The organism is Kaistia granuli DSM 23481 (assembly GCF_000380505.1).
In the GTDB taxonomy this organism is placed as follows: domain Bacteria; phylum Pseudomonadota; class Alphaproteobacteria; order Rhizobiales; family Kaistiaceae; genus Kaistia; species Kaistia granuli.
This window is the reverse complement of sequence record NZ_AQYH01000016.1, coordinates 1-56,251: the sequence shown is the minus strand read 5'-3', so window position 1 is coordinate 56,251 and position 56,251 is coordinate 1. Positions and strand designations below refer to the sequence as shown.

Genomic DNA, 56,251 nt, shown 5'->3' with positions numbered 1-56,251 from the left:
CGCAGCGTGTTGTCGGTGCAGAACTTGACCTCGACATTGCCGTTGACGGTGGTGACGCCGACCAGCTCGATTTCCGGATGCAGCGCCGCCAGCATGATGGCGACGGCGTCGTCGGTTCCGGTGTCGACGTCGAGAATGAGCTTCTTGGCCACGCGCGGGCACTCCATGCGATCGGGAAGGATCGGATCCAGTAAGGCGGGCGGACGTTAGGGGCGAGCGCGGGGAAGCGTCAAGGCACAGCGGCGAGGTCATGGCGGGGCCGCGTCCATGGCTCCCGGGGGAACCACGCAATCGGCTGTGGGTTTACCCGCCCGACAGGGTCCCGCCGCCTCCGCCCGACATACTGGCGACGCAGTCGCGATCCTATCGTCGGCGCTGCATCCGCACGTTGTCCCTCGGGTTGCGCGGTTGTGGTGTTGATTTGGCAACGATTTCCGCGCCAATCTCCAATCCACCTTTTCGAACGGGAGTTCCCATGTTTCCGACACCGGTGCCCAAGCTCGTCGCCAACACCTACGATTTCGAATCGAAGCCGATGGTGAAGCCGACCGGCTTCCGGGAATATGACGCGCGCTGGCTGTTCGGCGACGAGATCAACCTGATGGGCGTTCAGGCGCTGGGCATGGGCCTCGGCACGCTGCTCGGCGAGATGGGCGTCAAGCGCGAGCTCGTTACAGGCCATGACTTCCGCTCCTACTCGGCCTCGATCAAGCTGGCGCTCGTGACCGGCCTGATGGCGGCGGGCGTCAAGGTGCACGACATCGGCCTCGCGGTGACGCCGATGGCCTATTTTGCCCAGTTCGATCTTGACGTGCCGGCCGTCGCCATGGTCACCGCCTCGCACAACGAGAATGGCTGGACCGGCGTCAAGATGGGCGCGGCGCGGCCGCTGACCTTCGGCCCCGACGAGATGAGCCGGTTGAAGGAAATCGTCCTCAAGGCGAGCTTCGACCTCGCTGGTGGCGGTTCGTATGTGTTCCACGACAATTACCCGGCCCGCTACATGGCCGACATCACCAACCGGCCGAAGCTGAAGCACCCGATCAAGGTGATCGCCGCCTGCGGCAACGGCACAGCCGGCGCCTTCGCGCCGAAGGCGCTGGAGATGATCGGCGCCGAGGTGATCCCGATGGACGCCGAGCTCGACTTCACCTTCCCGCGCTACAATCCGAACCCCGAAGACATGAAGATGCTGCACGCGATCCGCGATGCGGTGCTCGAGCATGGCGCGGCGGTCGGCCTCGGCTTCGACGGCGACGGCGATCGCTGCGGCGTCGTTGACAATACCGGCGAGGAGATCTTCGCCGACAAGGTCGGCGTCATGCTGGCGCGCGACCTCTCGGCGCTGCATCCGAACTCGACCTTCGTCGTCGACGTCAAGTCGACGGGCCTGTTCGCCACCGATCCGGTGCTGATCGCCAACGGCGTCAAGGCCGACTACTGGAAGACCGGCCACTCCTACATCAAGCGGCGGGTGAACGCGCTGAACGCGCTCGCCGGCTTCGAGAAGTCCGGCCACTATTTCTTCAACAAGCCGATCGGCCGCGGCTATGACGACGGCTTGGTCTCGGCCTTCGCCATCCTCGACATGCTCGACCGTAACCCCGGCAAAACCATGGCCGAACTGCGCGACGCGCTGCCGAAGACCTGGGGCTCGCCGACCATGTCGCCGCATTGCGACGACGAGAAGAAATATGGCGTCATCGACAAGGTGGTCGCCCGCTTCCAGGAGAAGCAGGCGAAGGGCGAACTGGTCGCCGGCCAGAAGATCATCGACCTCGTCACCGTCAACGGCGTGCGCGTCGTCAACGAGGACGGCACCTGGGGCCTGGTGCGCGCCTCGTCGAACAAGCCCGAGCTCGTCGTCGTGGTCGAGAGCCCCGTCTCGGAAGCCCGCATGCGCGAGATGTTCAAGGCCGTCGACGAGACGCTGCGCGAAAACCCGGAAGTCGGCGCCTACAACCAGACCATCTGAGCCCATTCGCGACCCTCTCCCGCCGGGGGAGGGTCGATCGACCCATTGCCCCTAACCAACCCTGCTGCGGAGACGTCCCCATGCCTTCCCGCTCCTTCGGCGCCCTGCCGGACGGCACTGCCGTCGATGCCGTCACCATCTCGAACGGCGATCTCACGGCGACGATCCTCACCTATGGCGCGGTCATCCAGGACATCCGGCTCGCCGGCGTTCCCCATCCGCTCGTGCTCGGCTACGACACGATCGAGGGCTATCTGCGCAACCCCAACTATTTCGGCGCCGTCGCCGGCCGCTTCGCCAACCGCATCGCCGGCGGGCGCTTCACCATCGACGGAACGCCGTTCCAGGTCTCGCCCAACGAGGCGCCGAACCATCTGCATGGCGGCTTCAAGGGATTTGGCACGCGCGTCTGGAAGCTGCTTCGCGCCGATGCGTCGAGCGTGACGCTCGGCATCACCGGCGAAGATGGCGACGAAGGCTATCCGGGCAAACTCGATGTCGAGCTGACCTATTCGGTCGACGCGCCCGGCACGCTCAAGACCTCGATCACCGCCACAACCGACAAGCCGACGCCGGTCAATCTGGCCCAGCATAGCTATTTCAACCTCGACGGCGCCGGCACGATCCGCGATCACGTGCTGACGATCCCGGCCGAGACCTACCTGCCGGTCGACGCCGGCAAGATCCCGACCGGCGAATTCCGCCCCGTCGCGGGCACGCCGTTCGATTTCCGCGCCGGCCGCCACGTCGGCGAGGGCAGCGACGGCGTGGTCGACAGCTATGACCACAATTTCGTCGTCACCCGCGCCAAGACGGCGACACCGCATCCGCTGGCACGCCTCGCCTCGAAGAACAGCGGCGTCGCGCTCGACATCCTGTCGACCGAGCCGGGCGTGCAGTTCTATGGCGGCCACATGATCAAGGCGCGGGATGCGGGCCTGAACGGCGAGGTCTATGGCGCCAATGCCGGCCTCTGCCTGGAGCCGCAGCTCTTCCCCGACGCACCGAACCAGAAGGACTTCCCGGACGCGATCCTGCGCCCCGGCGAGACCTATCGCCAGGAGACGCTGTTCTCCTTCAGCCGCACGGGCTGAGAACGGGGCCAATCCTGCCTTCGCATGGCGGTGAGCCGGGAGGACTCTCCTTCGGCTTTGTCGGACTTGGGCGGCTCGCTCCACCCTCCCCCACCCTCGCCGTCATCCCGAGCTTGACCCGGGATCCAGCAGCCGGGTTTCCCGGGGGTGCGGGCCTCCCAGTGCTTCGGCTGCATGGATCCCCGCCTGCGCGGGGATGACGCCGAGGCGACCACGCGAATTTTCTTCCCTTCCGCTGCGTCACGGATCATGCTGGCGTGCTCTTGCAAGCCGTTGGAGCATCATGACGATCAACCGTTCGACGCATATCCGCCTGACCTCGCATCCGGGCGCCCAGGCGCCGGTCCGCTTTCCGATCCATTGGGGCGACCCTGACCCCCGCCGACGCGGCCCGGTCATCGGCACGGTCTCGAACCCTTCCGACCGCAACACCATCGGCACGCATGGCGGCTCCTATTCGCTCTACCGGGCGCTCGCCGTCTCGTCCGGCGCGCTGAACCCGATCCAGCGGCCGGATTTCCGCAATACCTCGCCGGCGGTGACGATCGGCCCGCATCCGCAATGGTCGGAGCCGGGAAGGATCGTTTCGCTCGATCCGTTCGGCCATCTCGCCGCCGACCTGTTCAGCGATCTCATCGCCGAGGGCGTCGACATCCGGCCGACCATCGCCGTCACCAAGGCGCGGCTCACCATGATCGAGCTGCATGAGGCAATCCGGCTGAAGCGCATCCCGATCGACGGCGCCATCGTGCACGAGAATGGCGACGTCTCGGTCACCAAGGCGGCGCTCGATCCGGTCTGGCACCTGCCGGGCATCGCCGCGCGCTTCGGCGTCGCCGAGGAACAATTGCGCCGCTCGCTGTTCGAGCAGACCGGCGGAATGTATCCCGAGCTGGTGACGAGGCCCGACCTCGACCTGTTCCTGCCGCCGATCGGCGGCATCACGCTCTACATCTTCGGCGACGCCGACGCGATCGCCGACCCGAAACGGCGCCTCGCCTGCCGCGTGCATGACGAATGCAACGGCTCCGACGTGTTCGGCTCCGACATCTGCACCTGCCGGCCCTACCTCATCCACGGCATCGAGGAGGCGGTGAAGGAAGCGCAGGCGGGCGGCGTCGGCCTCATCGTCTACAATCGCAAGGAAGGTCGCGCGCTCGGCGAAGTGACGAAGTTCCTCGTCTACAATGCCCGCAAGCGGCAGCAGGGCGGCGACCAGGCGGCGACCTATTTCGAGCGCACCGAATGCGTCGCCGGCGTGCAGGACGCCCGCTTCCAGCAATTGATGCCGGACGTGCTGCATTGGCTCGGCATCACCCGGATTGATCGCTTCGTCTCGATGTCGGACATGAAATACGAGGCGATCACCAGCTCCGGCATCGAGATCCGCGAGCGCGTGCCGCTGCCCGACGCGCTGATCCCGATCGACGCCCGCGTCGAGATGGAGGCGAAGAAGGCGGCCGGCTATTTCAGCGCCGACGCGCCTCCCTCGGCCGACGACCTCGCCCATACCGTCGGACGCTCGCTGGAGAAATACTGAGAGCTCATTCTTCCCCCTCCCCTTGCGGGGAGGGCCGGGGTGGGGGTACCGGCTGTACGCCGGGCGTTTGCCGCCCCAATAAATTCATCGGAGACGACGGCGCAGGTACGCCCTCCCTAGCCCGCCCCAAAAGGGGGAGGGAATTGGAGCGAGGCAATCGCGTCCCCCTGACCATGGAGCTTCCCTTGGCCTCGATCCCTTCCCTCCTCACCGCCAGCGCCGTGCGCGAGCGCGCCAACCGGCTGCTCGATCTCGCCATCACTGGAGAGCTCGACCATTTCACCGTCGATCTCGCAAAGCTTCCGGCGGTTGCCGACTACGTCATCGAGACGATCCGCGAGAACTATCCGGAGCTCGAAATCCCGTTCCATGCGCGCTGGCGCCATTTCGAGGCCGGGCAGATCGACCGCTTCGGCGGGCTGGTCGACGCCGCCGGCATCACCGATCCACTCGTCTTCGGCCGCGCGGCCTACGACCTCGCCATCGTCAGCGTGCTGCTCGACGCCGGCGCCGGCCCCGACTGGCGCTACCACGAGACAGCGACCGGCGAGACGTTCTCCCGCTCGGAAGGCCTCGGCGTCGCGAGCTTCGCCATGTTCGCCTCGGGCCTGTTCTCGCAGGATCCTGCCGATCCGCTCCGCGCTGACGCGGCGGCCCTCGCCGTGCTGGAGGCAAGCGACCTCGCCGAGGGATTCCAGGTCACGCCCGAGAACCCGATGGTCGGGCTCGAAGGCCGGGCCAAGCTCCTGAACGCGCTCGGCCGGGTCGTCGCCGACCGCGCCGACCTGTTCGGCACGGAGGAAGCGCGTCCGGGCGGGCTGTTCGACACGGTGCTCGCCAGCGCCGATGAGGAAGGCAAAGTCTCCGCGCCAAAGATCCTGGAGCTGGTGCTGGAGGCGTTCGGGCCGATCTGGCCAAGCCGACTGCTGCGCGAGGGCGTCGCGCTCGGCGACACCTGGGAGCACAGGAGGCTCACGACCGACGACGCGACCTCGGGCCTGATGCCGTTCCACAAGCTGTCGCAATGGCTGACCTATTCTCTGATCGAGCCGCTGATCTGGACCGGCGTCGAGGTCGTCGATCTCGACGGGCTGACCGGCCTGCCGGAATACCGCAATGGCGGCTTGTTCCTCGATCTCGGCGTGCTGGTGCCGAAGGATTCGTCCGCGACAGGCAAGCGCTGGAAGGCGGGCGACGAGTTCATCGTCGAATGGCGGGCGCTGACGGTGGCGCTGCTCGACCGCACGGCGGCGCTGATCCGCGAAAAGCTCGGGCTCGACGCGGAGGCGTTGCCCTTGGCAAAAGTTCTGGAAGGCGGCACCTGGGCGGCCGGCCGCCGGATCGCCAGGGAAAAGCGCGCCAAGGGCGGCCCGCCGCTCGCGATCGAGAGCGACGGCACGGTGTTTTGAGGGGCTGTTGGCGCAGGCCGCCAGCCGCCCCCTCCCGAAAACGCGAAGGGCGTTTTCGACCTCCCCTCAAGGGGGAGGTTCAGGCAAGAAGCGGCAACTCGCGCCGCGCTCCCTCTTCCGCCTGCGGGAGAGGTTGGGTGAGGGTGGCAGGCCGGGCTCAGCCCGCCTTCTTGCCGCCGTGGAACAGATAGACCCAGGCGAGCAGCACCGGGCCGATCGTCAGGGCGACGTCGGCCAGGTTGAAGACGAAGAAGCCGCGCGCGCCCCAGTGCAGGAACAGGAAGTCGATGACATGGCCGTGCCAGACGCGGTCGATCAGATTGCCGAGCGCGCCGCCGGTGATCAGCGCGAAGGCGGCGGTGCCGAGGCGGCCGCCCTCGGTCGAGCCGCGCCAGACATAAAGCACGACCCCCGTCACGATCGAGGTCAGCACGACCAGCATGACGCTGTCGGCGCTGTCGCCGAGCGAGAAGGCGATGCCGGTATTGTTGACGCGGTAAAGCGCCAGCAAATTCGGCACCAGCTCGATGCCCTGCTGGTAGACCAGATTGGCGTCGGCAATCCATTTCGAAACCTGGTCGATCACCACCGTCAGCGCGATGATCGCGAGGCCGAGCGCCGAGAGCGGCCCCGGAATTCGGGCGGCGGCGGTCTCGGCCTTGATGTCCGTCTCAGGCGTCATCACGGGTTCCGGATTGTTTTCGAGCCAAATGGGCACCGGTTCGCGGCAAGGGCGCGCGCACCGGCAGGATGTCAGAGCTTCAGCTTGTCGCGGCGGATCTCGTAGAGCATCACGCCGGTGGCGATCGCCAGATTGAGCGAATCCGCCCTTCCCGCCTGCGGGATCTTGACCAGGTGATCACAGGTGGCGGCGAGATCCTCCGGCAGGCCGGATTGCTCATTGCCCATGAACAGCATCACCGGCCGGTCATAATCGATCGTGCGATAGTCCGACTTGCCGGAGAGATGCGTGCCGACGACGATGCCGGGCCAGCCCTTCCGCCATGCCTTGAACTCGTCGACGCCCATGCGGGCGAGCTTCATGTGGAAGATCGATCCCATGGTGGCGCGGACCGCCTCGACGCCGAACGGATCGACCGTGTCGCCGACCAGGATGACGCCCTCGGCGCCGACCGCGTCGGCCGTGCGGATGATGGTGCCGAGATTGCCGGGATCCTTGATGCCCTCAAGCGCCACCCAGACGCCAGCGGGACCGGGCCGGATCTCGCTCTTCGGCGTCAGCTTCTGCTCGAAGACGCCGACCACCATCTGCGGATTGTCGCGGCGCGTGATTTTTGAAAGCACCGCTTCCGAGACTTCCAGAACATCACCGCCCCTCGCGTGGGCCGTCGTGGCGACGCGCTTGACGACCGGATGATCCGCGACCTTGGCGCCATAGACGAGAATCTTGATCGGCCAGTCTTCCTCGACCGCGTCGGCGACCAGCTTCATGCCCTCGGTGACGAAGAGGCCGCTCTCCTTGCGGTTCTTCGGCAAGGCGAGGGCGCGGATATCCTTGATCGTCGGATTGGTCAGGCTGGTGATGGTCCTGACCGCGCCGGGCGCGGCAATCGAGGAATGATCAGCCATCGCGGGACCACCTGGAGAAAAGGGACGTGGAGAGGGTGCGGCCGCCGCCTTCCTCGCGGATCAGCAATTCGCCCGATTCGAGCGTGCCCGGCAGGCCGGAAAGCGCCTCGGCCGAGGTCTCGTGGATCGCCATGAACGAGGCGCGGATCGAATAGGCGGAGAGGCAGAGGAACAGCGCATCGTCGGCGAGCAGCTGGCGGCAGAGCGCCATCATCTCGGGCAGGCGCTCGAAGATGTCCCAAACCTCGCCATTCGGGCCGCGGCCGAATTTCGGCGGATCGAGGATGATGCCGTCATATTTCGAGCCGCGGCGCACCTCGCGCTGCACGAACTTCATCGCGTCGTCGACAATCCAGCGCACCGGCAGATCAGCGATCCCCGACATGGTCTGGTTGTCGCGAGCCCAGCCGATCGCCTTCTTCGAGGCGTCGACATGCGTCACCTGGGCGCCGGCCATGGCGGCGACGAAGGAGGCGATGCCGGTATAGCCGAACAGGTTCAGCACCTTCGGCTGGCGCTTGGCGTCGGCGTAGTTCGCCTCGCGGATCTTCTTGCCGAACCAGGCCCAGTGCATCTCCTGCTCCGGGAAGAAGCCGACATGGCGGAAGGCGGTGAAGCGGCCGAGGAAGCGCACCTCGCCCTCGCCGACGGCGCGCGGCAGCGGCCAGGCCATCGGCCAGGTCTCGCCGATCGGCTTCCTGTATTTCCAGCGGCCGTCGGAATCCTCGTCCTTGGCGCCGGTGAAGATCGCGTCGGCGCGATCCCATTCCTCGGCCGAAAGACGCGGCGTCCACAGCGCCTGCGCCTCGGGGCGAACGATCCGATAGGGGCCGTAGCGCTCCAGCTTCCGGCCATGGCCGGAATCGATCAGCGCGTAATCGGGCCAACCCTCGGTCTCGAGCATGACGGGCCAGCGCGAGGCCGGCGTGCTGGTGCCCCGTGCGGGCGGAATGTCGGAAGCGGTCTTCATCGTCGGTTCATAGCGTTCGGCGCGACGAAAGCCAATCGATCCCGACGAGGAACACGCGGCCCGGCTTGCCGTTGCCAGAAGGCCCATGCAAGATGAACCTGCAAGGATCGCTGGCGCGACGACGCGCCGATCAAGGCAGCAGGCAGGTTTGCCAGCCGCCCGACTAGGGACCATGACTGATGGAAATGACGGGCGAATACCGGATCCCCGCCAGGCGCGACGCGGTCTGGCGCGCGCTGAACGATCCGGATGTCCTGAGGGCCTGCATTCCCGGCTGCGAGGAACTGACGCGGACGGCGGAAGACGCCATGAGCGCCAAGGTCGTCGCCAAGGTCGGGCCGGTCAAGGCGACCTTCGTCGGCAATGTCACGCTGACCAACGTCAACCCGCCCGAGAGCTACACGATCTCCGGCGAAGGCAAGGGCGGCGTCGCCGGCTTCGCCAAGGGCGGCGCCGATGTGCGGCTCGCCGAGGATGGCGACGCGACGCTTTTGACCTATGTCGTGAAAGGCCAGGTCGGCGGCAAGCTGGCGCAACTCGGCTCAAGACTGATAGACAGCACAGCCAAGAAGATGGCCGATGATTTCTTCGGCGCATTTGCCACCCGCCTTTCTGGAGACGAGCCGACAATGGCCTCCTCGCTGACCACCCCGACCAGCCCCGATGCCGCCGACGCAGCCGCCACGGAAGAACTGACGGACCGCATCGAGCACAAGATCGACGACGAGGCGCTCGACCTCGGCGAAGTCGCGGAAGAAATCGAGGAAGAAGTCGAAGTCGCCGCGAGCCGCGGCTTCCTCGGCGGCCCCTATGTCTGGGGCCTGCTCGCCCTGCTGGTCGTCATCGTCTTCCTGGCGGTGGCCAGCCGATAAGAACACGACGCGCATGAGGTTTTTCCGGCCGTGCCCACCACAGGCCGCCGGAGAGGGAGGAGTTTCATGACGAGCGTTTCCATCACCGTGAACGGCACGGCGCGAACGGCGGAGGTCGAGGGCCGGACGCTGCTGGTCAACTTGCTGCGCGAGGGCTTCGGCCTGACCGGCACGCATATCGGCTGCGACACGTCGCAATGCGGCGCCTGCGTCGTGCATGTCGACGGCAAGGCAGTGAAATCTTGCACCATGCTGGCGGCGCAGGCCGACGGCGCCACCGTGCTGACGATCGAGGGGCTCGCGCATGGCGACGAGCTGCACCCGGTCCAGGCGGCGTTCCACGAGCATCACGGCCTGCAGTGCGGCTTCTGCACGCCCGGCATGATCATGGCGGCGGTCGACATGATCGAGCGGCACGACGCGCAGCTCGACGAGGCGACCATCCGGCACGAGCTCGAAGGCAATATCTGCCGCTGCACCGGCTATCATAACATCGTCAAGGCGATCCAGGCGGCGTCCGACCGCATGGCCGGCCTGCGCCAGGCGGCGGAGTGATCCGATGTACGAGACCAACTACCACCGCCCGAAGGATCTTGCCGAAGCGCAGAGCCTGTTCGCCTCGGCGGCCGAGGGCCGCTATCTCGCCGGCGGCATGACCCTGCTGCCGACGATGAAGCAGCGCCTTGCCGCGCCGTCCGACCTGGTCGATCTCGGCCGGCTCGAGGCGCTGAAGGGGATCGCCGTCACCACCGACACCGTCACGATCGGCGCCGCCGTCACCCATGCCGAGGTGGCCGGTTCCAGCGAGATCCAGGCCGCCCTGCCGGCGCTCTCGGCCCTTGCCGGCCAGATCGGCGATCCGCATGTGCGCCATCGCGGCACGATCGGCGGCTCCCTCGCCAATAATGATCCCGCCGCCGACTACCCCGCCGCCGTGCTGGCGCTCGGCGCCACGCTGCGCACCACGCAGCGCGAACTGGCGGCGGAAGATTTCTTCCAGGGCCTGTTCACCACGGCGCTCGAGGAAGGCGAGATCCTCGTCTCCGTGAGCTTCCCGATTCCATCCCGGGCGGCCTACGCCAAATTTCCCAACCCGGCCTCGCGCTATGCCATGGCCGGCGTCTTCGTGGCGCGGATGCAGGATGGCGACGTGCGGGTTGGCGTGACCGGCGCCGGCCAGGACGGCGTCTATCGCGAGGCGAGCTTCGAGGCGGCGCTGGCCGGAAATCTCACGCCGGCGGCGCTCGATCCGCTTACGGTCGATCCGGACGGCATGCTCGCCGACCTGCACGGCTCGGCCGCCTACCGGGCCAATCTGGTCAAGGTGATGGCGAAGCGCGCCGTCGCCGCGGCTTCGGGCTGAAGGCCGGGCCGCCATCGAATCGCCGTCCTTGCGGCGAATGAGGTGACGGCGCGGCCGCGTTTCCGGCTGCGACACATCGGAAGGAGGGCCGGCTGCCGGCTGGCGGTCGACCCCGCGGAGTCCTATCTCTGGCGAAACGGAAGCCCACGGAGGCAACCTCAGTCCCCTGCCATGATCGTCTGTTCCTGCAATACCCTCACCAAGGCCCTGATCCTCGAAACCGCCGAGCGCCTGGCGCGCGAGACGCCGGGGCGACCGCTGACGCCCGCCCGCGTCTATCGCGCGCTCGGCATGAAGGCGCAATGCACCGTCTGCTTCGTGCTGGTTCGCCGGCTGCTGGCTGAATCCGGCGCGATCATCACCTGCCCCGAACCGCTCGGCAGCGGCGCCGAGGAAAACGAAGACGTCGCCCTGTTCGGCTGAACGGACGCCCCCGGCCGAAACGGCATCCGCCATTTGACGATCCGGAACTCTGGTTCTATCCTCCAATTTAGAACCATTCCAGAAAGGATGCCGTCATGAAGGGCGATGCCAAGGTCATCGAATATCTCAACCGGGCGCTTCGCCTCGAGCTGACGGCGGTCAACCAGTACTGGCTGCATTATCGGCTGACCGAGGACTGGGGCTACACCAAGCTCGCCAAGAAGGAGCGGGCCGAGTCGATCGAGGAGATGCACCACGCCGACAAGCTGATCGCGCGCATCATCTTCCTCGAGGGCTTCCCCAATCTGCAGGTCCTCGACCCGCTGGAGATCGGCCAGAACATCAAGGAAGTCCTGGAGGCGGATCTGCGCGGCGAATACACGGCGCGCAACTACTACAAGGAAGGCCGCGACGTCTGCCACGCCGCCGGCGACTATGTCTCGATGGCGCTGTTCGAAGAGCTGATGCAGGACGAGGAAGGCCATATCGACTTCCTCGAGACCCAGCTCGACCTGCTGAAGGACCTCGGCAAGGAGCTCTACGCCCAGCTCCAGGCAGCCCCCAGCAACGACGCCGAATAAGCGCACGACGTTCCCCCTGCGGGTTCGCCCGCAGGGGTTCCAGCCGCCCCCGTCTGGCCGGCGGCGCGGCGCTCCGCCGCGCGAAGGGGGCCGTGGTTGCCGCCCCCCGGCGCGCATACTATAAGCGCTGCCATCCTTCACTTCGCGGAAACGGCCTCACAATGTCCGACGTCAAGAAGGTCGTCCTCGCCTATTCCGGCGGGCTCGACACCTCCATCATCCTGAAATGGCTGCAGCTCGAATACGGCGCTGAAGTCGTGACCTTCACGGCCGATCTCGGTCAGGGCGAAGAGCTCGACCCGGCCCGCAAGAAGGCCGAGATGATGGGCATCAAGCAGATCTACATCGAGGATCTGCGCGAGGAATTCGTCCGCGACTTCGTGTTCCCGATGTTCCGCGCCAATGCTCTCTACGAGGGCACCTATCTGCTCGGCACCTCGATCGCCCGGCCGCTGATCGCCAAGCGCCTGGTCGAGATCGCGCATGAGACCGGCGCCGACGCCGTCGCCCATGGCGCCACCGGCAAGGGCAACGACCAGGTCCGCTTCGAACTGTCCGCCTATGCGCTCGATCCCAACATCAAGGTGATCGCGCCCTGGCGCGAGTGGGACTTCAAGTCGCGCACCGACCTGCTCGACTTCGCCGAGAAGAACCAGATCCCGGTGCCGAAGGACAAGCGCGGCGAGGCCCCGTTCTCCGTCGACGCCAACCTGCTGCACTCGTCTTCCGAGGGCAAGGTTCTGGAAGACCCGGCCCAGGAAGCCCCGCCCTACGTCTTCATGCGCACCGTCGCGCCGGAAGACGCGCCGGATGAGGCCACCTATGTCGAGATCGGCTTCGAGAAGGGCGACGCCGTTTCCATCAACGGCGTGCACATGTCGCCGGCGACGATCCTGACCAAGCTCAACGAGCTCGGCCGCGACAATGGCATCGGCCGGCTCGACCTGGTCGAGAACCGCTTCGTCGGCATGAAGTCGCGCGGCATCTACGAGACGCCGGGCGGCACCATCCTGCTTGCCGCCCACCGCGCCATGGAAAGCCTGACGCTCGACCGCGAGGCCGCCCATCTCAAGGATTCGATCATGCCCCGCTATGCGGAGCTGATCTATTACGGCTTCTGGTTCGCCCCGGAGCGCGAGATGCTGCAGGCGCTGATCGACAAGAGCCAGGAGCATGTCGAGGGAACGGTGCGGCTGAAGCTCTACAAGGGCAACACCATCGTCGTCGGCCGCTCGTCGCCGAAGTCGCTCTATTCCGACGCGCTCGTCACCTTCGAGGACGATCGCGGCGCCTATGACCAGAAGGACGCCGCCGGCTTCATCCGGTTGAACGCGCTTCGCCTGCGCACGCTCGCCGCGCGCAAGAAGCTCGTCTGAGGCGTTGGAAGCGAGGCAATTGGCCGCTTCCAACGGTCAGTTGCTAAAGCTTCATTTTAGAGTTAGGTTATTTGGACTGGCCCCGCCGCTGCAAGGTGACGGGGCCGATCCGACGACCTGAACGCTAAGATTTGGACGAACCGCCCATGCGCATGGACATTGTCAAAAAAGCAGCCCGCACGACCGACAAGAAGGCGTCGGAAGTTCGCGTCATGCTGCGGACGGCAGGCCTTCGTCCGACCCGCCAGCGCCTGGCGCTGGCCGAGATCCTGTTCGAGCGCGGCAACCGCCATATCTCGGCCGAGGGCCTGCATGAGGAAGCGATGAACCATCGCGTGCCCGTCTCGCTCGCCACCGTCTACAACACGCTGCACCAGTTCACCGAGGCGGGTCTCCTGCGCGAAGTCGCGGTCGACGGCTCGAAGACCTATTTCGACACCAATGTCGACGACCACCACCACTTCTTCATCGAAGGGGAGAACCGGGTGCTCGACATTCCGCTGTCGACGCTGCGGGTCGAGGACGTTCCGGTTCCGCCCGAGGGCATGGAGATCACGCGCGTCGACATCGTCGTCCGCCTGCGCCGGATCGACAACTGATCCAAGGCCAAGCCGAAATTTCAGAACGCCGCGCCGGCCCAGCCGCGCGGCGTTTTTCTATGGGCCGCTCCGCATAGATACCTGCAGGAAGTGAAAGCCTCAGCCTCAGGGCCGTCACTCAAATGGCCCTGTCATCTCATCCCCGGGGCGCTCGCCGTGAGCGGCTCTTGGACCTCGCTCGACAGGAACCAGCCGATGGCCGGCCTCGTAACACTCGATATCGCCTCCCCCTCTGACCTGCCGCGCTTTCGAGAGGACCTGCAGGCAGCCTTCGTCATCGCGGTCATCGATGCGTTTGGCTCGCTGGAGCATGGGCCGATACCGTCGGACGACGATATCAACGCCTCATTCAACGCCCCCAATGCCGTGGTGCATCGAATTCTTGAGGATGGCCGCTGGGTCGGCGGGGCTGTCGTGCAAATCAATGCCGAAACCCAATGCAATTCTCTGGATTTTCTATTCGTTCGCGCAAGCGAACTTGGTCGAGGGATCGGGCGCAAGGCTTGGCGAGCCATCGAGGCAGCCTATCCGGACACGAAGATCTGGACGACACATACGCCGTACTTCGAGACGCGGAATATCCACTTCTACGTGAACGTATGCGGCTTCCACATTACAGCGTATTTTCACAAGCGTCACCCGGACCCGGGCTTCCCCGGCGAAGCCGAGGAGGATGGCATGTTCCTGCTTGAAAAGCGTTACGCGCCGATACAAGCCCCGGAATTTCAAGCGCCTGCTTCAAAGCCCTGAGCGGGTCATCGATTTCCCTCTCCCGCCTGCGGTCGAGGGATCTGGTTCCTGCTCGAGCCAGGACGGCCTCAGTCGATCGTCTCGTCCGGGTAGACGCCCCAGAGATTGGTCTGCTTGATCCAGCCGCGGAAACGCTTGTCGGTAAGCCGGCACCAGCCCTTGTCGCACTCGGAAATCTGCGACACGACCTTGGGCTGCAGATAGGCGGCGATCTCGGCCGTGTCGTTCGGCGAGACACGGATCGGCAGCGGGTCGCCGTCCTGCCAGGGCGCGACGACGGCGGTGCGCTTGCCGACGAGGAGGCTGTGGAAAACCCAGCCCTCGGTGCCATCGGAATCGCGGATGCGGCGCCAATTGTCGAACTCCTGCACGATCTCGACCGGCAGGCCGGAGCGGGTGAACACCCAGGACACCTTGTAGCCCTGGCCGGGGCCGACACGGACATTGACCCGTCCGGCCTTCAGCGAGACGAAACGCGGCAGCGGCAAGCCGCTCGGGCCGAGCTTCGGCGCGGCGCCGGCGGCGCCCTGGGCGGATGCCGTCTCGTTCGGCTGCAACACGAGCAAGCTGGCCGCGACCATGGCGAGGCTCAGGGACGAGCGGACGGGGCGCGCCTTGCGCAGCCGACGGAACAGTCCCTTGATCGCAGCCGAAATCATTGCCTCGTCACCCCTCTTCTATCGCCCCGCGCTGCGACCGGAAGTTCTTTCCCGTGAGGCCGGCCACCGATACGTTTGTGATCGCCAGGCCGTCTGGTAGAGGATCGAGGGACGCAGCGACGGGGTTACACCAGCCGTCGCGCATAGTGTGACGCTCCATGGTTAAGGAGCTCTCAACGAAGAGGCCGCAACGATGAAGAAGAAGCCGCTGGTCATCGTCACGCGCCGGCTGCCGGACGCCGTCGAGACGCGGATGCGCGAATTGTTCGACACGCGGCTCAACATCGACGACCGGCCGATGACGCCGGCCGAACTGATCGAGGCGGTGAAGGTCGCGGACGTGCTGGTACCGACCGTCACCGACCGAATCGACGGCTCAATTCTCAGTCAGGCGGGGGAGCAGCTGAAGCTGATCGCCAGCTTCTCGAACGGCTTCGACCATATCGACGTCGAGAAGGCGCTGGCGCGCGGCATCACCGTCACCAACACGCCGGGCGTGCTCACCGAGGATACCGCCGACATGACGATGGCGCTGATCCTCGCCGTGCCGCGCCGGCTGGTCGAGGGCGCCCGCGTGCTGACGCCGGACCATGACTGGGCCGGCTGGTCGCCGACCTGGATGCTGGGCCGGCGGATGTCGGGGAAACGGCTCGGCATCGTCGGCATGGGCCGGATCGGCCAGGCGGTGGCGCGCCGCGCCAAGGCGTTCGGCCTGTCGATCCACTATCACAACCGCCACCGGTTGCCGGCCGCGATCGAGGAAGGGCTGGAGGCGACCTATTGGGACAGCCTCGACCAGATGCTCGCCCGCATGGACATCATCTCGGTCAATTGCCCACGCACGCCCGGCACGTTCCACCTGCTGTCCGAGCGCAGGTTGAAGCTGCTGCGGCCGGAAGCCTATGTGGTCAACACCTCGCGCGGCGACGTCATCGACGAGACCGCGCTGGCCCGCCTGCTCGAGACGGGCGCCATCGCCGGCGCCGGCCTCGACGTGTTCGAGCATGAGCCGACCGTCAACCCGAAGCTGGTCCGCCTCGCCGCCAAGGGCAAGGCGGTGCTCCTGCCGCATATGGGGTCGGCGACGATCGAAGGCCGCATCGCCATGGGCGAGAAGGTGCTGATCAACATCCGCGCCTATTTCGACGGCCACAAGCCGCCGGACCGCGTCCTCGCCTCGATGCTCTGAGTCGGCTAAGCGATCGAGGTAAGCCGGATTCGGATTTTTTGGGGCGACGGGCCGGCGGGGAGTTCTCTGCTTTCCCGCTTCCCGACAGGCGAGGCAGGAAGCCTTCCCCCTCCCCCCTGTGGGGAGGGACGGGGTGGGGGGTACCACCTCGGCATGGGAAAACGCGCGTTGACGGGTGTTGCGCCTGCGGAGACGGAGCCGATCCCCCCTCCCTAACCCTCCCCACAAGGGGGAGGGAATTTCCGGGCTTCACCTTGCCTGGCCGGAGACTAAATCCCCGTCATTCTGGCGGAAGCGGAAATCCAAGCTGCCGCCGCTGGAGACGGGCCCTATCTTACCCTCGGCGGCGCCGTCGACTGGCGCACGACCAGCTCGACCTCGACGCGCTCGCGGCGCGGGCCGTCGATGCCCTCGAAGATCATTTCGGCCGCCATCCGGCCCATCTGGGCGATCGGCTGCGCCACGGTGCTGAGCGGCGGATCCGACACCGCGCCCTCGGGCACGCCGTCGAAGCCGATCACCGAGACATCGCCCGGCACTGACAGGCCGCGCCCGCGCAGCCAGTCGAGCGCGATCAGCGCGGCGCGGTCCGACATGCAGAGCAGCGCCGTCGGCGCGCGCCCATCGGCATAGAAATGTTCGAGCGCCGCGATCACCGTCGGCGCGTTGTTCATCGTCTCGAAGACCGACACGCGCTCCGGTGCAACGCCGAATTCCGCCAGCCCGGCGAGATAGCCGCGGATGCGGTCGCGCGAGCCGGAATAGAAGGCGGCGTCGACCTGCTCCGGCGACACGGGACCGACGCGATCGTCGACCAGCTCCAGCGCGACGATGGCGACGTCGCGATGGCCAAGCGCGCCGATATGGCGGGCGGCGGCGCGGGCGCTGTCGAACTCGTCGATGCCGATGGTGGAGATCGTCTCGTCCGGCGCGGCGAGCTGCAGCGCCACGAAGGGCAGCCGGCGCTCGCGCGACAGTTCGACCAGCCGTTCGCCGCCCTCGATGCAGAGCAGAATCAGTCCGTCGACGATGGCGCTCTGGATGTTCCAGGCCAGCTTCTCTTCATTGGCGGCGGAGATCAGCGAGATGCCGGCGCCGCGCAGGTCGCAGGCGGCGGAGATCGACGCCATCATGGCGCGGGCATAGGGATCGGCGAAGAAATAGTCGAGCGTCTCGGTCGTCGCCACGCCGATCGCATTGACCTTGCCGGCTCTGAGCAGCCGGCCCTTCGGATCTGGCCCGGCATAGCCGAGCTCGCGCGCCGCGGCCTCGACCCGTTCGCGCACTTCCGGTCGCACAATCTCCGGGCGGTTGAAGGCGTTGGAAGCCGTGCCCTGCGAAACGCCGGCGGCCTTGGCCACGTCGGACAGCTTGACCACGCGATTCATGTCACTCCGCTCATCTGTCGCCGGAACCTTCCCTGTATAGACGCCCGAGCCCTAACGCCACCACCGGCTGCTCGCCCGGTCTCGGGCCACGCCCGGCGCGACGATATCACAATCTCTTGTATCGGTTCAAATTACGCTTGACGACAGCCTGTGAGCCTCATAGCTTGAAACGGTTCAATCAGCGTGACTCCGCTCATAGATTGAATCGATTCACTCACCATCGTTGACCAGGAGGAATCGCCATGATTCCCGCCAGCTATCTGTTCAAGAGCCTGTATCAGTCCCGCTTCGAGCGGACGCCGCCGGCCGCCGAAGTACCAGATGTCGAGACGCCGCAGGGCGGATCGAGGGACCAGCGCGGCGCGCGCCACCCGGCCGTGCCGTTCCTCGCCATCCTGGCCGGCTTCGGCCTCGGTCGCTGACAAAGGGGCTCGCCCCGCGGTGGACCGGCCTCGCCCCGCCACCTACTTCCGTCGCTTGTAGCGGATCGTCTCGAAGCGCATCGAGAGCGCGTCGACCAGCAGCAGCCGGCCGATCAGCGGCTCGCCGATCCCCAAGATGATCTTCAGCACCTCCGCCGCCTGCAAGCTGCCGAGAATTCCCGTCAGCGCGCCAAGAATCCCCGCCTCGGCGCAGCTCGGCAACAGGCCGGGCGGCGGCGGCTCCGGGAAGAGATCGCGAAAGCGCGGATTCAAGGCGCCCTCGGCATTCGACTCCCAGGGCATCAGCGTCGTCAGCGAGCCGTCGAAGCGGCCGACGGCGGCCGTGACCAGCGGCCGCTCAAGCTCGGCGCAGCGGTCGGCGGCGAGAAAGCGCGTCTCGAAATTGTCGGTGCCGTCGGCGACCACGTCATAGCCGGAAATCAGCGCATCGGCGTTTTCAGCGTCGAGGCGCAGTCTATGCGTCTCGACCACGACATGCGGATTGAGCCGCGCGATCGACGCGCGGGCGCTCTCGACCTTCGGCGCGCCGACCGAGTCGGTGTCGTGGATCACCTGTCGCTGCAGGTTGGAAAGGGCGACGACATCGTCGTCGACGATGCCGATCGTACCGACACCCGCCGCGGCCAGATACTGGATCAGCGGCGCACCGAGCCCCCCGGCGCCCAGAACCAATACGCGCGCCGCCTTCAGCTTCTGCTGGCCGGGACCGCCGACTTCGGCAAGCAGCAAGTGGCGCGCATAGCGTTCGATTTCGTCAGACGAGAACATCATGCCCCGATCTTAGGCATGGACGGCGGCGATGGCGAGATCGCCGTCGCGACGCCGCGCGACGCGACGGAACGTTTCGCTGCATTGCGGCATTGGGAAATGAAACCATTTTTCGAGGAAGCGCCCGCCATGCAGATCCGCATCGGATACGACATCGCCTTCGAATGCCCGCAGCCGACCCCGATGCTGATGATGCTGCGGGTGCATCCGAGCCTCGGCGACCGGGTGATCGAGCATGACTATGTCGCCTCCGAACCGGCGCTGGCGATCGACACCTATCTCGACGGCTTCGGCAATCTGGCCAGCCGCACGGTGCTGCCGGCCGGCCAGACCCGCCTGTGGGCGAGGGGTATCGTCGAATCGGACGGCGAACCTGATCCGATCGCGCCGGATGCCCGCATCCTGCCGGTGCAGGACCTGCCGGAGGAATGCCTCGTCTATCTGCTCGGCAGCCGCTATTGCGAGACGGATCATCTCGGCTTCATCGCCTGGCCGCTCTTCGGCCACCTGCCGGAAAACTGGCAGCGCGTGCAGGCGATCGTCGACTACGTCCACAACCATTTGACGTTCAACTATGCGCTGGCGCGACCAACCCGCACCGCGCTGGAAGCGCATGGCGAGCAGCTCGGCGTCTGCCGCGATTTCGCGCATCTCGCGATCGCGCTCTGCCGGGCGATGAACATCCCGGCCCGCTATTGCACCGGCTATCTCGGCGATATCGGCGTGCCGCGCGATCCAGCGCCGATGGATTTCTCGGCCTGGTTCGAGGCCTATCTGGGCGACCGCTGGTACACATTCGACGCCCGCCACAACAAGCCGCGCATCGGCCGCGTCGTCATGGCGCGCGGCCGCGACGCCACCGACGTGGCGCTGACGAATTCCTTCGGCAACGCCACGCTGGTGAATTTCTCCGTCGTCACCGAGGAGATCGAGCCGTCGTCCGCCGGCAATGCGCCGGGACGGCCGTCCGAGCTACTTGGTGCCGTACATCCGGTCGCCGGCGTCGCCTAGGCCGGGAACGATATAGCCGTGGTCGTCGATCTTCTTGTCGATCGAGGCGGTGAAGATCGGGATGGTCGGGTGCACGGCCTGGAAATTGGCGATGCCTTCCGGCGTCGCCAGCAGGCAGAGGAAGCGGATGTCCTTGGCGCCGCGCTCCATCAGCCGATCGACGGCGGCGATCGCCGAATTGCCGGTCGCCAGCATCGGATCGACGACGATGGTCAGACGCTCGTCGAGCGAATCCGGCGCCTTGAAGTAGTACTCGACCGCCTGCAGCGTCTTCGGATCGCGATAGAGGCCGACATGGGCGACGCGGGCCGCCGGCACGAGATCGAGCATGCCCTCTAGCAGGCCGTTGCCGGCGCGCAGCACCGAGGCGAAGACCAGCTTCTTGCCGGCCAGCGTCGGCGCTTCCATCTCGGTCAGCGGCGTCTCGATCGTCGTCGTCGTCATTTCGAGATCGCGCGTCACCTCGTAGCAGAGCAGCGTCGAGATCTCGCGCAGCAGCCGGCGGAAGCCGGCCGTCGACGTGTGCTTGTCGCGCATGATGGTGAGCTTGTGCTGCACCAGGGGGTGGTTGATCACCGTCACGCCGTTCATCATTGGCCTCTCTTGAACTGGATGGCGCCACCGTAGCGCGCCGTTCCCGCGCTGGAAACCGGTGGCAGCGTCGCGCCGCCCGCGCGCCGCCGCTGTCCCCATCGAACGGCGACTTGTGGCGGGTGGCCTCGCCTCCTATCCTGCCGGTTCCATTCGCACAGGTTGTCCCATCCATGTCCCGCGCCATCCTGATTGTTCTCGATTCCGTCGGCATCGGCGGCGCGCCCGACGCGGCCGCCTATGGCGACGAGGGCGCGAACACGATCGGCCATATCGCCGCCGCCTGCGCCGAGGGGCGCGGCGACCGGGCGGGTCTGCGCGCGGGAGCGCTGGCGCTGCCCAATCTCGCCCGCCTCGGCCTCGGCGCCGCGGCGGAGGGCGCGAGCGGCAGCTGGCCGGCCGGCCTCGGCGAGCCGGACGACAGGAGCGCCCTCTACGGACACGCGGCCGAGATCTCCAACGGCAAGGACACGCCGTCCGGCCATTGGGAGATCGCCGCCGTGCCGGTGCCGTTCGACTGGGGCTATTTTCCGGAGGAAGAGCCCTGCTTCCCGGCGGCGCTCACCGACGCCATCGTGCGCGAGGCGAAGCTCCCCGGCCTCCTCGGCAACAAGCATGCCTCCGGCACGACAATCCTGGCGGAACTCGGCGAGGAACATATCCGGACCCTGAAGCCGATTGCCTATACCTCGGCCGATTCCGTCTTCCAGATCGCCGCGCACGAAACCCATTTCGGCCTCGAGCGGCTCTATGCGCTCTGCGAGATCGTGCGCCGCCTGGTCGATCCGCTGAACATCGGCCGCGTCATCGCCCGTCCGTTCCTCGGCGAGACGGCCGAGACCTTCGAGCGCACCGGCAACCGGCGCGACTATGCCGTGAAGCCGCCGGAGCCGACGCTCCTGGACCGCGTCGTGGCGGCCGGCGGCCGCACGCATGCCATCGGCAAGATCGGCGACATCTTCGCCCATCAGGGCATCACCGAGGTTACCAAGGCGACCGGCAACGCGGCGCTTACCGACGCCACCCTCGCCGCGCTCGGGAAGGCAGGGCCGGGCGATCTGGTCTTCGCCAATCTGATCGATTTCGACATGCTCTACGGCCATCGCCGCGACGTCGCCGGCTATGCCGCCGCGCTCGAGGCCTTCGACGCCCGCCTGCCGGAGATCGAGGCGGCGCTGGAGCCCGGCGACCTCGTCGTCATCACCGCCGATCACGGCTGCGATCCGACCTGGCGCGGCAGCGATCACACCCGCGAGCAGGTGCCGGTTCTCGCCTTCGGGCCCGGAATACCCGGCAGGAACATCGGCGCGCGCGACACCTATGCCGATATCGGCGAGACGATCGCCGCGCATCTCGGGCTGGCGCCCGGACCCCATGGACGGAGTTTTCTCTAATGGTTGCGACGATCCCGAAGGCCGAGATTCACTGCCATATCGAGGGCGCGGCCTCGCCGGAGCTGGTCCGCCATGTCGGCGCGCGGCACGGCATCGACCTCTCGGGCCTGTTCGACGATACCGGCGCCTTCGCCTGGCACGACTTCACCTCGTTCCTCGGCGCCTATGACCGCGCGAGCGCCGTCTTCCGCACGCCGGAGGATTATCGCGACCTCACCTTCACCTATTTCTCCAGCCTCGCCGCCGAGGGTGCGATCTATGGCGAGGTCTTCATCTCGTCCGATCACGCGCTCGCCTCGGGCCTCTCCTATCGCGACTATGTCGAGGGATTGGCGCAGGGCATCCGCGACGCGGAAGCCGCGACCGGCATCGTCGGCCGGATGATCGCCACCGGTGTGCGCCATTACGGCCCCGCCCGCATCCTCGTCGCCGCCGAGACGGTGGTGAACGAACCGCACCCGCTGGTCACCGGCTTCGGCGTCGCCGGCGACGAGCGCATGCACCATCCCCGCGATTTCGCCGACGCCTTCCGCATCGCCGGCGAGGCCGGACTCGGCCTTACCGTGCATGCCGGCGAATTCGGCGGGCCGGAGAGCGTGCGCGACGCGCTCGACCATCTCGGCGTCAGCCGCATCGGCCATGGCGTGCGCGCCATCGAGGATCCGGACCTCGTGCGCCGAATCGTCGACGAAGACATCGTTCTGGAACTCTGCCCCGGCTCGAATGTGGCGCTCGGCCTCTATCCCGACATCGCCAGCCATCCCTTCGCCCGCCTGCGCGACGCCGGTGTGCGCGTCACCGTCAGCTCCGACGACCCGCCCTATTTCGGCTCGTCGATCGGCGCCGAATATGGCTGGCTCGCCAGCGACCTGGGCCTTTCCCATGCCGATCTCGCCGAGGCGACCCGCACCTCGATCGAGGCCGCTTTCGTCGATGCGCCGACGCGCGCCCGCCTCCTGGCCAGGCTGGAAGGCTGAGTCATGCGCCGCAACCGTCTCGCCGCCCTCGCCCTCGCCCTCGCCGTCACCTGGCAGGGCGTTGCCCCGGCATCAGCCGGCTGGCGCGACGATCTCGGCACCCTGAAGATCGGCTTCGTCGCCGGCGACAATCCGACCTATGAGGTCGCCCGGCTGGAGAAGTTCCGCTGGCATCTGCAGTATAGTCTCGCCGTGCCGGTCGAACTGTTTCCGGCCCGCAACTACGAGGCGCTGATCGAGGCGCAGTCGACCGGCCGGATCCAGTATGGCGTGCTGTCGTCGCTGGCATATCTTGCGCTCAACCAGCGCTGCGACTGCGCCGAGGCGATCGCCCAGCCGACGACCGTCGACCATGAACTCGGCTTCCGGGCACTGCTGGTGGCGAAGAAGGACGGCCCGATCACCACGCTGGCCGATGCCCGCAATCTGCGGCTCGCCGTCGGCGCGGCGGATTCGCTGTCCGGTCGACGGGCGCCGCTGGCGGGACTGGCGGCGGAGGGCATCGACCCGGCGAGCTATTTCCTGCGCATCGTCGAGACCGGCGACAGCGAGGCCGCGCTGACGGCGCTGGCGAAGGACGAGGCCGATCTCGCCACGGCGTGGTCGTCCGCCTCCGATCCGCTCAGCCCAGAGACCGGCTCCGGCCCGTTCGCAAGGCTCGCCGGCGACGGCACGCTGCCGCCCTCGACCTTGCGGGTGATCTGGCAATCGCAGCTGATTCCGTTCGGGCCGCATGCCGTTCGCAAGGACATGCCGGTCGAGGCCAAGGCGGCGCTGCTGCGGGCGCTGACGGAAATGCAGACGGCGGCGCCGGAGGCCTATGACGCCATCGAGCGCGGCTTCCCGGGCGGCTTCGTCGCCGCAGAGCCGTCGCTCTATGACAATCTGGCGATCCTGCTCAACGTGGCGCCCGCGAAAGACTGATGCAAGCGCCTGGATATCCGCTCGAGAACCGTCAGTCCGTCGCCCGACGCGACCATTCGGGCGCCTTGCCAGGACGGCGCGTCGCCTTTTCCACACCGTTCAGGCGACGGAACCTTCGGTGGCGAGAATATTGTCCTGGATCTTCAGCAGGGCGACCCGCATCGACTCGATGGCGACGGGATCGACGCCACGTTCGGCGTCCTCCCGCACCTGCTTGCCGATCGCGCGAATTCGGCGAACGATGCTGGCGGCATTCGGCGTCAGCCGGATGAGCTTGGCGCGCCTGTCTGCCGGGTCGGGAATACGCTCCACCAGCGCCGCCGCCTCCAGGCGATCTAGAAATCCGACCAATGTCATCGGTTCGACACAAAGTTCATCTGCCAAGGTAGACTGGCGAAGACCTGGGTGCCGACTGACAAAAGCAAGAGTCCTGGCTTCAGCAACTGTCAAACCGAGCCCAGCATTTTCTAATGCTTTCTCAAATCGTCGCCGTAAAAGTCTCGCGACATCGACAAGCAGGAAACCAAGAGGGTCTTCCGTTACGGCAGCCAAATTCTGACCCTCCACGTTATAATAAGATATACAGATTATAGATAAAAGTTTGCGAGAAAGTCAAGAAATTGTTTGATCATTACTTGATCATTCGAAACGGCGCGACGGCGCGATAAAACCGCCCGGCGGGGGCCGAGTCGGCCCTCCGGATGGGAGGTTGCGTTTTCCGGATAATTCGATCATTTTGCGCCGCAAAATATGCCGGCCGTCTCGAGGCACCTGTCCGACGCCGCCGCGCCTTTTCGGATTCGCAAATGACTCTTCGCAATATCGCCATCATCGCGCACGTCGATCATGGCAAAACAACACTCGTGGACAAGCTGCTGCAGCAGTCCGGTTCCTTCCGCGACAACCAGCGCGTGGCCGAACGCGTCATGGATTCGAATGACATCGAGAAGGAGCGCGGCATCACCATCCTGGCCAAGGCGACCTCGATCGTCTGGCATGATACACGGATCAACATCGTCGATACACCGGGCCACGCCGATTTCGGCGGCGAGGTCGAGCGTATCCTGAACATGGTCGATGGCGTGATCGTTCTGGTCGACGCCGCCGAAGGTCCGATGCCGCAGACCAAGTTCGTCGTCGGCAAGGCGCTGAAGCTCGGCCTGAAGCCGATCGTCGCGATCAACAAGGTCGACAAGGCCGACGCCCGCATCCAGGAAGTCGTGAATGAGGTGTTCGACCTCTTCGCCGCCCTCGACGCCACCGACGAGCAGCTCGACTTCCCGATCCTGTACGGATCCGGCAAGCATGGCTGGATGGCCAATTCGCCCGACGCGTCGCATGACGAGGGCATGGGCCCGCTGTTCGAACTGGTGCTGAAGCACGTGCCGGCCCCGCATGTCGAGGAAGGCCCGTTCCGGATGATCGGAACGCTGCTCGAAGCCAACCCCTATCTCGGCCGCCTGATCACGGGCCGCATCTCGTCGGGCACCGTCAAGCCGACGCAGATGCTCAAGGTTCTGTCGCAGGACGGCTCGACCGTCGAGCAGTTCCGCGTTTCCAAGATCATGGCTTTCCGCGGCATCGAGCGTCAGCCGATCGAGGAAGGCGTCGCGGGCGACATCGTCGCGATCGCCGGCATGACCAAGGGCACGGTCGCCGACACCTTCGCCGATCCGGCCGTCACCGAGCCGATCAAGGCACAGCCGATCGATCCGCCGACCGTGTCGATGACCTTCATGGTCAATGACAGCCCGCTCGCCGGCACCGAGGGCGACAAGGTCACCAGCCGCATGATCCGCGACCGCCTGATGAAGGAAGCGGAAGGCAACGTCGCGCTGAAGATCGAGGAATCGACCGAGAAGGACTCGTTCATCGTGTCCGGCCGCGGCGAGCTCCTGCTGGCGATCCTGATCGAGAACATGCGCCGCGAGGGCTACGAGCTGGCCGTTTCGCGTCCGCGCGTGGTCTTCCAGAAGGACCTTTCCGGCCAGACGCTGGAGCCGATCGAGGAAGTCATCATCGACGTCGATGAGGAGCATTCCGGCGTCGTCGTGCAGAAGATGTCCGAGCGCAAGGCCGACCTGGTCGAGCTGCGCTCGTCCGGCGGCGACCGCCAGCGTCTCGTTTTCCATGCGCCCACCCGCGGCCTGATCGGCTACCAGGGCGAGCTTTTGACCGACACGCGCGGCACGGCGATCATGAACCGCCTGTTCCACGCCTATGCCCCGCACAAGGGCGAGATCCCCGGCCGCCGCAACGGCGTGCTGATCTCGACCGACCAGGGCGAGGCCGTGGCCTTCGCACTCTGGAACCTGGAAGACCGTGGCCCGATGATGATCGAGCCCGGCTGGAAGGTCTATGGCGGCATGATCGTCGGCGAGCACACCCGCGAGAACGATCTCGAAGTGAACGTGCTCAAGGGCAAGAAGCTCTCGAACGTGCGCGCCGCCGGCAAGGACGAGGCCGTCCGCCTCACCCCGCCGATCCGCATGACCCTCGAGCGCTCGCTGTCCTGGATCTCGGACGACGAGCTGGTCGAAGTGACGCCGAAGTCGATCCGCCTGCGCAAGGCGATCCTGGATCCCGTCGAGCGCAAGCGCGCCGACCGTTCCAGCAAGGCCGGCTAACACGGTTTCCGGCGGCGCCCCGACGGGCGCCGCCGTGATGCCGTTGTCACGCGACGACAAAGACCGCGTCGCGAAAGCAGAAACCCCCTTCCCCGACGCGAAGCTCGGACATATCTTGATCGACATGAGCACTCTGTCGATCGGTGTCCGTCGCGCAGAAGCAAGTGACGCGGAAGCCATCACCGCGGTTCACGATAGCGCTTGGCGTCAGGCCTATGACGGCCTCATCCCCGCGCGCGAGCTCGGCCGGATGATCACGAGGCGCGGCGAAAACTGGTGGAGCCGGGCGATCCGGCGCGGCACCGGCATCGTCGTCATCGATGTCGGCGGCACCGTGGTCGGCTATGCCACCTTCGGCCCCAACCGGGCGAGAAACCTGGTCCAACGCGGCGAGATCTACGAAATCTACATGCGGCCCGAATATCAGGGCGTCGGCCTCGGCACGCGGCTGTTCCTGGCGGCGCGGCGCGAATTGCTGCGGCACGGCTTCGATTCCGCCGTCGTCTGGGCGCTGGCCGAGAACGAGGGCGCCTGCCGCTTCTACAAGAATGCCGGCGGCCGCAAGGTAGCGCGCGGCAGCGAACGCTTCGGCGACAAGACGCTGGCCAAGGTCGCCTTCGCCTTCGCCCGCGGCTGAGGGCTGCGGCCTACTCGCTCCCGATCCCATCGTCGCTGGCCTTCCCCTGCCATCCGGGCCTCCAATGCTGCGCTGCGGTGGATTGGCACTTGCGGCCCGGGATCGTGCCCCGTAAAGGGTAGCCGCCCTTTTCACTTGAGGTACCGCCATGCGCATCGATGCTGTTCCGATCGGCAAGAATCCCCCGCACGACATCAACGTCATCATCGAGGTGCCGGTCGGCGGCGAGCCGATCAAGTACGAGATGGACAAGGAAGCCGGCGCGCTCTACGTCGACCGCTTCCTCTACACGCCGATGCGCTATCCCGGTAATTACGGCTTCGTTCCGCACACGCTCTGCGGCGATGGCGATCCGATCGACGTGCTCGTCGCCAACCAGCGGGCGATCGTTCCCGGCGCCATCATGAACTGCCGCCCGGTCGGCGTTCTGAAGATGCGCGACGAGGGCGGCGAGGACGAGAAGATCCTGGCCGTGCCGTCGACCAAGCTGACCCGCCGCTACGAGAAGGTCGAGTCCTACAAGGACCTGCCCGAGATCACGCTGCAGCAGATCGAGCACTTCTTCCGCCACTACAAGGATCTCGAAAACGGCAAGTGGGTCGAGATCATCGGCTGGGGCGACCGCGAAGAGGCGCAGCAGCTGATCCTCGACGCCATCGAGCGCGCCAAGAAGGTCTGAGCCATGTCGCTCACGCGGCGCGGCGTCGCGCACCTTTTCCTGGTCGCGACGCTGGCCGCGTCGGGCATGGCGACACACACCGGATCGTCGCTCGCCAGCGACGATCCGCAAGCCTTTGTGGCGGCGATCTACGAGCGCTACGCGAATGGCGGCGACGGCATGGTGCTGGACGACGCCCAAACGATCCGCGCCCTGTTCGAGCCGCGGCTGGCCGAGCTGATCATCGCCGACGGCGAAGAGGCGGCGGCGGCCGGCGACGTCCCGCGCATGGACGGCGACATGTTCATCGACGCGCAGGACTGGGACATCACGGATCTCACCGTCGCCGTCGAGGCGGTGACGCCGGACCGGGCCGAGGGCCATGTCGCCTTCGCCAATTTCGGCGCGCCGAAGCGCGTCGACCTCCAGCTCGTGCGCGGCGAGGACGGCGGCTGGCGTATCCGCGACATCCTGTGGGCCGAAAGCTCGCTCCGCGGCCTCTACACGCACTAGCGGGCGCCTAGCCGGCGAGCGCCTCGAGCCTCGCCGCGATCTCCCCGACATCGCCATCGACGCGCAGGCTTTTCAGCCGCGCCGTCTGGCCGAAAACCAGCGTCACCGCCGAGCGCGGCAGGCCGAGCGCCTTCGCCAGCACCCCTTCCACCGCGGCATTGGCGGCGCCCTTTTCCGGCGCGGCGCGCACCCGCGCCAGCAGAACCTTGCGGCCATCGGCCAGTTCGCCGACGCCGTCGATCGCATCGCGGCCTCCCTTCGGCGTCAGGCGCAGCTGGACCATGACATGGCCGGCGCCGACGCGAAAGAAGCCCGCTTCGCTCAAAACACGTTCGGGTAGACGTAGCGGATGATGACCTGCTGGATCAGGATGATGCCGAGCAGCAGGATGACCGGCGAGATGTCGATGGCGCCGAGGCTCGGCATGAAGGCGCGGATCCGGCGCAGCGCCGGCTCGGTCGCCTGGTACAGGAACTTGCCGATCGACGAGACGATCTGGTTGCGCGGGTTGACCACGCCGAAGGCGTAGAGCCAGCTGAAGAGAGCGCTGGCGATCACGACCCACCAGTAGAGGTTGAGGGCGATCATAACAACGTCGAGGATGGCGCGCATGGGGTTCCCGGGGGCGGTCGTGGAGAAATTCGAAGCTTCTCATGTAGCGGCGACCCGCCCGCGCCGCAACCCGCCCGCCCCGGCAAACGGGGACGGCGCTGACGCCCGGAGGTCGCATCGGAGCCGCTTGACAGGGATCGGCGCCGCCTCCTAAATGGCCGCCGTCGCCACGCGACGGGGCCGTAGCTCAGATGGGAGAGCGCTGCAATCGCACTGCAGAGGTCAGGGGTTCGATTCCCCTCGGCTCCACCAACGACCTCAATCGCTCACATAAGCGATCAGTATTCACTGAATGCCAGTAGTGAGCGTGTCGTGGGTGTGCAATTTGCTTTTCTCAGAATGCTGCCATCATTGAAAAGACCGAAACTCTTAGCGGCATGTCGCAGAACTCCCGTCCTGGCGCTCGATGAAGCGCCAATAGTGGATCATCAGCGATTGCAGCCTTCGACGTAGCCCCCCTCGAGCCCGACGAAGGCTCAATAAAGGGAGGCGACGCCAAATGACGCGAGGAATCGATCTCGTGCGCTACTCCGGCCAGCTCAGCCGCGGTCGCCAGACCAACCCTGCATTGGATTTGAACCGGGCCGCTTAAAGGGGGGCAACCCCCCTCAATGAACGCTGTTTTGGCTAGGAAATATCAAATGTGATGGTCTTGATGTCGGTTACTTCGCGCAGCGAATGCTTGCCGCCGAGCCGACCGATACCGCTCTGCTTGCCGGCAGCGCCGCCAAAGGGGAGATGAAGCTCCCAATAGCAGCTCGCGCTGTTGATGTTGACCAGACCGGCGGTGAGGTTTTCGCCAAAGGCGAAGGCGCGTCCAAGGTCCCTGGTGAAGACACTCGCGGCCAGGCCATGCGAGGCCGCATTCGCCGTTGCCAGCAGATCGGCCTCATCGCTGCAGACGACGATCGGCGCGACGGGACCAAATGTTTCGGCGCTGTTGAGCAGCGCTTCGACCGGAACCCTTCCAAGCACGGTAGGTTTATAGAAGAGTTCGGAACCGAGTTCCGGGGAGCGATTTCCGCCGACAAGCAGTTCCGCGCCGCGCGCCAAACCATCGGCGACGTGTTCATCGACCTTGGTCGCGACCATGGCGTTGTTGAGCGGACCCATCGTCGTGCTGGGATCGAGCGGGTCGCCAAGTCTCACTTTCCCGGCGATGGCGGCGATCTTTTCGGAGAGGGCGTCGTAAGACCGTTCCGTAACCAGGATGCGCCCTGAGGCGGCACACACCTGCCCGGCATTGAAGAACGAACCGAAGGCCGCCGCTTCGGCGGCGCGGTCCAGGTCGGCGTCGTCGAGTACGACGACGGGACCATTGCCGCCGAGTTCCAGCAGCATCGGCTTGCCAGCGCCGCGCTGGGCAATCAGCCCGCCAGTTCGCGCGCTGCCGGTGAACCCAATCCCGTCAGTGCCCGGATCGGCGACGATTTCGTCGCCGACGACCGCGCCTGGGCCAAACACGAGATTGACCGCGCCGTTGGGCAGATCGGCCGCAGCAATGCACTCCATTAGCATCGCCGCGCAAAGCGACGTCGTCGGCGCCGGCACCCAGACCACGGCGTTTCCAGCGGCAAGGCAGGGTGCGAGGTACTCGACGGGGATGTTGATCGGAAAATTCCACGGTGTGATCACGGCATAGACACCGCGTGCCTGGCGGTAGCTGATCACGCGCTTGCCCGGCGTCTCGACCGGGATGAACTCGCCCTCCATCCATTTGATCAGTTCGCCGGCTTCGCGAAAGCCTGTCGCCGCCGCTGCCACCTCGCCGCGAGCCTCCGCTTCGAGCGGCTTGCCTTGCTCCATGGCGAGAACTCTGGAGAGCTCGTCGCTGCGCCGCTCGACCTCGTCGGCAATGCGAAAACAAAGGCGCGCGCGCTCCCAACGCGTCAGCCGTGCCAACGATTTGAACCCTCTGCGCGCAGCGGCAATAGCCGCCTGGGCATCGATGCGATCGCCCTCGGCTATGGCAGCCAGGCGCGCGCCGGTCGATGGGGAGTAGGTGTGGACTACCTTGCCGCTCGCCGAAGGCTGCCAGCGTCCATCGATGAAGTGCATGGTGGTTGTCGCGTCATGTGTCTGTTGCATCTCGGCCTCAGCTTGCGAGTTCATGGAGAGGGCGCGCCTCGCCGGCGGCGGTGATGGCTTGCCCCCTGACGATCAGGTGTTCGCAGACCAACCGCCTATCGACGGTGATGATTTCACCGGCCGCGTCCTGAAGTGGCCAGGGCTCGGACTTCCATCGCAACACTGCGATATTGGCCTCGTCACCAGCCCGGATGCGTCCCAGATCCGGACGCCCAATGGCCCCGGCCGGATTTCGGCTCGCCGCAGCAAGCGCCTCATCGGGCGCGACTCCAAGCGCAATCAGCTTGTTGACGGTCGTCAGGAGATCATGCGCGGGTCCATCCACCGAAAGGGCGTGGATGTCGGAACTGATGAGATCGGGCGCGAAGCCCTCGTCCAGCATCTCGCGACAGACCTTGAACGAGAAACCGCCGCGGCCATGGCCAACATCGAAACGCACGCCGCGCCGGCGCGCCTTCCAGGCCGCCTCGCGCACATGGCCGTCATGCGTTGCCGAATTCGGCGCCGGGCGACAGCAATGGGTGATGATGTCACCAGGTCGCAGCCTGTCGCACACCTCGTCGATCGTCGGCGGGGCAAGATCGACATGGCACATGATCGGCACGCCTAGCTCCTCGGCGACGTCGAGTGCGAGATCGAGCGCCAGTGCGCCGTTTTCGCCGGCGGCCATATGCCCCGCGCGCACCTTGACGCCGACGATCCTGTCGCGGTGCGACCGCACGGCGGCGAGACAGCTCTTCGTGTCGAGGAGACGTGCGTCACAGCATTCGCCGACCATGACATCCTTGCCGAAACCGAAAATGCCGGCGTAGGAGATGTTCAGGTAGGCGAAGATATGAAACGGCGACGGCTCAGCAATGAAGGCGCGCAAGCCTTCGTAGTTTCCCGCCCCGGCCGAGCCGGCATCGACAAAAACACCGGTTGCGGAGCGATGGGCCACAGTCTCCGGCCGAACGCCAAGCGACGTGCCGCCCCAGTAGACATGCGTATGGATATCGGTCAGGGCCGGTGTGATGATGGCCCCGGCAACGTCGATGACGCGGTCGCCGGCCTGCTCCGCCACATGGCCGAGACTGTCGATCCTGCCTGCCGATATCGCGACATCCGAGCCTGCCAAAGGCGTGTCGCCAAATGATAATACGCGCCCGCCGCGCAGGATAATCCTGGTCATTTCATCTCCTGCGCCGCTGTCGGGCGCGACTGTTTTCGTCGCTCAGTCTTCGGATTGCGCTGGCCGACTGCCGAACACGCTAGCTGGAAAAAAACACAAACTGACTAGTCGGTCAATATTGACATCATCGATGTTCTTTGTTCAGTTGGGTGCGCCTCACGAGGGGAGGCCCTACCGAAAAATCGAATAGTGGGAGAACATCGATGAAGATCGACAGGAAGTATGTCCGCGCGCTTGCGCTCGGCGCAACGTGCTTGGCGCTCTCCTTTCAGGTCACGTCGGCATCAGCAAAAGATGTCGTCAGGGCACGGTTCGCCGAGTACAGCACGCAGACGGGGCCCTTCTTTCAAGAGCTCGCCAAAAAATTCAACGCCGCCAATCCAGACATCGAGGTCAAGGTAGAACATTTGCCGTGGCCCGAGATGCAGCAGCAGCTGGTCACCGATATCTCGGCAGGCACGGCACCGGACATTTCGCACATGGCCACCCGCTGGATGGCGGGCTTCTCGCAGGATGGCGTTCTGGCGCCGATCGAAGATCTGATGTCGCCGGCGTTCGCCGAGACCTTCGTTCCGACCTATCTCGATCTGCAGAAGCAGGACGGCCACACCTGGGGCCTGCCGATTGCGGCCTCGGCACGCGGCCTCTTCTACAACAAGGCTCTGTTCAAGCAGGCCGGCATCGACGCCGTCCCCACGACGTGGGACCAGGTCTACGAGGCTGCCGGCAAGATCGACGCACTTGAGGGCGATTTCTACGGCATGGGCATTCAGGGCAAGGACCTCGATGCCGAAGGCTACTGGTTCTATTCGCTTTGGACGCATGGCGGCGCCATCTTCGGGCCCGATGGCAAGAGCGGTTTCGCCTCGCCGGAGGCCGTTGCAGCGACCGACAACTACCTTCGGTTCATCAAGGCCAATGTCACCCAGCCCGGCGTGACGGGTTCGAGCCGTGAAGATCTGCAGAACCTGTTCGCCGCCGGCAAGCTCGGAATGGTGCTGTCCGGGCCCTGGTTCAACGCCCAGCTCGCCGAGCAGGGCAAGGACGTCGACTACGGGATCTCCACGATCCCGATTGCCACTACCGCCGCCACCTACGGCGTTACCGATACGATCTCGATCCTGGAATCGTCGACGGTGAAGCCATCGGCAATGAAGTTCCTCGAGTTCATCTTCAACGAGGAGAACCGGCTCGAATTCGGCAAGCTCGAGGGTTTCGTGCCTGTTCTGAAGTCGGAATCGACCGCGCCCTTCTTCGCGGAGAATCCCAAGATGAAGGTCTTCCTGGACATGGGGCCGGTCGCCAAATTCGCGCCGCTGATCCCCGCGTGGGAAGAGATGTCCGACGGTCTCCGGTCGGAGCTCTCCGCGATCTATGCCGGCGAAGTCACCTCGGAAGTGGGGCTGAAGCGCGCAGCGGAGCGGATGGACGCATTGCTGGCCAAGAAGTGAAGCCAGGTCCCGCGGGTTGATCTTGCCAGAAGCAAAAAGAGTGTAAGCCAATGAGTCTGCACGGATCCGACCTTACATTGTCAAGCACGGCGGCGCGTAGTTTACGCGCCGCCGGTACCAGGCGCCGCCGCAGCCTGCCATTGCTTGGCCTTCTCCTGATCGCGCCCAGCCTGGCTCTTTCCATCACGGTTATCGGCTATCCGATCTTTGATGTCCTGCGGATGGCTCTTTTCGAGGTCAACCGCTTCGGGCGGCTTGGCGATTTTGTCGGCCTTGCTCATTTTGTCGACGCATTCTCCGATCCGATCTTCGTTCAGGCCGCTTGGCAGACCGTGATCTGGACCTTGTCGGTGGTGGGCGGCACCGTGCTCATTTCCGTTCCGGTGGCGATCATACTGAGCGAGGATTTCTATGGCCGCATGATCGCGCGCACGGTCATTCTGCTTCCCTGGGCGATCTCGCTGGCAATGACAGCCGTGGTTTGGCGCTATGTCGTCAACGGCGATTTCGGTACGCTGAACATGACCTTGTCGGCACTGGGGCTGCCTTTCGCCAACTACCCCTGGCTAGCCTATCCAACCACAGCCTTCGTCATTGAAATCCTGGTCGGCATCCTCGTTTCGATCCCGTTCACGGTAACCATCATCATGGGTGGACTGACCTCGATACCGCGCACCTTGTATGAGGCATCGGCCCTCGATGGCGCCTCCACGGTTCGAAGCTTCACGAGCATCACCTTGCCACTCCTGCGGCCGTTCATGCAGATCGCGGTGGTTCTCAACGTGATCTATGTCTTCAATTCATTCCCGATCATCTGGATCATGACCAATGGCGGCCCTTCGAACCGGACCGACATCCTGATCACCTATGTCTACAAGCAGGCCTTTGTGTTCGGGAACCTCGGGAATGCGGCGGCCGGGTCGGTCGCGATGTTCGCCATGCTGCTGTTGTTTGCCGCCCTCTACCTGACCCTCACCCGCAGCACGGAGACCGCCGAAAATGACTAAGGCAAAGAGGTCGATTCTGTGCTGGGCGGCACTGTCCCCGCTGCTCGTCGTCGCCATTTTTCCCTATGCCACAATGCTGTCGACAGCCTTGAAGCAAAAGGACGAGGTTTTCGCCGTCGATCAGAGCTGGCTTCCGCGTGGGCTCTATCTGGACAATTTCACCAGACTGCTCTTTGAACGCAATTTCGGCCAGGCAGTCCTCAACTCCCTGACCATCAGTCTGGGCGCGACACTGCTGTCGCTCGCGGTGGCCATTCCCGCGGCCTATGCTCTCACTCGCCTGAGCGTTCCAGGCAAACCCTTCTTCCGGAACTATCTTCTCATCACCCAGATGATCTCGCCGATTGTTCTCATCATCGGCCTGTTCCGGATGTTTGCCTATTTCGGCATGATCAACAGCCAGACGTCGGTGATCATTGCTCACAGCGCCTTCTACATGGCCTTTGCGGTATGGATGCTGCAGAGCTACTTCGCCACCATCCCCCGGGAACTGGAAGAGGCTGCCTGGCTCGACGGCGCTAGCCGCTTCACCGGCTTCGTACGGGTCTTCCTGCCGCTATGTCTGCCTGGTGTCGTCGTCACGGCGTTGTTCACCTTTGTCAGCTCGTGGAACGAATACGCGATGTCGCTGACGTTTCTGCGCGACGCCAGCCAGCAGACGGCGCCTGTGCAAATCGCATTCCTCACCGGCACGCTCTATCAAATCGAGTGGGAGATGATCATGGCAGCAACGCTGATCGCTTCCCTGCCGGTGGCCATCATCTTCGCCTTCATCCAGAAGTATCTCATCGGCGGCCTGGCCCTCGGTGGGGTGAAATAGGAATCTGCCATGGCTTCGATTTCCCTCGCCAACATTAGTAAACGCTTCGGATCGCTGAGCGTTCTCGACAATGTCTCCATCGATATTCGCGACCGCGAATTCGTCGCGCTGGTCGGGCCGTCCGGATGCGGCAAGTCCACCTTGCTGCGCATTGTGGCGGGCCTCGAGAGTATCTCCGACGGGGAGATTTCCATCGACGGTGAGGTCGTCAACGACCTCGGGCCGCAGAAGCGCGATCTCGCCATGGTCTTCCAGACCTACGCGCTCTACCCGCACATGACCACGGCCCAGAATATGGCTTTCCCCTTGAAGCTGCGCGGGCATAGCGCACTCGAGATCGACAAGGCCGTGGGCCAGGCCGCATCCACCTTGCACCTGGACGATCTCATGGATCGTCTGCCGCGCGCCCTGTCGGGCGGACAGCGTCAGCGTGTCGCGATGGGCCGTGCGATGGTTCGCGAGCCTCGTGCGTTCCTCTTCGACGAGCCGCTCAGCAATCTCGACGCCAAGCTTCGCAGCCATATGCGCCTGGAAATCCGTCAACTGCATCAGGCGCTGAATGCGACGTCCATCTATGTGACGCATGACCAGGTCGAGGCGATGACCATGGCCGACCGTATCGTCGTGATGAACCGGGGCCGGGTCGAACAGGAGGGATCCCCGATCGAACTGTTTGACCGGCCGGCAAATCTGTTCGTCGCGTCGTTCCTGGGTTCCCCTACCATGAACATGGCCGATGCCGTCCTGACGACGGACGACGAGGGGAAGCCGGTTCTCAGCTTTGATGCCCAGACGAGCCGGATCCCCGTCCCTGCGTTTACGGGTGCCCCGAATCGCAAGGTCATTGCCGGCCTGCGCCCGCAGCACATGGACGTCGTGCCTCCCGATGAGGGGATGATTCAGGCACAGGTTCAGATCGTCGAAAACACCGGTTGCGAAACCAACATCGTGGTAGCGATCGGTGCAGAGACATGGACCGTGCAATCTCGCCAGCGGCAGCGGCTTGCACAGGGCGATGTTATCGGACTTATCTTCCGGGAGGAGCACATTCATCTATTCGACCATGGCTCCCAGAAGCGTATCAACTGATCTTTGCCGAGGAGACCGATATGAAAGAAGCCGCTGCAAAGACAAAAAAGCGCGATCCGGAGCGGACACTGCGGATCATCATGCTGGCGGCGCGCGAGGAATTTGCGAAAGTCGGCTTTGAAGGGGCTCGAGTCGACAAAGTCGCCGAGCGCTCGGGCGTCAGCAAAGGACTGATCTACCATTACTTTGCATCAAAGGACGATCTGTTCATCGCCGTGCTCGAAGACTGCTACCTCGAGCTGCGCTCGCAGAATGAGGAACTGATCCTCGACACGTTCGAACCCGTAGAGGGGATCCGGCAGCTGATCGCGCATACCTATCGCTATTTCGCGGACCATCCGGAATTCATCGTCCTCGTCAATTCCGAGAACATGATGAAGGCGGAGCACCTGAAGCGGTCGGTCAAAGTGGGGAAAATGTATGAACCGCTGTCGCTTCGCCTCAAGGAGCTGGTCGAGCGTGGCGCGTCGCTCGGCATGTTTCGCAGCGATGTTGATATCGTCGAACTCTATATCTCGATCGTCGGGCTCGGCTATTTCTTCCTGTCCAATCGATGGACGCTGAGCCTGGTCTTCGACCGGGACCTGCTCGCCGAGGGCGCGGAAGATCGCCGTCTCGACCACATTACCGAGATGGTTCTCGGGTATCTCCGTCACCCAAATTCGATTGCAGGCTCCCGTGATTGAAGCGACAGGCACACTGCCGCCGGCAAGTCCCGCATTGTGGCGCGACAGGATCGAAACGCCGGCCGTCCTCATCGATCTCGACATCGTCGAACGCAACATTGCGCGCTGCCAGAAGCATTGCGACGAGCTGGGACTCGCGGTCAGGCCGCACATCAAGACCCACAAACTTCCTTTGCTGGCGTATGCGCAACTGGCTGCCGGGGCTGTAGGGGTCACGGCCCAAAAGATCGGCGAGGCAGAGGTCATGGCGGCCGCCGGCATCACCGACATCTTCATCAGCTACAACATCGTCGGCGCGAAAAAGCTGGATCGCCTGCGGCAACTGGCGCAAGCGGCACAACTGACCGTTACCGCCGATTCCCTGGACGTGGTGAGCGGCCTCGCCACCGCCTTCGTCGACGCGCCGAGGCCGCTGAACGTGCTTGTCGAATGCGACACCGGTATGCATCGCTGCGGCGTCGCCACGCCGGAGGCGGCGGTCGAACTCGCACTTCAGGTGCACGCTGCGGCCGGCCTGCATTTTGCCGGCCTGATGACTTATCCCGCGCCGGGCGCTGGCACCGGTGCTATGGCGTGGCTAGGGGCAGCGGCCCGGCTCTGCCGAGACGCCGGTCTGTCGGTCGAAGTGGTTTCCAGCGGCGGGACGCCTGACCTCTACCGGTTTCGTTCCGAACCGGCGGTCAACGAGTACCGGCCCGGAAGCTATATCTACAATGACCGTTCGCTGCTGGCATCCGAGGCCTGCGAGGAGATCGACTGTGCCCTGACGGTGGCTGCGACGGTGATCAGCGTCCCCGCCGCCGACAGGGCGATCGTCGATGCCGGTTCCAAAATCCTCACCTCGGATTTGTTGGGTCTTGATGGCTACGGCTTTGCGCTCGGACGTTCGGATATTTCCATCCCGCAACTGAACGAGGAGCATGGCCATCTCCAACTGACAGGCGATGGTCCGGCCTTGGTGGTCGGGCAAACCCTGCGGATCATCCCCAACCACGCATGTGTCGTCAGCAATATGGTCGATCACGTGCACCTGGTTCGCGGCGAACACTACGTTCGCCAGGAGAGCGTCGCGGCCAGGGGGAAGGTGCTTTAGGCGCCGAGCGGCTGGCCAATTCCTGATCTGGGCGGGCAGCGCCACAGGAGACTTCCGGAGCTCTACTTTGAGTGTCGCCTTGATTGCGGCCATCGATGCACTTGGCCAAGAGGAGTATCTTCCGTGACTGAGAGAATCTCATCCCACGCTGAGCCGGATGCCAACCGACCGTCTGTGCTTTCCCCGGTTGCCCTCGCCACCTTGTTCGGCGATCTGGTCGACGTCTTGATCCCTGGAAACGAAAATTGGCCGTCCGGCTCGGCCGTCGGCGTGCACGGGCTGCTGCTCGCACGCCTTGTCGATGAATGGGGAGAGGCGGAACCGCGTTTGGTGGCCGAAGCGCTGCTGGCCGAGGGCGGTCCATTGGCCGGCCACGACCCGGCCAGGCGGAGGGAGATCGTCGAACGGTTTGAGGCAGCGCGGCCGAACCTCTTCGCCCGGCTGAACGCGGCCGTCGTGCTCGCCTACTACGAAAGTCCGCTCGTCGCCGAGGCCATTCGCAAGCTTGGGCGACCCTATCAGCTGCACTCGCATCTGACTGGCTATCCGAGTCGACCATTCGACCCGGCACGCGATACGCCGACCCACAAACGCGGCGCCTTCGTCGCGACCGATGCCGTCAAACGCGTCGATCTGTCCGGACTGGACCTCGAGACCACCCGTACCGAAACCTGGGGGACAAGACGATGACCGCGCAACGCACCTGCGACGTCCTTATCATCGGCGCTGGCGCGACCGGCTCGTTGGCAGCGCTGGTCCTGTCTCAAGCAGGGCTCGACGTCGTTTGCCTGGAGCAGGGATCGTGGGTCGAGGAGAAGGACCATCCTCATCTCCGTTCGGACTGGACCTGGCAACGCAAGACGAACTGGAACCCGGACGTCACAAAACGTCGCCATCCCGACGACTACCCGGTGAAATCCAACAGTTCGCAGATCCTGATGTGGAACGGCGTCGGCGGATCGACCAATGTCTATGGCGCGGTCTGGCCGCGCTATCGACCGTCTGATTTCCGCAAGGGCACCGAGCATGGGCTGCAGCCCGATTGGCCGCTGGCCTATGAGGATCTGGCACCGTTCTATGAACAAGCCGACCGTTTGGTCGGGGTGTCGGGTCTGAACGGCGATAGGGCGATGCCCGGCCGCGAGCCCTCGCCCACCGGCCCGTTGCCGCCTTCGAAGGTGTCGAAGCGCCTGGCCGACGCCTTCGACCGGCTCGGCTGGCATTGGTGGCCGGTCGAGGCTGGTGTGATCTCGAGCGACTATGACGGCCGTCCGGCCTGCAATGGCTGCGGAACCTGCAATGGCTGTCCGCGCGGCTCGATGAGCAAATACTCGATGTCGATCTGGCCAAAGGCACTCGAAGCCGGCACCGAACTACGCATCAACGCCCGCGTGCTGAAGATAGAAAAAGGTTCGGACGGCCGCGCTACCGGCGCTCTCTATATTGATCGCAACACAGGACATAGCCACTTCCAGAAGGCCCGGATCGTCGTCGTCGCCGCCAATGGCGTCGGTACGCCTCGCCTCCTCCTCGCCTCCGACAATCTTGCCAATCAGTCGGACCAGGTTGGACGAAACCTTCTGCATCACACGCTGGTCGCCGGCGAGATGTTCGTCGACCAGCCGGTCGATGGCCATACCGGCTATGTGGCGTCCCTGATCTCGCGGGAGTTCGCCGAGACCGATACGTCGCGGGGCTTCGTCAACGGGTTCAATTTCAACTGCGTGACGTCCTCGCCTTCAGCAGGTGAGACGGCAGCCGGCTGGTTCACCAATTCCAAGGCGCCCTGGGGGGCCGATCATCACGCCTGGTTCGAGCGGCATTTCGGGCATGGCATCGGCATCTTCGCCATCGGCGATGACCTGCCGAACCCGAACAATCGCGTGACGCTCGACCCGTTTCTGACGGACTCCGACGGCGTGCCAGCCCCCGTGACGCACTACGAGCCGGGTGAGAACGACAAGCGAATGATGACCTACATGCTCGACCGCATCGAGGATGTGGCGAAAGCGGCGGGCGCATTCGAATATCATCTGCATGACTATCGCGACGCCGAAGGCGTCTATCGTACGCCGGCTTGGCACATGATCGGCACCGCGCGGATGGGCGCCGACCCGGAAACCTCCGTGGTCAACAAATGGCATCAGAGCTGGGACGTGCCCAACCTGTTCATCATGGATGGCAGCGTCTTGGCCACGGGTGGCGTCGTCAATCCGACACCAACGATCTCGGCCCTGGCGCTACGAGCCGCAGGATACATCCGCGATAATTTCGCTCAGCTATCGACCACCACCCGAGCCGCGGAATTGAACAGAGGAGACCTATAGAGGCCGGATGTTGAGTCGAACGACAACGAGCTGATTTCGATTATTGACTGACTAGTCAGTATGTGATTTTTAAGACTCAGACGCTGTTCCAGGAGCGCTCCGCTGGGGAGGAGACTTCGGCAATTCCGCGACTTGAATCTTGGGCGACGGCCGCCTGCGTGACCGATCATCGATCGCTCGGCACGGTTGATGAGGGGGAATATCTGCAGCTTGCGAGCCCGAGCGTTCGTCTTGCTGCGGGCAGAAGGTCAACGTGCGGCAACGCGTTTCATTTTTCGCAGTGAGGAACGATGCGACTTTGTAGTTATCTCCACAATGAACGCTCCGGGTATGGCGTCGTCCAGGACGGCCTCGTCTTCGGTATCGGCAGTGTGCTTGGCCCTTCGCATCCCACGCTTGCAAGCCTGCTGGCCGAGGAAGACTTTCTGGAAAGCTGCAAGCAGGCAATCAGCCTCAGCGAGGGTCTGCCGCTCTCAGACATTGCGTTCGAACCGCCGATTCCCAACCCGGGAAAGATCCTCTGCGTCGGGCTGAACTATCACGACCATATGGTCGAAACGCAGCATATGCCGACCCAGCATCCCACCTTGTTCACGCGGTTTGCCGACTCTCAATGCCCTCACGAGCGGCCGATGCTCTTGCCGTTGGCGTCGACCCAATTCGACTTCGAAGCAGAACTGGCCGTCATCATTGGCAGGGGCGGACGCAATATTGAGGTTGACGCCGCACTAGATCACGTCGCCGGCTATTCCTGCTACAATGACGGCTCCATCCGCGATTGGCAGACGCACACGTCGCAGTTCCTGCCTGGCAAGAACTTCCCCCGTACCGGTTCGTTCGGACCGTTTCTGGTTACGGCAGACGAAGTTCCCGATCCGCAGGCTCTGGCAATCACCTGCCGGCTGAACGGTGTGACGGTCCAGGCCGCCAATACGAGCCAGATGATTCACTCCGTGGCCAGCCTGATCGCCTACATCTCTCGTTTCACCGCCCTTTCGCCCGGCGATGTCATCGCTACCGGCACGCCGGGTGGCGTCGGGTTCGCGCGCGTACCACCGCTCTTCATGAAGGACGGCGATGTGGTGGAAGTCGAGATCGAGCGTGTCGGCCTATTGCGCAACGGCGTCGCAAGCGACATTCGCTGACCGAAATTGGCCTGCCTTCCATCCAACAGAAACAATTCTCAGGAGATCCCACCATGGGTGAAGTGATCGATTTCGCCGCTGGCAACTACCGCTTTATTAAAGGAGTGTCGCAGTATTCGGGAGGCGTGGCGGCTCAACCTGGCTATCGCCTGGAGCGCGTCCGTTTCGCGGAGCCCCAACCACTGGCGGAAGGATTTGCTCGGATCGCCAGCCATATTCGCGCCATGGGGAGGCCCATTACCGCGTTCGCAGCATGCGAGCTGCGTTCGCCGGCCCCCTTCAGCGAAGAGGGGTTCGTTGCCTTCAACAAAGCCTACACGGAAACAATCAAGGCATGGGGACTGCTCGATATCGGACACAATCCGGTAGCACGAAGCAACGTCTGCCCGAAGATTGCCCCCCCGAGCGAGCCGTCGATCTATGCCTTCGCCTATACGGTGGCGGATGCCGACGCCGCTCCTTCATTCATCGTGTCCGGCTCGGCAGAGGTTCCGGAGGGCCACGTCGCCTATCGCGATCACATCGTCAGACGTGGCGATCTCTCTCCGGAGGGCCTCAGAGCCAAGGCGCAGTTCGTACTGGCGGAGATGGAGCGGCGCGCGAACATGCTGGGCTTTGCCTGGAAGGATGCCACGGCAGTACAAGTCTACACGGTCCACAACCTGTTTCCGTTCCTCGCCGAGGAAATCGTGATGCGAGGCGCCGCACGTGCCGGCCTGACGTGGCATTTCAACAATCCGCCCGTCATCGACCTTGAATATGAAATGGACTGCCGCGGCGTTTTGACAGAGCACGTCATCTAGGTCGCGCGTAGCGACGTTCGCCGACGATTTATAACCTCGCAAGGCTTGCGCGATATGATCGACCGACTGGATCTTGGCACATACGACTACGTTGTTGTCGGGGCAGGCTCCGCGGGGTGTGTCCTGGCAAACAGGCTGAGTGCCGATGCATCGAAGCGTGTGCTGTTGCTCGAGGCGGGCGGATCGGACAACTATCACTGGATCCATGTGCCGGTCGGCTATCTGTATTGCATGGGTAATCCGCGCACCGACTGGGGCTATCGGACGGTGGCGGAGCCGGGTCTCAACGGGCGTTCCCTGATGTACCCGCGCGGCAAGGTGATGGGCGGCTGCTCGTCGATCAACGGCATGATCTACATGCGCGGCCAATCCGAGGACTACGAGCATTGGCGCCAGCTTGGAAACGAAGGCTGGGGCTGGAACGATGTGCTGCCCCTGTTCCGGAAATCCGAGGATCACCACAGCCTCTCCGACGCGTTCCATGGGCAGGGTGGGGAGTTGAGGGTCGAGCGTCAGCGCCTATCCTGGGCGATCCTGGACGCGGTGCGTGAAGCGGCGGAAGAACTTGGAGTGCCCCAGGTCGGCGACTTTAATGGGGGTTCAAACTTTGGCTCATCCTATTTCGAAGTGAACCAGAAATCGGGGGTCCGATTCAATGCCGTGCGCGCCTTCATCAAACCGGTGCGCCATCGCAAGAACCTGACGATTTTGACCCATGCGCAGGCGGAGCGCATCGTGTTCACCGGCCGGCGGGCAACGGGCCTCGACCTGCGCCTCAAGGGCAGGCTTGCCCATGTGACCGCCGCCAGCGAAATCATTCTCTCCGCCGGCGCGATCGGGACTCCGCAGTTGCTGCAGTTGTCAGGCGTCGGGCCCGCTGCCCTGCTCCAGCGACATGGCATCGATATCGTGCAGGACCTGCAGGGTGTCGGCGAGAACCTGCAGGACCATCTGCAGATCCGGACCGCCTTCAAGATATCCGGAGCCAAAACACTGAACGAGCGCCAGGCGAGGCTCACAGGCAAAGCGCTGATCGCCATGGAGTATGCAGTCAAACGCTCCGGGCCGATGTCGATGGCCCCGAGCCAACTCGGCATCTTCATGAAATCGGCCGAAGGCTTCGAGACTCCCAACATCGAGTTTCACGTTCAGCCATTGTCGCTGGATTCCTTCGAACAGCCGCTCCACAGCTTTCCCGCGATAACCGTTTCCGTGTGCAATCTGAGGCCACAATCGAGGGGACATGTCCGGATCGTCTCGGCCCATGCAGGCGATCATCCTGATATCGCGCCCAACTATCTGTCTACCGACGGCGACCGCGAAGTCGCGGCTTCATCGATCACCATCGCCCGCCAGCTGATGAAGACGCGGCGCATGGCCGAGTTCCGACCCGACGAGTTCAAGCCGGGTCGGCATATCCAGGAGCCTGAGGATCTCGCCCGTGCCGCTGGCGACATTGCGACAACCATCTTTCACCCTGTCGGCACGGCAAAGATGGGCAATGACCGCATGGCCGTTGTCGATCCGCAATTGCGCGTCCATGGAGTTGAAGGCTTGCGCGTCGCCGATTGCTCAATCATGCCAACCATCGTTTCGGGAAACACCCATGCTCCCGCAGTCATGATCGCCGAAAAGGCATCCAACCTGATCCTGGGCAGGAATCAGTCGACCCCAGCAAGTCATGCTGTTGGCCGATAGCTCTCATCTTCGCCTCGGCCTACGCCAGGGTGAAGGCAAGAGCACGCCGGACGAACATGCGGCCTGAGCAAGACGCTGAACGCGCCGCCTTCGAAAGTTCGAAGCAGCCCTACCAGCGTGTCAACATTGCTGGCCAACGATCTGGCCGACCGCTCCAGCACCCTCCGGCAGGTCGCAGAGGAGCCGCAAGTGCTCGCGACAACCCATATCGCGTCGTTGCGCCCGAGACGTCGCGGTGGGCAGTTGTCCCATCGCCGTCCGCCCAGAAGGCCGGCCACCTTGCCGGAGACACGCCACTTCCGTGTGAAATATATTTCAATGATTGAATATTATTGACAGCCATTTCGCACCTGCTACGTTCCACCCGTCGGCTTCGGGAGGAAGCTCCGACAGTCCAATCAAGAAATCGAACGCCTTGGCGTTCGCCATAATCTTTGTGGATGGCTTCGGCCAAGGGAGGGAACTTGCGCAAATTTCTCAAAACGCTGGCATTCGCCGCGGCAGCATCGACCTGTTTGGCTTCGACCCAGTCGCTTGCCGAAACCGCCAACCCGTTCAAGTGCGAACCGGGTGAAGAATACGTCATGAACGTCATGGTCTCTGGCGTCGAATACTGGTTCCCGGTCTACGAGATGTTCAAGCAGGCCGGCCAGCAGTTCGGCTGCAAGACGCGCTATACCGGCACGCCCGACTATGACGTCAACAAGCAGATCGCCACCTTCGACCAGGCGCTGGCCCAGAAGCCGGCCGGAATCCTGGTCCATCCGATGAACTCCGATCCGTTCATCGAACCGATCAACCGCGCCATCGAGCAGGGCACCGCGGTCGTCACCTTCGCGGCGGACTCGCCGAATTCCAAGCGCGTCTCCTTCATCACCTCGGACAATCTCGCCGAAGGCACCTATGCCGCCGACGCCGTCGCCGAGGCGATGGGCGGCAAGGGCGAGTATGCCGTGCTGGAAAACCCCGGCCAGGACAATCACGACAAGCGCATCAGCGCCTTCATCGCCCGCATGGAAGCCAAGTGGCCGGACATGAAGCTGGTCGGCCGTGCCGCTTCGAACCAGGATCCGACCAAGGCCTATCAGGCGGTTCTGAGCCTGGCGCAGGCACACCCCAATCTCGGCGCCGTGTTCATGCCGGAAGCCAATTCGGCCATCGGCGCGGCCCAGGCTGCCAAGGAAGGCGGCGGCAAGATCAAGATCATGCTGGCCGACGTCAACGCCAAGATCCTCGACATGATCAAGGCCGGCGAGATCTACGGATCGGTCAATCCCAACCAGGGCATGCAGGGCTATATGGGCTTCATGCTGCTCTGGATGGCCAAGCATCCCGAGTTGATCGACCCGATGAACGACACCAAGCGGTCGGGCGCCAACGGTATGCGCGTGCCCTTCGTGGACAATGGCTTTTCGATTGTCACGGCCGAGAACGCTGACGACTTCTACTGGGACAAGTACCTGCAGCGCCGCGGCACCAAGGGCATTGAGGAATAGCATCCTCAGCCTTGCCGCTTCCGGCGGATCCGCCGGACGCATGAATCCGGAAGGGGGCGTGGCCCCCTTCCCCACCCCGTGCATCGCAGGAGCCGCGCGTGACCCAGGCGCCCATTCTTGAAATTCGTGGCGTGTGCAAGACCTTTGGCCCGGTCAAGGCGCTGAGCGATGTCCGGTTCGAACTGCGTCGTGGCGAGGTCCATGCGCTGTGCGGCGAGAACGGCGCCGGCAAGTCGACACTGATGAACATCCTCGCCGGCGTGCTGCAGCCGAGCGAAGGCGAGATTCTCCTCGATGGTGAGCGCGTCGCGATCGCCTCGCCCGCCGCGGCCCAGCGCCTCGGCATTGGTCTGGTGCATCAAGAGATCGCGCTCTGCCCCGACGCGACGGTGGCGGAAAACATCTTCATGGCGGCGATCAACGCCCGCCGTGCGCCGCTAATGAATTTCCAGAAGCTCTATGTCGAGGCGCAGAAGGTCATGGACCAACTCGCCCCGATCCCGGTCCGCACCAAGGTTGCCGACCTCTCCATTTCCAACCAGCAGCTCGTCGAGATCGCCAAGGCGCTGACGCTCGACTGCAAGGTGCTGATGCTGGACGAGCCGACCGCGGCCTTGACCGAAAGCGAGGCGCAGCGCCTGTTTTCGATCGTGCGCGGGCTGCAGCAGCGCGGCATTTCGGTGGTCTATATCAGCCACCGCATGGCCGAGATCTTCTCGCTCTGCGACCGCGTCACCGTGTTTCGCGACGGCCAGTATGTCGCGACGGATCGCATCGCCGACGTCTCCCCGGATGACGTCGTGCGCAAGATGGTCGGCCGCGAGATCACGCAGCTCTATCCCGACAAGCTGGCGGGAGCGCCGGGACGGGCCTTGCTTTCCGTCAAGGGACTGTCCGACAGCGACTGCTTCGCCAATGTCGACCTGGAGCTTCGCGCCGGCGAGATCCTCGGCATTGGCGGCCTGATCGGCGCCGGCCGTAGCGAGATCGCGCAGACCATTTGCGGCCTTCGCCCGGCGACCGCCGGCAAGGTCGAGATCGACGGCAAGCCGCAGCGCATCCGCACCTACAGCGACGCGGTCAAGGCAGGTCTCGTCTACCTGTCCGAGGACAGAAAGGGTTCCGGCGTGTTCCTCGACATGCCGATATCAGCCAACATCTCGGCCCTCGATCTGAACAAGGTGACATCGCTCGGCATGCTCAACCGCAAGGCGGAAGATCGCCAGGCGACCGAGCTCAGCAAGCGCCTCGGTGTGCGCATGTCCGGCATCGGCGCGACAGTCTCGACGCTGAGTGGCGGCAACCAGCAAAAGGTGGCGATTGCCAAGCAGCTCTCGGTCGATCCGCGCGTCATCCTCATGGACGAGCCGACGCGCGGAATCGATGTCGGCGCCAAGGTCGAGATCCACCGCCTCCTGCGCCAGCTCGCCGCCAAGGGCGTCGGCATCGTCGTCATTTCCTCGGAGCTCCCGGAACTGATCGGCCTCTGCGACCGCGTCATGGTCGTGCACGAGGGACGGATCGCCGGCGAGCTCGCGGCCGGGGCGCTCGGCGAGGAAGCCATCATGCGCCTCGCCTCCGGCGTCAAAGCCCCTTCCAATTCAAAACAGCAGGCTGCCCATGTCGCCTAGGGAAGAGACCCCCATGCATGCCGAACTCAACGCGGGCAGCGCACGGCGCATGAATTTCGCCCGCCTCGCCTCGATGCGCGAAGCCGGATTGATCGTCATCATTCTGGCGCTCTGCATCGCCATGACCTTCGCGTCGCCCCACTTCCTCACATGGGGCAACCTGCGCGCCATGATGATGAGCTTTTCGATCGAAGGCATCGTCGTGGTCGGCATGACGATCCTCCTGATCGTCGGCGGCATCGACCTTTCGGTAGGCTCGGTGGTCTGCTTCTCGATGGTGATTTCCGGCGCGCTGTTCCTGGCCGGGATCGATCCCTGGACGGCGAGCCTGATCGGCATCGCAGCCAGCGCGCTGATCGGCGCCATCATGGGCTTCTTCGTCACGGTGATTGGGCTAAGCCACTTCATCACGTCGCTGGCCGCCATGGTGATTGTGCGTGGCCTCTGCCTGATCATCACCAAGGGAACGCCGCTTTCGCTGTTTTCGCTGCCGGACTCGTTCAAGGCGATCGGCCAGGGCAGCTTCCACAACATCCCCTATGTCATCCTGATCTTCCTGGTGGTGGTCATTGTCTTCGACTTCCTGCTTCGCCGCGCCACCGCCTTCCGCAAGGTTTTCTATACCGGCTCCAACCAGAAGGCGGCGCAGTTCTCCGGCATCAAGACCAACCAGGTGAAGTTCTGGGTGACGGTGCTGTGTTCCGCCCTCGCCGGCTTTGCGGGCGTCATCTACATGGCGCGCTTCGGCGCCGCCACGCCGACCTTCGGCGCCGGCATGGAACTGAATATCATCGCCGCGGCGGTGATCGGAGGCGCGTCGCTCAATGGCGGCTCCGGCACGATTTTCGGCGCCATCCTCGGCATGGCGCTGCTCTCCGTCGTGACCAGCTCGCTCATCCTGCTCGACGTGTCTGTCTATTGGCAGGAGATGATCAAGGGTTGCATCTTGCTCGCAGCGGTTTCCATCGACCACTTCCTGCATCGCAAGAAGTCCTGAGTCTCCAGCGCACCGAAGCAAGATCATGGCCCCCATCACTCCACGCGACGACCTCCAGGCAGCCCGCCAGATGCATCAGGCCCTCGTCCTCCACTATATCGAGGGCAAGACGCAGGCAGAGATCGCCAAGGAACTCGGCCTGTCGCATGCCACCGTCAACCGGCTGATCAAGCGCGGCCACCAGCTCGGCCTCGTCGAGATCAAGATCCGGTCGCCGATCGACCACCTGGTCGAGATCGAGGCGCAGCTGGTCGCGCTGGGCGGCATCGAGCGCGCCGTCGTCGTGCCATCCGTTTCTGAAAATCCCCGCACCGCCCTGCAGCGGGTCGGCGAATCTGCGGCGCGGCTGCTGCTCGACACCATCAAGGATGGCGACACCATCTCGATCTCCGGCGGCAAGGGCGTCAGCGCGCTGGTCGCGGGCCTGCAGCCGGGTCGCCGCTACGATGTCGAGGTCATTCCGGCCACCGGGCTGGTCCAGGGCCAGCACTATACCGACGTCAACCACGTCGCCTCGCTGATGGCGGACAAGCTCGGCGGCCGCGCCTACCAGATCCACGCGCCGCTCTTCGCCGACTCGCCGGAACAGCGCGACATGCTGATGAACGTGCGCTCCGTCGGCGATGTGTTCCGCCGGGCGCGCGAAGCGGATGTCGCCGTGGTCGGCATCGGCTCGATCCTCAGCGACGACTCCAGCTATTACGACCTGCATCCGTCCTCGGTCGCCGACCGCCGCGCCATCGAGCAATCCGGCGCGACAGGCGAATTGCTCGCCCATCTGATCGGCCGCGACGGCCAGCTTTGCGACTACACGCCGAACCGGTCGCTGGTGTCGCTAACCTTGGCCGAGTTCGCGACCATTCCCCGCTCGATCGGCATCGCCAGCGGCGCCAGCAAGATCGCGCCGGTCCTGAGCGCCATGCGCGGCAATCACCTCGACATCATCGTCACGGACGAGGCGACCGGCCTCCAGATCCTCGACCTCGCCCGGAAGGAAGCAGCATGAGTTCGCAACCAATCCAGCGCCGCATCGGCAAGTCCGGCATTTCCGCCTCGGCCGTCGGTCTCGGCACATGGGCGATCGGCGGCTGGATGTGGGGCGGCACCGACGAGGCGGCCTCGGTCCGCGCCATCGAGGCCTCGATCGAGGCCGGCATCAGCCTGATCGACACCGCGCCCGCTTACGGCCTTGGCCGCAGCGAGGAGATCGTCGGCAAGGCGATCCGCGGCAAGCGCGACAAGGTCGTGTTAGCAACCAAATGCGGCCTCAACTGGCATTCCGGCAAGGGCAACCATTTCTTCGACCAGGACGGCAGGCCGGTCCATCGCTATCTCGGCGCCGATGGCATCGCCTATGAGGTGGAGCAGAGCCTGAAGCGGCTCGGCACCGATCATATCGACCTCTACATCACGCACTGGCAGGACCCGACGACGCCGATCGCCGAGACCATGGCAGCGCTGGAGAAACTCAAGGCGCGGGGCAAGATCCGCGCCATCGGCGCGTCCAATCTCAGCGTCGAGGAGCTCCATCAATACATCGCCGTCGGCGGGCTCGACGCGATCCAGGAGCGCTATTCCGCGCTGGACCGCGAGATCGAGGCGAGCATGCTTCCGCTCGCCATGCGCAACGACATCGCGACGCTCAGCTATTCGTCGCTGGCGCTCGGCCTGCTCACCGGTTCGATCGACCCGTCGCGCGAATTCACCGGAGACGACCAGCGCCTCGGCAATCCGCGCTTCTCCGCAGCCAATCGCGCCAAGGTTTCCCGATTGAAGGCGGCCATCGCTCCGATCATGGCCAAGCACGGAGCCTCGATGGCGCAGGTCATGATCGCCTGGACGCTCGCCCAGCCCGGCATCACCTTCGCGCTCTGCGGCGCGCGCAACCCCGAGCAGGCGATCGAGAATGCGCGGGCCGGCGAAATCCGCCTCGATGCCGACGATCTCGCCACCCTCGATGCGGCGCTTGCGACGCACCTCGTGGCCATGGACGCCTGAGCGAGAAGGCAGAGCCCGATGAACCGCACCGAAACCCTCGCCGCCCTGCGCGGTCGGCCGGATGTTGCCGTGCTCGTCATCGGCGGCGGCATCAACGGCATCAGCGTTTTCCGCGAACTCGCGCTTCAGGGCGTCGATGTCGTACTGGCGGAAAAGGGCGACTATTGCGGCGGCGCCAGCGCCGCCCTGTCACGCATGGTGCATGGCGGCCTGCGCTATCTGGAAAACGGCGAGTTCAAGCTGGTACGCGAGGCCCTGGTCGAGCGCGACAGGTTGCTGAAGAACGCGCCGCATTACGTGGCGCCGCTGCCGACGACGGTGCCGATCTTCGACATCTTCTCCGGCATCGCCAATGGCGCGGTCCGCTTCCTTGGCCTGACCCGCCGCCCGAGCCGGCGCGGCGCCTTTGTCATCAAGGCCGGTCTGACCCTTTACGACCGCTTTACCTCGGCGCGGCAACTGATGCCGGCGCATCGGTTTCGCGGCCGGGCCGAGACGCTGAAGGCATGGCCGGCGATCAACCCGGCGATCCGCAGCTCCGCGACCTACTACGACGCCTGGGTCAGCCGGCCGGAGCGGCTCGGGCTGGAAATGCTGCTCGACACCCTTGCCGCCCAGCCTTCGGCGCGCGCGCTAAACTATGCGGCCGTCGCGTCCGACGCTTCCGGCCTGGTGCTCACCGACACCCTCACCGGCGAAACGCAGCCGATCCGGCCGCGGCTCGTCATCAACGCCACCGGCGGCTGGATCGACCTGACCAACCAGGCAATCGGTGCCCCCGCGTCGCGCATGATGGGCGGCACCAAGGGTTCGCATCTGATCGTCAACAACCCGGCGCTGTACCAGGCGCTGGACGGCCACATGGTCTATTACGAGAACGAGGACGGGCGCATCTGCATCCTGTTCCCGTATCTCGGCAAGGTGCTGGTCGGTTCGACCGATATCCGCGTCGACGATCCCGACACGGTACGTTGCGAGGACGACGAACGCCGCTACATCCTGCAGTCGCTCGCCTTCGTCTTCCCGTCGATCCCGATTGCCGATGACGAGATCGTCTTCCAGTTCTCCGGCGTCCGTCCCCTGCCCGCCAGCAAGGACAGCTTCACCGGCCGCATCCCGCGCGATCATTTATGCGAGTTCGTCGAGGCGACCGACCGTCTCCCTGCGACGCTCTGCATGATCGGCGGCAAGTGGACCACCTTCCGCTCGTTCGGCGCACTGGCAGCCGACATGGCGCTGGAGCGGCTTGGCGCAAAACGCAAGGTTGGCACCGAGGATCTTGCCATCGGCGGCGGTCGCGCCTTTCCGGCAAACCCCGCCCGGTGGATCGCCGGATTGGCGCAAGGGCACGGCCTGAGCCCGGGCTATGCCGAACGCCTGTTCGAACGCTATGGCACCTCGGCCGCGGCAATCGCTGCCGATATCGCCAAGGCGCCCCTCGTGATGCTGCCGGGATCGGATTATTCGGCCAGCGAGATCGCAGGGATCGTCGAGCGCGAGCAGGTCGAAACCCTGGCCGACCTGTTCCTGCGCCGCACCACCATCGCCATCACCGGCAGCCTCACACCCGCGCTCATCGACGCCGCCCTCGCCATCCTCGCCGCACAGAAGGGCTGGGACGCGGAACGATCCGCCCGCGAGCGCGCAGCCTTCTTCGCCCTTCTGGCGGCCCAGCACGGCATCCGCTTTCCCGATTGCACAGAGACAAACGACAAAAGGAGCGCGCTATGCGCCTGAACAAGAAAGCCCGCATGAACCGGCTCTTCGGCGGCGGCCGCTGCCTCGACGTCGCCATCGATCACGGCGTCTGCAACGAGCCAAGCTTCCTGTCCGGCCTCGAGGACATGGAAGGCGTCGTCTCGCAGCTCGTCGCGGCCGGCCCCGACGCGATCCAGATGAACTATGGCCAGGCCGACCTGCTGCAAGCCGTGCCCGGCAAGGACAAGCCGGCGCTGGTGATGCGCATCGACATGAGCAATCCCTACAACCGCATCCGTCACCGCGCGATGTGGGCGGTACTGCAGAACGAGGCGGAACCACTGATCGGTGCGATCGAGATGGATGCGGCGTGCGCCGTGGTCAACCTGTTCATGCTGCCCGACGAGCCGGACCTGTTCCGGCAATGCGTCCAGAACATTGCCCGCGTCCGCGCCGATTGCGACAAATACGGCATGCCGCTGATGATCGAACCGCTCGCCATGCTGCCGGTGAATGAGCACGGCGGCTACATGGTCGATGGCGACGCCGAGAAGATCGTGACGCTGACGCGTCTCGCCCGCGAAATGGGCGCCGACATCGTCAAGGCCGACCCGACCACCAACCCCGAGGACTTCCACCGCGTCGTCGAGGCGGCGCGCTGCCCGGTGCTGGTGCGCGGCGGCGGCAAGGAGGACCTCCGCGCCGTGTTCGACAAATCGGCGGCGCTGATGGCGCAGGGCGCGCTCGGCATGGTCTACGGCCGCAACATCTACCAGCACGCCAATCCGAGCGCCGTCGTGCGTGGCCTGATGGCGATCATCCATGACGACGCGGACGGCGCGGCCGCATGGGAACTCTATCAGGCGGCATAGCGGCTTCGGTTTCGGGAGGAACCCATGGGCGAATACATTCTCGGCCTCGACGCGGGCAATACTGTCATCAAGGCGGTCATCTTCGACAAGACCGGCCGCGAACTGGCGCTCGCCGCCCGCGATGGTCATTCCTCCATGCCGAAGCCCGGCCATGTCGAGCGTGACCTGAACGAGCTTTGGCGCAACGCCGTCGCGGTCATCGGGCAATGCATCGAGCAGGCGGGCATCGACGCCGGCGAGATCATCGCCATCGGCTGCGCCGGACATGGCAACGGCCTCTACGCACTGGATCGCGACGGCGCGCCGCTGATCGGCATCCAGTCGCTCGACACCCGCGCCGTCGGCATCGTGGCGGATTGGGCGAAACAGGATGTCGGCGCCCGCGCCTATGCCCATTGCCTGCAAAGGCCCTGGGCGGCGCAGACACCGACCCTGCTCGCCTGGCTGAAGCGCCATGCGCCGGATCTGTTCGCAAAGATCGGCACGGTGTTCCTGTGCAAGGATTTCGTCGTCAACCGCCTGACCGGCGCACGTACGACCGATACATCCGACATGTCGGGCTGCGGCCTGCTACAGATGCCGGATCGACGCTATGAGGCGGACCTCATGGCCGCCTATGGTCTCGAAGACTGCATGCCGCTGCTGCCGCCGGTGCTGGAATCGGCGGAGATCGCAGGCCGGATCACGGATGATGTCGCCGCGCTTACCGGCCTTCGCGCCGGGACGCCGGTCGTCGCCGGACTGTTCGACGTGGTGGCGAGCGCTGTCGGTTCGGGCGTTACCCGCACGGGGGCTGCCTCGGTCATCGCCGGCACCTGGAGCATCAACCAGGTGATCACCGACGAGCCGATCCGCGATGCCTCGGTCTTCATGGTCTCGACCTTCGATCCCGCGCGCTACCTGGCGATAGAATCGAGCGCCACCTCGGCCGCCAATCTCGAATGGATCGTGCGCGAATTCCTCGAGCACGCGGCCGAGGGCGACAAGTCGCCGTTTGAGCTCTGCAGCGAACTGGTCGCCTCCGTCGACCCGACCGGCGATGTCCCGATCTACCACCCCTTCCTCTATGGCTCGCAGCAGAACGGCAGCGCCCGCGCCGGCTTTTACGGCATTGCCGGCTGGCACACCCGCGCCCACATGCTGCGCGCCCTGTTCGAAGGCGTCGCCTTCGAGCACAAGCGCCATGTCGACAGACTGCGCAGCGCCGGCGCGCGGGTCGACGAGATCGTGCTCTCCGGCGGCGGCTCGCGCAGCCAGGTCTGGCCGCAGATCTTCGCCGATATTCTTGATGTCCCCGTCACCGTGGCGCGCGGTCGAGAAACCGGCGCGCTGGGCGCGGCCATCGCCGCTGCCGTCGGCGCCGGCACCTTTGCCAACTTTGGCGAAGGTGCTGCCGCCATGACAGCCGCCGCTCGCAACTACCAGCCCAATAACGCGATTTCGCCGGCTTACGAACGGCGCTATAGCGTCTATGGCGAGATCAACCAGGCGATGACCCCGATTTGGCAGCGCATCGCCGCTGAACAGGCGCAGAATTGACCCAACCTGCTTCCTCTCCCTTCGGCGAATACGACTATGTCGTCGTCGGCGCCGGTTCCGCCGGTTGCGTCCTTGCCAACCGGCTCTCCGCCGACCCGCGCAACCGGGTACTCCTGCTCGAGGCCGGCGGCAGCGACCGCTACCATTGGGTCAATATTCCCATCGGTTATCTCTTCTGCATGGGCAATCCGCGCACCGACTGGATGATGAAGACCGAGCCAGAGCCGGGACTCAACGGGCGCAGTCTGAACTATCCACGCGGCAAGGTGCTCGGCGGCTGCTCCTCGATCAACGGCATGATCTACATGCGCGGCCAGGCGGCCGATTACGACGGCTGGCGGCAGGCCGGCAATGCCGGCTGGGGCTGGGACGACGTCCTGCCCTATTTCGTGAAATCCGAGGCTCATCACGGTGGCGACAGCGCGCTTCATGGCGGCGGCGGTGAATGGCGCGTGGAAAAGCAGCGCCTGTCCTGGCCGATCCTCGACGCGTTTCGCGACGCCGCCGAAGAACTCGGCATCCCGCGGACCGACGATTTCAATACCGGCACCAATGAAGGCTCCGGCTATTTCGAGGTCAATCAGAAGAACGGCGTGCGCTGGAACACTTCGAAGGCGTTCCTGCGCAACATCGAGGGCCGGCTGAACCTGCGCGTCGTCACCGGAGCCGAGACCGAGCGGCTGACGCTCGATGGCGCCCGTATCACCGGGCTCGTCTTCCGCAAGGATGGCCAATTGCATGGCGTGAAGGCGGGGCAGACGATCCTCGCCGCCGGCGCGATCAACTCGCCCAAGATCCTCGAACTCTCGGGCGTCGGCCGGCCGGACTTGCTGTCCGACCTCGGCATCCCGGTCCGGCACGCGCTGAAGGGCGTCGGAGAGAACCTGCAGGACCATCTGCAGATCCGCACGGTGTTCAAGGTGAGCAACGCGTCGACGCTCAACCAGCGCTACCATAACCTGGCCACCCGCGCCGCCATGGGGCTCGAATATGCGCTCAAGCGCAGCGGTCCGCTGTCGATGGCGCCGAGCCAGCTCGGCATCTTCGCCAAGAGCGACCCGCGCCTGGAGACCCCGGATCTCGAATATCACGTCCAGCCGCTCAGCACGGATCGGCTCGGCGAACCGCTGCACAAATTCCCAGCGGTGACGGTCTCCGTCTGCAACCTGCGCCCCGAAAGCTGCGGCACGGTGCACATGGCCTCCTCGGACCCGCATGACGCGGCGAAGATCAAGCCGAACTATCTCTCGACAGAGAGGGATCGCCGGGTCGCGGTGGCGTCGATCGAACACGCGCGACGCTTGATGAAGACCCGCGCCATCGCCCGCTTCTCGCCGCAAGAGATGCTGCCGGGGCCTGAGTTCGTCGATGAGAGCGATCTGGTGCGCAAGGTCGGCGACATCGCGACGACGATCTTCCACCCGGTCGGCACCTGCAAGATGGGCAGGGACGACATGGCCGTGGTCGACGACCGGCTGCGCGTGCATGGGCTCGATGGCCTGCGCGTGGTCGACGCCTCGATCATGCCCAGCATCGTTTCCGGCAACACCAACTCGCCGGTCATCATGATCGCCGAGAAGGCCGCCGACATGATCCTGCGGGACGCGCGCTAGGTGTCGAAGCTATGAAGGTTGTTCATCCGGGCCGGTGCTGAGAGGCTGGGGTTGCGACGCTCCAACGTCTGGCACCGGAGGCCCCGGATGAACGTG

The 56,251-nt window shown here is 64.8% G+C and carries 55 protein-coding genes and 1 tRNA gene (1 of these 56 cut by a window edge); 43 read left to right on the top strand and 13 right to left on the bottom strand.

What is annotated here, in order from left to right; all coding sequences use genetic code 11:
- A protein-coding gene (locus G342_RS0119140; protein WP_026304616.1) for a nucleoside hydrolase crosses the window boundary here: on the bottom strand, nucleotides 1-152 show its 5' end (the start). It extends 808 nt beyond the left edge of the window; only the first 152 of its 960 coding nucleotides appear in the window; its start codon is at nucleotides 150-152; its stop codon lies beyond the left edge, outside the window.
- Between the two features lie 323 nt (nucleotides 153-475).
- Between G342_RS0119140 and G342_RS0119135 the strand changes: the two genes are divergently transcribed.
- The 4 genes from G342_RS0119135 (at nucleotide 476) to G342_RS0119120 (ending at nucleotide 6,018) form a co-directional block, all read left to right on the top strand.
- A complete protein-coding gene (locus G342_RS0119135; protein ID WP_018184780.1) occupies nucleotides 476-1,975 on the top strand; it encodes a phosphomannomutase/phosphoglucomutase in 1,500 nt (499 codons plus the stop codon).
- An 80-nt stretch (nucleotides 1,976-2,055) separates the two neighbouring features.
- A complete protein-coding gene (locus G342_RS0119130; RefSeq protein ID WP_018184779.1) occupies nucleotides 2,056-3,069 on the top strand; it encodes an aldose epimerase family protein in 1,014 nt (337 codons plus the stop codon).
- Between the two features lie 280 nt (nucleotides 3,070-3,349).
- Nucleotides 3,350-4,609, top strand: a complete 1,260-nt coding sequence (locus G342_RS0119125; protein ID WP_026304615.1) for a GTP cyclohydrolase II — start codon at nucleotides 3,350-3,352, stop codon at nucleotides 4,607-4,609.
- A 173-nt stretch (nucleotides 4,610-4,782) separates the two neighbouring features.
- Complete coding sequence (locus G342_RS0119120) at nucleotides 4,783-6,018, top strand: URC4/urg3 family protein (protein WP_018184777.1); 1,236 nt, start codon at nucleotides 4,783-4,785, stop codon at nucleotides 6,016-6,018.
- 157 nt (nucleotides 6,019-6,175) lie between these two features.
- Here the strand turns inward: G342_RS0119120 and lspA are convergent, their stop codons facing one another.
- The 3 genes from lspA to G342_RS24695 all read right to left on the bottom strand — a co-directional run bounded on the left by lspA (nucleotide 6,176) and on the right by G342_RS24695 (nucleotide 8,578).
- Nucleotides 6,176-6,700, bottom strand: a complete 525-nt coding sequence (gene lspA, locus G342_RS0119115; protein WP_018184776.1) for a signal peptidase II — start codon at nucleotides 6,698-6,700, stop codon at nucleotides 6,176-6,178.
- Nucleotides 6,701-6,771: 71 nt separating this feature from the next.
- On the bottom strand, nucleotides 6,772-7,608 hold the full coding sequence (locus G342_RS0119110; protein WP_018184775.1) for a TrmH family RNA methyltransferase: 837 nt from the start codon (nucleotides 7,606-7,608) through the stop codon (nucleotides 6,772-6,774).
- Nucleotides 7,601-8,578 (bottom strand): class I SAM-dependent methyltransferase, encoded by a 978-nt coding sequence (locus G342_RS24695; RefSeq protein WP_018184774.1) that lies wholly within the window; start codon nucleotides 8,576-8,578, stop codon nucleotides 7,601-7,603. Before G342_RS24695 ends, G342_RS0119110 begins: the two co-directional genes overlap by 8 nt.
- A 179-nt stretch (nucleotides 8,579-8,757) precedes the next feature.
- On the opposite strand from G342_RS24695, the gene G342_RS0119100 reads away from it, so the two are divergent.
- From G342_RS0119100 to G342_RS0119065, 8 genes are all read left to right on the top strand, one after another.
- Nucleotides 8,758-9,450, top strand: a complete 693-nt coding sequence (locus G342_RS0119100; protein WP_026304613.1) for an SRPBCC family protein — start codon at nucleotides 8,758-8,760, stop codon at nucleotides 9,448-9,450.
- Between the two features lie 66 nt (nucleotides 9,451-9,516).
- A complete protein-coding gene (locus tag G342_RS0119095) occupies nucleotides 9,517-10,005 on the top strand; it encodes a (2Fe-2S)-binding protein (RefSeq protein WP_018184772.1) in 489 nt (162 codons plus the stop codon).
- Between the two features lie 4 nt (nucleotides 10,006-10,009).
- Entirely contained in the window at nucleotides 10,010-10,813 is an 804-nt protein-coding gene (locus tag G342_RS0119090; protein WP_018184771.1) for an FAD binding domain-containing protein, read from the top strand.
- 171 nt (nucleotides 10,814-10,984) lie between these two features.
- Entirely contained in the window at nucleotides 10,985-11,236 is a 252-nt protein-coding gene (locus tag G342_RS0119085) for a (2Fe-2S)-binding protein (RefSeq protein ID WP_018184770.1), read from the top strand.
- A 95-nt stretch (nucleotides 11,237-11,331) separates the two neighbouring features.
- Entirely contained in the window at nucleotides 11,332-11,817 is a 486-nt protein-coding gene (gene bfr / locus G342_RS0119080; RefSeq protein WP_018184769.1) for a bacterioferritin, read from the top strand.
- 161 nt (nucleotides 11,818-11,978) lie between these two features.
- Nucleotides 11,979-13,193, top strand: a complete 1,215-nt coding sequence (locus G342_RS0119075) for an argininosuccinate synthase (protein WP_018184768.1) — start codon at nucleotides 11,979-11,981, stop codon at nucleotides 13,191-13,193.
- A gap of 146 nt (nucleotides 13,194-13,339) precedes the next feature.
- Nucleotides 13,340-13,792, top strand: a complete 453-nt coding sequence (irrA, locus tag G342_RS0119070; RefSeq protein WP_018184767.1) for an iron response transcriptional regulator IrrA — start codon at nucleotides 13,340-13,342, stop codon at nucleotides 13,790-13,792.
- 195 nt (nucleotides 13,793-13,987) lie between these two features.
- Entirely contained in the window at nucleotides 13,988-14,542 is a 555-nt protein-coding gene (locus tag G342_RS0119065) for a GNAT family N-acetyltransferase (RefSeq protein WP_018184766.1), read from the top strand.
- Between the two features lie 68 nt (nucleotides 14,543-14,610).
- Here the strand turns inward: G342_RS0119065 and G342_RS0119060 are convergent, their stop codons facing one another.
- Complete coding sequence (locus tag G342_RS0119060; RefSeq protein ID WP_018184765.1) at nucleotides 14,611-15,201, bottom strand: SH3 domain-containing protein; 591 nt, start codon at nucleotides 15,199-15,201, stop codon at nucleotides 14,611-14,613.
- Nucleotides 15,202-15,394: 193 nt separating this feature from the next.
- Between G342_RS0119060 and G342_RS0119055 the strand changes: the two genes are divergently transcribed.
- Nucleotides 15,395-16,390: a 2-hydroxyacid dehydrogenase gene (locus tag G342_RS0119055; RefSeq protein WP_018184764.1), complete on the top strand. Its 996-nt coding sequence runs from the start codon at nucleotides 15,395-15,397 to the stop codon at nucleotides 16,388-16,390.
- A gap of 329 nt (nucleotides 16,391-16,719) precedes the next feature.
- Here the strand turns inward: G342_RS0119055 and G342_RS0119050 are convergent, their stop codons facing one another.
- A complete protein-coding gene (locus G342_RS0119050; RefSeq protein ID WP_018184763.1) occupies nucleotides 16,720-17,778 on the bottom strand; it encodes a LacI family DNA-binding transcriptional regulator in 1,059 nt (352 codons plus the stop codon).
- A gap of 242 nt (nucleotides 17,779-18,020) precedes the next feature.
- Here G342_RS0119050 and G342_RS0119045 point away from each other — a divergent pair, with 242 nt between their 5' ends.
- Nucleotides 18,021-18,200 carry a hypothetical protein gene (locus tag G342_RS0119045; RefSeq protein ID WP_018184762.1) on the top strand — a complete coding sequence of 60 codons (180 nt, stop codon included), beginning with the start codon at nucleotides 18,021-18,023 and terminating at the stop codon, nucleotides 18,198-18,200.
- Nucleotides 18,201-18,242: 42 nt separating this feature from the next.
- Here the strand turns inward: G342_RS0119045 and moeB are convergent, their stop codons facing one another.
- The gene (gene moeB, locus G342_RS0119040) at nucleotides 18,243-18,992 is read right to left on the bottom strand and encodes a molybdopterin-synthase adenylyltransferase MoeB (RefSeq protein ID WP_018184761.1); all 750 of its coding nucleotides are present in this window, start codon (nucleotides 18,990-18,992) and stop codon (nucleotides 18,243-18,245) included.
- 126 nt (nucleotides 18,993-19,118) lie between these two features.
- On the opposite strand from moeB, the gene G342_RS24690 reads away from it, so the two are divergent.
- On the top strand, nucleotides 19,119-20,000 hold the full coding sequence (locus G342_RS24690) for a transglutaminase-like domain-containing protein (RefSeq protein ID WP_051094362.1): 882 nt from the start codon (nucleotides 19,119-19,121) through the stop codon (nucleotides 19,998-20,000).
- Here G342_RS24690 and upp read toward each other — a convergent pair.
- A complete protein-coding gene (gene upp, locus G342_RS0119030) occupies nucleotides 19,962-20,591 on the bottom strand; it encodes a uracil phosphoribosyltransferase (RefSeq protein ID WP_026304611.1) in 630 nt (209 codons plus the stop codon). The genes G342_RS24690 and upp overlap by 39 nt on opposite strands.
- A gap of 173 nt (nucleotides 20,592-20,764) precedes the next feature.
- On the opposite strand from upp, the gene G342_RS0119025 reads away from it, so the two are divergent.
- Genes G342_RS0119025 through G342_RS0119015 form a run of 3 tightly spaced genes read left to right on the top strand, consistent with a single transcriptional unit; the run spans nucleotide 20,765 to nucleotide 23,886 of the window.
- Complete coding sequence (locus tag G342_RS0119025) at nucleotides 20,765-21,985, top strand: phosphopentomutase (protein ID WP_018184758.1); 1,221 nt, start codon at nucleotides 20,765-20,767, stop codon at nucleotides 21,983-21,985.
- On the top strand, nucleotides 21,985-22,962 hold the full coding sequence (locus tag G342_RS0119020; protein WP_018184757.1) for an adenosine deaminase: 978 nt from the start codon (nucleotides 21,985-21,987) through the stop codon (nucleotides 22,960-22,962). The genes G342_RS0119025 and G342_RS0119020 overlap by 1 nt, the downstream gene beginning before the upstream one ends.
- 3 nt (nucleotides 22,963-22,965) lie before the next feature.
- Nucleotides 22,966-23,886, top strand: coding sequence for a phosphate/phosphite/phosphonate ABC transporter substrate-binding protein (locus G342_RS0119015; protein ID WP_018184756.1), 921 nt, complete (start codon nucleotides 22,966-22,968; stop codon nucleotides 23,884-23,886).
- A gap of 99 nt (nucleotides 23,887-23,985) precedes the next feature.
- On the opposite strand, the gene G342_RS0119010 is transcribed toward G342_RS0119015, so the two are convergent.
- A complete protein-coding gene (locus G342_RS0119010) occupies nucleotides 23,986-24,438 on the bottom strand; it encodes a MarR family winged helix-turn-helix transcriptional regulator (RefSeq protein ID WP_026304610.1) in 453 nt (150 codons plus the stop codon).
- Between the two features lie 254 nt (nucleotides 24,439-24,692).
- Here G342_RS0119010 and typA point away from each other — a divergent pair, with 254 nt between their 5' ends.
- The 4 genes from typA to G342_RS0118990 all read left to right on the top strand — a co-directional run bounded on the left by typA (nucleotide 24,693) and on the right by G342_RS0118990 (nucleotide 28,321).
- The gene (gene typA / locus G342_RS0119005) at nucleotides 24,693-26,513 is read left to right on the top strand and encodes a translational GTPase TypA (RefSeq protein WP_018184754.1); all 1,821 of its coding nucleotides are present in this window, start codon (nucleotides 24,693-24,695) and stop codon (nucleotides 26,511-26,513) included.
- A gap of 124 nt (nucleotides 26,514-26,637) precedes the next feature.
- Nucleotides 26,638-27,150, top strand: coding sequence for a GNAT family N-acetyltransferase (locus tag G342_RS0119000; RefSeq protein ID WP_026304609.1), 513 nt, complete (start codon nucleotides 26,638-26,640; stop codon nucleotides 27,148-27,150).
- Nucleotides 27,151-27,298: 148 nt separating this feature from the next.
- The gene (gene ppa / locus G342_RS0118995; protein WP_018184752.1) at nucleotides 27,299-27,829 is read left to right on the top strand and encodes an inorganic diphosphatase; all 531 of its coding nucleotides are present in this window, start codon (nucleotides 27,299-27,301) and stop codon (nucleotides 27,827-27,829) included.
- A 3-nt stretch (nucleotides 27,830-27,832) separates the two neighbouring features.
- Nucleotides 27,833-28,321: a YqhG/Tai3 family protein gene (locus G342_RS0118990; RefSeq protein WP_018184751.1), complete on the top strand. Its 489-nt coding sequence runs from the start codon at nucleotides 27,833-27,835 to the stop codon at nucleotides 28,319-28,321.
- A gap of 7 nt (nucleotides 28,322-28,328) precedes the next feature.
- Here G342_RS0118990 and G342_RS26310 read toward each other — a convergent pair whose 3' ends face one another.
- Both G342_RS26310 and G342_RS26305 read right to left on the bottom strand, forming a co-directional pair.
- On the bottom strand, nucleotides 28,329-28,604 hold the full coding sequence (locus tag G342_RS26310) for a DUF167 family protein (RefSeq protein WP_051094360.1): 276 nt from the start codon (nucleotides 28,602-28,604) through the stop codon (nucleotides 28,329-28,331).
- 38 nt (nucleotides 28,605-28,642) lie between these two features.
- A complete protein-coding gene (locus tag G342_RS26305) occupies nucleotides 28,643-28,933 on the bottom strand; it encodes a YggT family protein (protein WP_018184749.1) in 291 nt (96 codons plus the stop codon).
- Between the two features lie 176 nt (nucleotides 28,934-29,109).
- Between G342_RS26305 and G342_RS0118975 the strand changes: the two genes are divergently transcribed.
- Nucleotides 29,110-29,185: transfer RNA gene (locus tag G342_RS0118975), tRNA-Ala, on the top strand.
- A 375-nt stretch (nucleotides 29,186-29,560) separates the two neighbouring features.
- Here G342_RS0118975 and G342_RS24685 read toward each other — a convergent pair.
- The gene (locus G342_RS24685) at nucleotides 29,561-31,045 is read right to left on the bottom strand and encodes an aldehyde dehydrogenase family protein (RefSeq protein WP_198010832.1); all 1,485 of its coding nucleotides are present in this window, start codon (nucleotides 31,043-31,045) and stop codon (nucleotides 29,561-29,563) included.
- Nucleotides 31,029-32,192: an amidohydrolase/deacetylase family metallohydrolase gene (locus tag G342_RS0118965; RefSeq protein ID WP_026304608.1), complete on the bottom strand. Its 1,164-nt coding sequence runs from the start codon at nucleotides 32,190-32,192 to the stop codon at nucleotides 31,029-31,031. Before G342_RS0118965 ends, G342_RS24685 begins: the two co-directional genes overlap by 17 nt.
- A 203-nt stretch (nucleotides 32,193-32,395) precedes the next feature.
- Between G342_RS0118965 and G342_RS0118960 the strand changes: the two genes are divergently transcribed.
- The 20 genes from G342_RS0118960 to G342_RS0118865 all read left to right on the top strand — a co-directional run bounded on the left by G342_RS0118960 (nucleotide 32,396) and on the right by G342_RS0118865 (nucleotide 56,155).
- Nucleotides 32,396-33,643 (top strand): ABC transporter substrate-binding protein, encoded by a 1,248-nt coding sequence (locus G342_RS0118960; RefSeq protein WP_018184746.1) that lies wholly within the window; start codon nucleotides 32,396-32,398, stop codon nucleotides 33,641-33,643.
- A gap of 140 nt (nucleotides 33,644-33,783) precedes the next feature.
- Nucleotides 33,784-34,650 (top strand): carbohydrate ABC transporter permease, encoded by an 867-nt coding sequence (locus tag G342_RS0118955; RefSeq protein WP_018184745.1) that lies wholly within the window; start codon nucleotides 33,784-33,786, stop codon nucleotides 34,648-34,650.
- Nucleotides 34,643-35,470: a carbohydrate ABC transporter permease gene (locus G342_RS0118950; RefSeq protein WP_018184744.1), complete on the top strand. Its 828-nt coding sequence runs from the start codon at nucleotides 34,643-34,645 to the stop codon at nucleotides 35,468-35,470. The genes G342_RS0118955 and G342_RS0118950 overlap by 8 nt, the downstream gene beginning before the upstream one ends.
- Before the next feature lie 9 nt (nucleotides 35,471-35,479).
- A complete protein-coding gene (locus G342_RS0118945; RefSeq protein ID WP_018184743.1) occupies nucleotides 35,480-36,559 on the top strand; it encodes an ABC transporter ATP-binding protein in 1,080 nt (359 codons plus the stop codon).
- 20 nt (nucleotides 36,560-36,579) lie between these two features.
- Entirely contained in the window at nucleotides 36,580-37,245 is a 666-nt protein-coding gene (locus tag G342_RS0118940; RefSeq protein ID WP_018184742.1) for a TetR/AcrR family transcriptional regulator, read from the top strand.
- Nucleotides 37,238-38,338, top strand: coding sequence for a D-TA family PLP-dependent enzyme (locus tag G342_RS0118935; RefSeq protein ID WP_245557306.1), 1,101 nt, complete (start codon nucleotides 37,238-37,240; stop codon nucleotides 38,336-38,338). Before G342_RS0118940 ends, G342_RS0118935 begins: the two co-directional genes overlap by 8 nt.
- Before the next feature lie 201 nt (nucleotides 38,339-38,539).
- Complete coding sequence (locus G342_RS0118930) at nucleotides 38,540-39,028, top strand: hypothetical protein (protein WP_156831024.1); 489 nt, start codon at nucleotides 38,540-38,542, stop codon at nucleotides 39,026-39,028.
- Nucleotides 39,025-40,665, top strand: coding sequence for a GMC family oxidoreductase (locus G342_RS0118925; protein WP_018184739.1), 1,641 nt, complete (start codon nucleotides 39,025-39,027; stop codon nucleotides 40,663-40,665). Before G342_RS0118930 ends, G342_RS0118925 begins: the two co-directional genes overlap by 4 nt.
- Before the next feature lie 290 nt (nucleotides 40,666-40,955).
- Complete coding sequence (locus tag G342_RS0118920) at nucleotides 40,956-41,810, top strand: fumarylacetoacetate hydrolase family protein (protein WP_018184738.1); 855 nt, start codon at nucleotides 40,956-40,958, stop codon at nucleotides 41,808-41,810.
- Between the two features lie 53 nt (nucleotides 41,811-41,863).
- Nucleotides 41,864-42,613, top strand: a complete 750-nt coding sequence (gene cnbZ / locus G342_RS0118915; RefSeq protein ID WP_026304607.1) for a 2-amino-5-chloromuconate deaminase CnbZ — start codon at nucleotides 41,864-41,866, stop codon at nucleotides 42,611-42,613.
- A gap of 54 nt (nucleotides 42,614-42,667) precedes the next feature.
- Nucleotides 42,668-44,311, top strand: a complete 1,644-nt coding sequence (locus tag G342_RS24680) for a GMC family oxidoreductase (protein ID WP_051094345.1) — start codon at nucleotides 42,668-42,670, stop codon at nucleotides 44,309-44,311.
- A gap of 464 nt (nucleotides 44,312-44,775) precedes the next feature.
- Nucleotides 44,776-45,807, top strand: coding sequence for a substrate-binding domain-containing protein (locus tag G342_RS0118905; RefSeq protein ID WP_018184735.1), 1,032 nt, complete (start codon nucleotides 44,776-44,778; stop codon nucleotides 45,805-45,807).
- Between the two features lie 98 nt (nucleotides 45,808-45,905).
- Nucleotides 45,906-47,438, top strand: a complete 1,533-nt coding sequence (locus tag G342_RS0118900; RefSeq protein WP_026304606.1) for a sugar ABC transporter ATP-binding protein — start codon at nucleotides 45,906-45,908, stop codon at nucleotides 47,436-47,438.
- A gap of 13 nt (nucleotides 47,439-47,451) precedes the next feature.
- Nucleotides 47,452-48,435, top strand: a complete 984-nt coding sequence (locus tag G342_RS0118895; protein WP_018184733.1) for an ABC transporter permease — start codon at nucleotides 47,452-47,454, stop codon at nucleotides 48,433-48,435.
- A 25-nt stretch (nucleotides 48,436-48,460) separates the two neighbouring features.
- Nucleotides 48,461-49,441 carry a sugar-binding transcriptional regulator gene (locus tag G342_RS0118890; protein ID WP_018184732.1) on the top strand — a complete coding sequence of 327 codons (981 nt, stop codon included), beginning with the start codon at nucleotides 48,461-48,463 and terminating at the stop codon, nucleotides 49,439-49,441.
- The gene (locus G342_RS0118885) at nucleotides 49,438-50,433 is read left to right on the top strand and encodes an aldo/keto reductase (RefSeq protein ID WP_018184731.1); all 996 of its coding nucleotides are present in this window, start codon (nucleotides 49,438-49,440) and stop codon (nucleotides 50,431-50,433) included. The genes G342_RS0118890 and G342_RS0118885 overlap by 4 nt, the downstream gene beginning before the upstream one ends.
- A gap of 18 nt (nucleotides 50,434-50,451) precedes the next feature.
- Nucleotides 50,452-52,170 (top strand): glycerol-3-phosphate dehydrogenase/oxidase, encoded by a 1,719-nt coding sequence (locus G342_RS0118880; protein WP_018184730.1) that lies wholly within the window; start codon nucleotides 50,452-50,454, stop codon nucleotides 52,168-52,170.
- Nucleotides 52,161-53,003, top strand: a complete 843-nt coding sequence (locus G342_RS0118875; protein ID WP_018184729.1) for a class I fructose-bisphosphate aldolase — start codon at nucleotides 52,161-52,163, stop codon at nucleotides 53,001-53,003. Before G342_RS0118880 ends, G342_RS0118875 begins: the two co-directional genes overlap by 10 nt.
- Before the next feature lie 24 nt (nucleotides 53,004-53,027).
- Nucleotides 53,028-54,542, top strand: a complete 1,515-nt coding sequence (locus G342_RS0118870; RefSeq protein ID WP_018184728.1) for an FGGY-family carbohydrate kinase — start codon at nucleotides 53,028-53,030, stop codon at nucleotides 54,540-54,542.
- Nucleotides 54,539-56,155, top strand: coding sequence for a GMC family oxidoreductase (locus G342_RS0118865; protein WP_018184727.1), 1,617 nt, complete (start codon nucleotides 54,539-54,541; stop codon nucleotides 56,153-56,155). The genes G342_RS0118870 and G342_RS0118865 overlap by 4 nt, the downstream gene beginning before the upstream one ends.
- The last annotated feature ends 96 nt before the right edge of the window (nucleotides 56,156-56,251 follow it).

Excerpts from the sequence above, each read along its gene's own strand:
- moeB (WP_018184761.1), bottom strand. The coding sequence starts at position 18,992 with ATGATGTTCTCGTCTGACGAAATCGAACGCTATGCGCGCCACTTGCTG.
- G342_RS24690 (WP_051094362.1), top strand. The coding sequence starts at position 19,119 with ATGCAGATCCGCATCGGATACGACATCGCCTTCGAATGCCCGCAGCCG.
- G342_RS0119045 (WP_018184762.1), top strand. The coding sequence starts at position 18,021 with ATGATTCCCGCCAGCTATCTGTTCAAGAGCCTGTATCAGTCCCGCTTC.
- G342_RS0118990 (WP_018184751.1), top strand. The coding sequence starts at position 27,833 with ATGTCGCTCACGCGGCGCGGCGTCGCGCACCTTTTCCTGGTCGCGACG.
- G342_RS24680 (WP_051094345.1), top strand. The coding sequence starts at position 42,668 with ATGATCGACCGACTGGATCTTGGCACATACGACTACGTTGTTGTCGGG.
- G342_RS0118880 (WP_018184730.1), top strand. The coding sequence starts at position 50,452 with ATGAACCGCACCGAAACCCTCGCCGCCCTGCGCGGTCGGCCGGATGTT.
- irrA (WP_018184767.1), top strand. The coding sequence starts at position 13,340 with ATGCGCATGGACATTGTCAAAAAAGCAGCCCGCACGACCGACAAGAAG.
- G342_RS0118895 (WP_018184733.1), top strand. The coding sequence starts at position 47,452 with ATGCATGCCGAACTCAACGCGGGCAGCGCACGGCGCATGAATTTCGCC.
- G342_RS0118945 (WP_018184743.1), top strand. The coding sequence starts at position 35,480 with ATGGCTTCGATTTCCCTCGCCAACATTAGTAAACGCTTCGGATCGCTG.
- cnbZ (WP_026304607.1), top strand. The coding sequence starts at position 41,864 with ATGGGTGAAGTGATCGATTTCGCCGCTGGCAACTACCGCTTTATTAAA.
- G342_RS0119000 (WP_026304609.1), top strand. The coding sequence starts at position 26,638 with ATGAGCACTCTGTCGATCGGTGTCCGTCGCGCAGAAGCAAGTGACGCG.
- G342_RS0119085 (WP_018184770.1), top strand. The coding sequence starts at position 10,985 with ATGATCGTCTGTTCCTGCAATACCCTCACCAAGGCCCTGATCCTCGAA.
- G342_RS0119015 (WP_018184756.1), top strand. The coding sequence starts at position 22,966 with ATGCGCCGCAACCGTCTCGCCGCCCTCGCCCTCGCCCTCGCCGTCACC.
- G342_RS0119120 (WP_018184777.1), top strand. The coding sequence starts at position 4,783 with ATGGAGCTTCCCTTGGCCTCGATCCCTTCCCTCCTCACCGCCAGCGCC.
- G342_RS26305 (WP_018184749.1), bottom strand. The coding sequence starts at position 28,933 with ATGCGCGCCATCCTCGACGTTGTTATGATCGCCCTCAACCTCTACTGG.
- G342_RS0118925 (WP_018184739.1), top strand. The coding sequence starts at position 39,025 with ATGACCGCGCAACGCACCTGCGACGTCCTTATCATCGGCGCTGGCGCG.
- G342_RS24695 (WP_018184774.1), bottom strand. The coding sequence starts at position 8,578 with ATGAAGACCGCTTCCGACATTCCGCCCGCACGGGGCACCAGCACGCCG.
- G342_RS0119075 (WP_018184768.1), top strand. The coding sequence starts at position 11,979 with ATGTCCGACGTCAAGAAGGTCGTCCTCGCCTATTCCGGCGGGCTCGAC.
- G342_RS0119095 (WP_018184772.1), top strand. The coding sequence starts at position 9,517 with ATGACGAGCGTTTCCATCACCGTGAACGGCACGGCGCGAACGGCGGAG.
- G342_RS0119110 (WP_018184775.1), bottom strand. The coding sequence starts at position 7,608 with ATGGCTGATCATTCCTCGATTGCCGCGCCCGGCGCGGTCAGGACCATC.
- G342_RS0119065 (WP_018184766.1), top strand. The coding sequence starts at position 13,988 with ATGGCCGGCCTCGTAACACTCGATATCGCCTCCCCCTCTGACCTGCCG.
- G342_RS0118960 (WP_018184746.1), top strand. The coding sequence starts at position 32,396 with ATGAAGATCGACAGGAAGTATGTCCGCGCGCTTGCGCTCGGCGCAACG.
- G342_RS0119050 (WP_018184763.1), bottom strand. The coding sequence starts at position 17,778 with ATGAATCGCGTGGTCAAGCTGTCCGACGTGGCCAAGGCCGCCGGCGTT.
- G342_RS0118920 (WP_018184738.1), top strand. The coding sequence starts at position 40,956 with ATGCGACTTTGTAGTTATCTCCACAATGAACGCTCCGGGTATGGCGTC.
- G342_RS24685 (WP_198010832.1), bottom strand. The coding sequence starts at position 31,045 with ATGAACTCGCAAGCTGAGGCCGAGATGCAACAGACACATGACGCGACA.
- lspA (WP_018184776.1), bottom strand. The coding sequence starts at position 6,700 with ATGACGCCTGAGACGGACATCAAGGCCGAGACCGCCGCCGCCCGAATT.
- G342_RS0118940 (WP_018184742.1), top strand. The coding sequence starts at position 36,580 with ATGAAAGAAGCCGCTGCAAAGACAAAAAAGCGCGATCCGGAGCGGACA.
- G342_RS26310 (WP_051094360.1), bottom strand. The coding sequence starts at position 28,604 with ATGGTCCAGCTGCGCCTGACGCCGAAGGGAGGCCGCGATGCGATCGAC.
- G342_RS0118875 (WP_018184729.1), top strand. The coding sequence starts at position 52,161 with ATGCGCCTGAACAAGAAAGCCCGCATGAACCGGCTCTTCGGCGGCGGC.
- G342_RS0119100 (WP_026304613.1), top strand. The coding sequence starts at position 8,758 with ATGGAAATGACGGGCGAATACCGGATCCCCGCCAGGCGCGACGCGGTC.
- G342_RS0119055 (WP_018184764.1), top strand. The coding sequence starts at position 15,395 with ATGAAGAAGAAGCCGCTGGTCATCGTCACGCGCCGGCTGCCGGACGCC.
- G342_RS0118885 (WP_018184731.1), top strand. The coding sequence starts at position 49,438 with ATGAGTTCGCAACCAATCCAGCGCCGCATCGGCAAGTCCGGCATTTCC.
- G342_RS0119060 (WP_018184765.1), bottom strand. The coding sequence starts at position 15,201 with ATGATTTCGGCTGCGATCAAGGGACTGTTCCGTCGGCTGCGCAAGGCG.
- bfr (WP_018184769.1), top strand. The coding sequence starts at position 11,332 with ATGAAGGGCGATGCCAAGGTCATCGAATATCTCAACCGGGCGCTTCGC.
- G342_RS0119090 (WP_018184771.1), top strand. The coding sequence starts at position 10,010 with ATGTACGAGACCAACTACCACCGCCCGAAGGATCTTGCCGAAGCGCAG.
- G342_RS0119135 (WP_018184780.1), top strand. The coding sequence starts at position 476 with ATGTTTCCGACACCGGTGCCCAAGCTCGTCGCCAACACCTACGATTTC.
- G342_RS0118870 (WP_018184728.1), top strand. The coding sequence starts at position 53,028 with ATGGGCGAATACATTCTCGGCCTCGACGCGGGCAATACTGTCATCAAG.
- G342_RS0118950 (WP_018184744.1), top strand. The coding sequence starts at position 34,643 with ATGACTAAGGCAAAGAGGTCGATTCTGTGCTGGGCGGCACTGTCCCCG.
- typA (WP_018184754.1), top strand. The coding sequence starts at position 24,693 with ATGACTCTTCGCAATATCGCCATCATCGCGCACGTCGATCATGGCAAA.
- G342_RS0119025 (WP_018184758.1), top strand. The coding sequence starts at position 20,765 with ATGTCCCGCGCCATCCTGATTGTTCTCGATTCCGTCGGCATCGGCGGC.
- G342_RS0118965 (WP_026304608.1), bottom strand. The coding sequence starts at position 32,192 with ATGACCAGGATTATCCTGCGCGGCGGGCGCGTATTATCATTTGGCGAC.
- G342_RS0118890 (WP_018184732.1), top strand. The coding sequence starts at position 48,461 with ATGGCCCCCATCACTCCACGCGACGACCTCCAGGCAGCCCGCCAGATG.
- ppa (WP_018184752.1), top strand. The coding sequence starts at position 27,299 with ATGCGCATCGATGCTGTTCCGATCGGCAAGAATCCCCCGCACGACATC.
- upp (WP_026304611.1), bottom strand. The coding sequence starts at position 20,591 with ATGAACGGCGTGACGGTGATCAACCACCCCCTGGTGCAGCACAAGCTC.
- G342_RS0119020 (WP_018184757.1), top strand. The coding sequence starts at position 21,985 with ATGGTTGCGACGATCCCGAAGGCCGAGATTCACTGCCATATCGAGGGC.
- G342_RS0119130 (WP_018184779.1), top strand. The coding sequence starts at position 2,056 with ATGCCTTCCCGCTCCTTCGGCGCCCTGCCGGACGGCACTGCCGTCGAT.